Here is a 57,671-nt window from a genome sequence, read left to right on the forward strand (position 1 = left end):
TTTTCTTCTGGAGCAGCGTCGATCTGGTCGTAAGCTTTAGCTTCGCCGCCGAATTTCTTCGACAGAACGGTTGCGATAGCAGCGGTCAGGGTGGTTTTGCCGTGGTCAACGTGACCGATGGTGCCAACGTTTACGTGCGGTTTAGTCCGCTCGAACTTTTCTTTTGCCATTTTAATTCTTCCTTAGAACTAGATATGTAAGGTTTGCCCGGCTGGAGGGTCGCTCCAGCCGGTCATAACAGGATTTTACTTCGATTTAGCGGTGATGATCGCGTCGGTCACGTGCTTAGGCGCTTCGGAGTAGTGCTTGAATTCCATCGTGTAGGTAGCACGGCCCTGCGTTGCGGAACGCAGAATGGTCGAGTAACCAAACATTTCGGACAGCGGTACTTCGGCCTTGATGATCTTGCCGCCGCCGCCTGGGATTTCATCCATGCCCTGCACCATACCGCGGCGGGACGACAGGTCGCCCATCACGGTACCGGCGTAGTCTTCCGGCGTTTCCACTTCCACAGCCATCATTGGCTCCAGAATCACTGGGTTCGCGCGTTTGCAGCCTTCTTTAAACGCCATCGAGCCAGCCATGCGGAACGCGTTTTCGTTCGAGTCCACGTCGTGGTACGAACCGAAGGTCAGCGTTACTTTGACGTCGACCACTGGGTAGCCAGCCAGCACGCCCGAGGTCAGGGTTTCACGAACACCTTTTTCAACCGCAGGGATGAATTCGCGAGGAATCACACCACCCTTAATTGCGTCGATGAACTCGAAGCCTTTGCCTGGTTCTTGCGGCTCAACGGTCACAACAGCGTGACCGTATTGACCACGACCACCCGACTGCTTGACGAACTTGCCTTCCACATCGGTAACTTGCTTGCGGATGGTTTCGCGGTAGGCAACCTGTGGCTTGCCGACGGTTGCTTCGACGCCGAATTCGCGCTTCATGCGGTCAACGATAATTTCCAGGTGCAGCTCGCCCATACCACCGATGATGGTCTGGCCGGATTCTTCGTCGGTCTTCACGCGGAACGACGGATCTTCCTGTGCCAGGCGGTTCAGCGCCAGGCCCATTTTTTCCTGGTCAGCCTTGGTTTTTGGCTCAACAGCCTGCTGAATCACAGGCTCAGGGAAGACCATGCGCTCCAGGACGATGATCGACGATGGATCGCACAGGGTTTCACCGGTGGTCACGTCTTTCAGGCCCACGGCAGCAGCGATATCGCCGGCGCGAACTTCTTTGATCTCTTCACGCTGGTTGGCGTGCATCTGCAGAATACGGCCCAGACGCTCTTTACGCTCTTTCACCGAGTTGTACACGGTGTCACCAGCATTGACCACGCCCGAGTACACGCGGAAGAAGGCCAGCTGGCCAACGAACGGGTCGGTCATGATCTTGAATGCCAGCGCCGAGAATTTCTCGTCGTCAGCGGCTTTACGCGAAGCAGGCTGCTCGTCGTCGTCGGTGCCCTTGACCGGTGGAATGTCCACTGGCGATGGCAGGTATTCGATGACGGCGTCCAACATGGCTTGCACGCCCTTGTTTTTGAACGCGGTACCGCACAGCATCGGCACGATCTCGGAAGCGATGGTACGGTCGCGCAGCGCTTGCTTGACTTCGGCTTCGGACAGGTCGCCCTCTTCCAGGTACTTGTTCATCAGGTCTTCGTTCGCTTCAGCAGCGGCTTCAACCATTTTCTCGCGCCACTCGGCGGCGGAATCAGCCAGCTCCGCAGGAATATCGACGTAGTCGAATTTCATGCCTTGCGAAGCGTCGTCCCAGATGATCGCTTTCATCTTGACCAGGTCGATCACGCCTTTGAAGTTGTCTTCAGCGCCGATTGGGATCTGGATCAGAACCGGGTTCGCCTTCAGGCGAGCACGCATCTGTTCGTAGACTTTGAAGAAGTTGGCGCCGGTACGGTCCATCTTGTTCACGAAGGCCAGACGTGGCACTTTGTACTTGTTAGCCTGACGCCATACGGTTTCCGACTGTGGCTGAACACCGCCCACTGCGCAGTAAACCATGCAAGCACCGTCCAGAACGCGCATCGAACGCTCCACCTCGATCGTGAAGTCCACGTGACCCGGGGTGTCGATGATGTTGATGTGGTGTTCTGGGAAGTTGTTGGCCATGCCTTTCCAGAAGCAGGTGGTCGCCGCGGAGGTAATCGTGATACCGCGCTCTTGTTCCTGCTCCATCCAGTCCATGGTGGCGGCGCCGTCGTGCACTTCACCAATTTTGTGGTTCACGCCGGTGTAGAACAGCACGCGCTCGGTCGTGGTGGTTTTACCTGCGTCGATGTGAGCGGAAATACCGATATTGCGGTAGCGCTCGATGGGGGTCTTACGGGCCATGTTAGATCCTAAATCTTTTAATGGACAAAACCGGACGCCATTTTCCTGAGAAAAATGAGCCCGGCTTCAATCATTGAATAAATGGCCGGGAGCAAGTCCCGGCCGAATTTATTAGAAGCGGAAGTGCGAGAACGCCTTGTTCGCTTCAGCCATGCGGTGAACTTCGTCACGGCGCTTCATCGCGCCGCCACGGCCTTCCGCGGCTTCCAACAGCTCGCCACCCAGACGCTGTGGCATGGATTTTTCGCTGCGCTTGTTGGCAGCTTCACGCAGCCAGCGCATCGACAGGGCCAGGCGGCGCACTGGACGCACTTCAACTGGAACCTGGTAGTTGGCGCCACCAACGCGGCGGGACTTAACCTCAACCAGCGGCTTGGCGTTGCTGATCGCAGCGGTGAACACTTCCAGAGGATCCTTGCCGGATTTTTGCTGGATGTGGTCAAAGGCGCCGTAGATGATGTTTTCTGCAACCGACTTTTTGCCGGACAGCATCAGAACGTTAACGAATTTAGCGACTTCGGTGCTACCGAATTTTGGATCCGGCAGAATCTCGCGCTTGGGGACTTCACGACGACGTGGCATTTTATTTCCTTCCTGTCTTCAGTTGAGCGCCTCTTACGGCACTCGCGGCTTGCCCTCTTGGCTTGCCACTTACTCGGTCTCGCGACCGCCTCAACTCATTAATGTAATGTTTTAACGGATGTTAAAAGATTACTTCTTGGCTTTCGCGCGCTTGGTACCGTATTTCGAGCGAGCTTGTTTACGGTCTTTAACGCCCTGGGTATCCAGCGAGCCGCGAACCATGTGGTAACGCACACCTGGCAAGTCTTTTACACGACCGCCGCGCAGCAGAACAACGCTGTGTTCCTGCAGGTTGTGGCCTTCACCGCCGATGTACGAAATCACTTCGAAACCGTTGGTCAGACGCACTTTGGCGACTTTACGCAGTGCCGAGTTAGGCTTCTTAGGAGTGGTGGTGTACACACGGGTGCACACGCCACGTTTTTGCGGGCAGTTTTCCAGTGCCGGCGATTTGCTCTTCACGCGCAGGGAAACGCGCGGATTGCGAATCAATTGATTGATGGTTGGCATCGTTCTTAATCCAACAAAATTACTACTCATTGACATCCCGCACAGCAAACAGTGCTGCCCGGGGGCTAAAACCAGTCTCAAAGGGGCATCGCCGCGTCAGAACCACTCGCAGTGGAGCAGCTTGAAAAATGCGTATACGATGCGCAGAATAAATCGAGAACTCGCGAGTATAGACGCATGCTGTTGCATGGTCAACAGATTTAGTGCAGCACATGCCCGGAATTTGCACATTTTCGAGGCAATTCACGCGAAGGCGCTTCCATGCCCTGAGGGAACTGTTAATATTTCCATCACCCCTGTTACTGCTCTCACATCCGGCGGAGAACCTCGCTTGAACCAGCACATTTTCATCAGCCTGGCGTCGTACCTTGACCCCATGCTGTTCTTCACCTTGAACGATGCGTTCAGCAAAGCAACGCGGCCTGAATTGCTGCGCTTCGCCGTGGTGGACCAAAACCGCAGCAGCCAGCGCGAGCAGATCGCGGCGCTGCCGTTCGCCCACCAGGTGCGCTATTTATTTGTCGATGTCCAGGATACGCTGGGTGTCAGCTGGGCCCGCAACCAGGCGTTTTCCCTGTACGACGGCGAACAATTCCTGCTGCAAATCGATTCGCACATGTGTTTCGAGCCGGGCTGGGATGAAAGCCTGCGCCGTCAGCATGGCCAGTTGCTGGCCCGCTCCGCCAAACCCATCCTCAGCACCTACCCGTACCGTTTCGACATGGTGGACGGCAAACCGCAATACACGCCGCCCGAGGGCAAGACCGTGCTGGTGCTGCGTCCGCACCCGGATACGCCGCTGACCGCCAGCGAAGTGGTGCTGCGCTTCCTGGCCAAGCATTTATTTACCGACCAGCCGGTGGCGGGCTGCCACATCGCGGCCGGGTTTGTGTTCTGCTGCGGCAACTTTATCGAAGAAGTGCCATACGACCCCTACCTGTATTTCCACGGTGAAGAGCAAAGCCTGGCGGTGCGCGCCTATACGCGGGGCTGGGATATCTTCCACCCGCTGCACGTGCCGCTCTACCATTTATATAAGGCAGCCAACACGCCGCACGAAACCCACCACTGGCATGGCGACGTGGCCAGCCAGCGCGCCTTCAGCGGTACTTACCTGACCGCGCGCGCCGCCAGCCGCCTGAACCGCCTGCTGTGCGGCGACGGCCTGCCGGGCGCGTATGGCCTGGGCACCGTGCGCACCATGGAGCAATTTGCCGCGTTTTCCGGCATCAATTACCGCCTGCGCCAGATCACCGACCCGTTCAACGGCCAGTTGTGCTGAGCAACCTGCCCGGCCCTGCAAATGCGCAGGGCCGGCGCTCCACTTTTTTCGCCTAAAGCGTCGTGCTTGGCCGATAATGGCCCCTTTTTTCGCCGCTTTCCTATGCCCTTGCGCCTGTCCACGGCAGTTATCCTGCTGAGCTACCTGATCCTCACGCTGGTCCCCTTCCTGCCCCTGGCGCTGGGCAAGCCGCTGGACCATGGCGCGCAAATCGCCGCGATGGAGCTCTTTGCCTGGCTGGCGGTGTGGGCTGTCTTCAAGCGGCCGGCCTGGTTTCATTGGCTGTTGCTGCCCGCCTTCATCGCCCTGCCCACCGAGGCGTACCTGATCGTGTATTACGGCCAGGGCATTTCCACCCATCACCTGGGCATTATTGCGGAAACCAGCCCGCGCGAAGCCATGGAATTTTTGGGCAGCACCGTGTGGCTGCTGGCCGCCGTGATGACCGGGTCCATCATCTGGTTTATCGCCACCTGGACGATGGCGCTGCGCAGCCGGGCGCTGGCCATGCCGGGCCAGGTCCGGGCCGCGGTGCTGGGCATCGTGGCGGTGCTGGGCGGGTTCGGGTGGTATGGCTGGGAATTTGGCGCGGCGGCGCCGGGGAAAGCCGCTGTGGCGGCTTCGGGTGCTTCGCCGGTATCGGCCATATCGTCGGTATCGACTGCATCGGGTGCGCCGGCGGCGTTGACTGGATCGGCCACATCGGCTGCATCGGCATTGGCGCCGGCTTCGTCAGCCTCCGTGGCGACGGGCCCAGCCGCTTCCTTGGCCCCGGCGGCATCGGCGCCGCCCGCCGCCCCTATGGACGCTTCCGACGACGAGGAAGAAGAAGCGGAGGAAGACAGCGGCGCCAGCAACGGTTCCGCCCCCGGCGCGGTGGCTGGCGCCAACCGCACCGGCTGGAAACTTCCGCCCCTGCCGCACTGGCTGCGCATCCCGCCCGAGTATTACGATTTCACCCGCACCTGGCCCTTCGGCCTGGCGGGACGGGGCGTGGATTTTTACGATGAACGGGACCACCTGTCCCGCCTGGGCCAGGCCAGCCGCAGCTTCACGTTTGGCGCGCGCCAGCCGGCGGCGGACAGCGTGCCGGAAACCGTGGTGCTGGTGATCGGCGAATCGGCCCGCTACGACCGCTGGAGCCTGAACGGTTACCCGCGCGAGACCAACCCGCTGCTGTCGAAGGAACCCAACCTGGTGGTGCTGCCGGACGTGGTGACCGCAGTCTCCGCCACGCGCCTGTCGGTACCCGTCATCATTTCCCGCAAGCCCGCCACGCAAAGCCTGGAAGACGGCTTTGCGGAAAAGTCTTTTATTACAGCCTACAAGGAAGCCGGCTTCCGCACCTACTGGCTGTCGAACCAGATATCATTCGGCCAGTTCGACACCCCGGTCTCGGTGTTCGCGCGCGAAGCGGACGTGGTGCAATTCATGAACCTGGGCGGCTATACCAACAGTTCGAATTTCGACGACATCCTGCTGGCGCCGCTGCAGCATGCGCTGGCCGACCCGGCGCCGAAAAAACTCATCGTCCTGCATACGCTGGGCAGCCACTGGAATTACAGCCAGCGCCACCCGAAGGAATTCGACAAGTGGCAGCCGTCGCTGTACGGCGTCGACAAGCCGGCCTACACGGACTTGAAGATCAAGCCGCAGATGAACAACAGCTACGACAATTCCGTGCTGTACACCGACTGGTTCCTGTCGCAGGCCATCGGCAAACTGAAGGCGCCGCAACAGCCGGTGTCGATGCTGTATGTGGCGGACCATGGCCAGACCCTGTATGACGGCGCGTGCCGCCTGGCGTTCCATGGCCACAACACCATCCACGAATTCCGCGTTCCCGCCTTCGTCTGGTACTCCGACCAGTACAAAGAGCGCTATCCTGACAAGATCAAACAGCTGGAACGCCACCGCAAGGCCAAGCTGGCGACGGAAAACATGTTCCACACCCTGCTGGACCTGAGCGATATCCGCTATCCGCACGACCGGTTGGAATGGAGCTTCGTCAACAGCGGCTTCAAGCTGCACAAGCGCTACGTGGACAGCTATGGCTGGACCAATTACGACAACGCCGTGATCAAGGGCGATTGCAGCGAAGTGGTGGAGAAGAAAAAGAAATAGGAGAAGGCATGAAAGCAGCACGGCTGGCATCGATCGACATGTTGCGGGGCTTCGTCATCGTCTTGATGGCGCTGGACCATACGCGGGATTTTTTCGGCCTCGCGCCGTTTGCACCGGAAGACTTGTCGCAGACCACGCCGGGCTGGTTCATGACGCGCTGGGTCACGCACCTGTGCGCCACCGTGTTCGTGTTCCTGGCGGGTTCCTCCGCCTGGCTGCGCGGCGCCCGCGCCAACGCGGCCGTACTCCCGGATGCCCGCCCCGCGCTGTCGCGCTACCTGCTGAGCCGTGGCGCCATGCTGCTGGTGCTGGAATGGACCTGGATCAGCTTCAGCTGGCAGTTTGGCTATAACGTGACGATCTTCCAGGTGATCTGGGCGCTGGGCGCCGGCATGATCGTGCTGGCGGGCCTGGTGTGGCTGCCGCGCTGGTGCATCGCCGCCTTCGCCGCGTTGCTGATCGCGGGCCACAATGCGCTCGATGGCTGGCAGCCCGGCGGCTTGCTGTGGCAAGCGCTGCACCAGGGTGGTTTTTATCCGGTCACGGCCAATTACGGCTTCGTCTTTGTGTATCCGCTGATTCCGTGGCTGGGCGTGATGGCGGCCGGTTATGCGGCCGCCCCCGTCTTCCGCCTGCCGGCCGCGCAACGGCAACGCCATCTGCTGCTGTGGGCCGCGGCACTGCTGCTGCTCTTTATCGTGCTGCGCACATGGAATGTGTATGGCGATCCCGCGCCCTGGTCGCCGCAAAACAAGGGGGTTGCGTTCGACCTGCTGTCTTACCTGCGCGTCTCGAAATACCCGCCATCGCTGCAATACCTGTGCGTGACAGGCGCCATCGGCCTGGCGCTGCTGGCCGCCTTTGAACGCGTGCGCACGGTCCGTCCGCTGATGCTGTTCGGCGGGTCGCCGCTGTTCTTCTACACCGTGCACATCGCGCTGATCCACGCACTGGCCGGCGTGTATTTCATGGCGCGCCACGGTGAAACGCCCACCTTCATCGGCGGCGCGCTGAAACTCCCGGATGGCTACACGCCCTCGCTGGTCACGACGTACATCGCGTGGCTGGCAATGCTGGCCATCATGTACGCCCTGACCTTGCTGTGGCAACGCCGCACCCTGCAACGCGCCCCCTCCAGCCAACCCGCCTGACACCGCCCCCTCGCCGCCCCACCGCAAACCGATGGCGTCAAAACCGATGGGGTCAGGCGTGCGTTGATGCATTCCCCGGCCGGGGTCAGGCGTGCATTCGTGCATTCGCCAGGTCGCACCAAAAACCCACAGCCCCTGCAACCACAGCCTGCATGCGTCCCGCTGATGGCATGTGCGGCACGGGCCAGGCATCAAACACTGCAACGTGCCGCGCCGGTCCGGCAAGCGAAAACCACGCCCTGAGAGTGACAACAACGCACGAATGCACGCCTGACCCCACACGGTTGGTGCACGAATGCACGCCTGACCCCAGGGGTGAGCACTAGGAGGTGAGCACGCCGTCGCAGGATTGCGGGTGGGCCAGGTGGGCGCTGAGCCACGCATGCACCTTGCGCGCCCTGGCGTCGATGACGTCGCCGAAGCCATGCTGTGCCAGCAGCGTGATGCCATTGGTGCGCGACAGGATGCCGCTGCGCACGTGCAGGCGGCCGTGGGCGTCCGGCTCGACACACAGGGGCGCCAGCACATGCGCCAACAGCGGGGCCAGCACCACGTTGTGCGACGACACGATCACCATGCCATGGCGCGCCAGTTCATCGAGCACGGCGGCCGCCGCCGACACGGACTCCACGTGGTTGGTGCCCCGGAAAATCTCGTCGATGAGGAACACGGCGCCGCCCTGCCGGGCCAAGGTCAGCAGTTCCTGCGCGCGCCGTACTTCGGACAGGTACAGGCTCTCGCCATCGGCCAGGCTGTCTTCATTTTGCATGCTGGCATATACCGGCAACAGCGGCGCCTGCGCGCACTGCGCATAGCAAAAGCCGAATGCGCGCGCCGCCACCAGGTTCAGCCCCACCGTGCGCAGCAAGGTACTCTTGCCCACGCCATTCTGGCCGGAGATGAAGGCGCCGCCATCGCGCACTTCGATCGACAGCGGCTGCGCATCGGCCACCAGCGGATGCACGACGCTGTCGAGCACCAGCGCCTCCCCTTCCTGCACCTGGCATACCACCTCCAGCCCCAGCACATGCCGCGCCAGCGCCATGTCCGCTTCGAGTTCCGCCACCAGCCGGTAACTGTCCCGCAGCGCCGGCAGGCGCTCGATAAAGGCATTGCGGCTCTTAAAGTAATGCGTGATATTGGCCAGCAGCATCCACTCGCTATATTCGCTCACCCCCGGCAACCTGTGCATGACCGAACGCCCCAGCACGCGGCTGGCCTTGCCCGCATCACGCGCCCCGGCGCGCAGCGCCGCCGCATAGGGCGCTGCGGCGCTGTCCTCCGCCAGGGCTCCCAATAAACTGTGCGCGCGCAACATCTGTTGCAGTGCCTCGACCTGCTGTCCCCATGCCTGCGCCCGCGTATACCACGCCACTTGCACGCCCATCAGCACCAGCCACAACACCAGCGCCACGATCCAGCCCGGCGCCCACACGAACGCCAACGGCACCGACAGCATGAACGCCGCCGGCAACGCCCACAGCCACCGGCTCCAGCCGGGCGAGCGCTCCGGCGCCGCGCCGAACAGCACCTGCGCCACTTCCGTGTCCACCGCGCGCAAGCACCGGCAGGCTTCCGTCAGCGCCGTCAGCGCGGCGCCATCGTCCGCCAGGGCCCGCACCCGCGCATAGCCGGCGTCCCACCCTGCCAACAGCCGCCGGTATAAGGCCTGGCGCCCGAAGATGCTGCCGCCATCGGCCATGCGGTCGAGATACGCGTCGAGCTGCAATTCGTCCCAGGTCTGCGCATCGATACACGCGCCGCCGCCCTGCAGTTGCCCATACTTCGCCACATCGCTGCGGGCAAAAGGGAAGTCGATCGGCGGGGCTTCATAGCCCATCAGCATTTTCAAGAATTTCATGGTGAGCGATAGATGTGTCCGGTTGGCAATTTTACAAGAGTTCCGCCACAAGGATGAGCGGACAGGCGGACAGCGCCGGACACTGGTGGACAGCGCGGACGTGTCCGGTCACCCGGCGTCCGATTTCAAACTCACAATAAATCAACCACTTATCGACTGGCACAAATCCTGCATAGTGAGCAGACAACATTAGCCGTCACAACATAACCATGATCCGCGACACCTCCCATCAAGACCGCGTCATTGCCCCGCCATCCGGCGCCCAGTGGAAACGCAAGGTCCTCATCGCCGCCATTGCCGTCGCCGTTCTGGGCGGCGGCTACACGCTGGTCAATACCTGGACCGGCAGCAGCCAGTCCGTCAATGCCACCCGCCTGCGCATGGCCGACGTCACGCGCGGCACCCTGATCCGCGACGCGGCCGTCAATGGCCGCATCGTGGCTGCGGTCAGTCCGACCCTGTATTCGACGTCGCCGTCCACCGTCACCCTGAAAACCCACGCCGGCGCCACCGTGAAAAAAGGCGATGTGCTGGCGATCCTGGAGTCCCCGGACCTGACCGATGAATTGAAACGCGAACAGGCCACCTACCAGGAACTGGCCGCCGAAGTCGCGCGCCAGCAAATCCTCGCGCGCAAGCAGAAAATGCTGGCCAAGCGCGATGCCGATACGGCGGAGATCGACCGCCTGTCCGCCCAGCGCACCCTGGAGCGCTACAACAGCGTGTCCAACGAGGGCGTGGTGGCCAAGATCGATTACCAGAAAGCCAAGGATGCGCTGCAGGCGGCGGAAATCCGCGCGCGCCACGCGGCGCAGGCGGCGGAACTGGAAGGCGACAACGTGGCGCTGGAATTGCAAACCAAGTCGGCCCAGCTGGAACGCCAGAAACTCAACCTGGCCAATGCCCAGCGCAAAGTCGATGAACTGACGGTGCGCGCGCCGGTCGACGGCTTCATCGGCACCTTGTCGGTGCCGAACCGCAGCGTGGTGCCGGCCAACGCGCCGTTGATGACCCTGGTCGATTTGTCCGCGCTGGAAGTGGAAGTCGAAGTGCCGGAAACGTATGTGGCGGACATGGGCATCGGCATGAGTGCGGAAATCCTGGTCGGCGCCGTCAAGGCCATGGGCAAGCTGTCCGCGCTGTCGCCGGAAGTCGTGAAAAACCAGGTGCTGGCCCGCGTGCGCTTTACCGGTACGCAGCCGGAAGGCTTGCGCCAGAACCAGCGCGTGTCCGCCCGCCTGCTGATCGATGAAAAACCCAATGTGCTGATGCTGCCGCGCGGCTCGTTCGTGGAATCCGAAGGCGGCCGCTATGCCTATGTGATGCGCAACGGCGTGGCCGTGCGCACCCCGATCCAACTGGGCGCCACCAGCGTCAACGCGGTTGAAATCCTGTCCGGGCTGAAGCAGGGCGACAAGGTCGTCATCTCCGGCACGGAAACGTTTGCCAACGCCGAGCGTGTCTCGGTCAATCAATAAACCTACCCAGAACCCCAGGAGCCCGCACCATGCTGCGCATGAAAAACCTGAGCAAAGTTTACCGCACCCACATGATTGAAACGCACGCGCTGCGCGGCTTTGAAATCAATGTCGAACAGGGCGAATTCGTCACCGTCACGGGACCGTCCGGTTCCGGCAAAACCAGTTTCCTCAACATCGCCGGCCTGCTGGAAGAATTCACCGATGGCGAATACATCCTCGACGGCACCAACGTCAAAGGCCTGGACGACAATGCCCGCTCCCGCCTGCGCAATGAAAAGCTGGGGTTCATCTTCCAGGGCTTCAACCTGATCCCCGACCTGTCGCTGTTCGACAACGTCGACGTGCCGCTGCGCTACCGCGGCTTCAATGCGGCCGAACGCAAGGAACGCATCGAAGATGCGCTGGCCAAGGTCGGCCTGGCGTCGCGCATGCGGCACTTCCCCGCCGAACTGTCGGGCGGCCAGCAACAGCGCGTGGCGATTGCCCGCGCGCTGGCCGGCGCACCGAAGCTGTTGCTGGCCGACGAGCCGACCGGCAACCTCGATACGCAAATGGCGCGCGGCGTGATGGAACTGCTGGAAGACATCAATGCCCAGGGCACCACCATCCTGATGGTGACGCACGATCCGGAACTGGCGCAGCGCTCCCAGCGCAACGTGCACATCATCGACGGCCAGGTGTCCGACCTGGTCCGCAAAACGCCCACGCTGGTGCAAGCGTAAAGGACCCCGCGCATGTTCACTTACTACTTCAAACTGGGCGTCAAGAGCCTGAGAAGAAATCCCGCGCTGACCGCGCTGATGGTGCTGACCCTGGCGATTGGCGTGGCCGCCAGCATCGCCACCCTGACCATCCTGCACGTGATGTCCGGCGACCCAATCCCCACCAAGAGCGCGCGCCTGCTGGTGCCGCTGGTCGACAATGGCCCGATCCAGGGCTATACGCCGGGCGACAAACCGAACGACCGCCAGCTGTCGTATATCGACGCCGCCAACATATTGGCCAGCAAGCAGGGCGACCGCCGCACCGCCATGTATGGCATTGCCGGCCCGGTGGAACCGGCGCGCAAGGACTTGAATGTCTTCATGGCGTCCGGCATGGCGCCCACCGGCGATTTCTTTGCCATGTTCGACGTGCCGTTCCTGCACGGCCAGGGCTGGACCGAAGCACATGACGCGGCCGGCGCCGACGTGGTGGTGCTGAGCCGCAAGCTGTCGGAAAAACTGTATGGCAACGACAACCCGGTCGGCCAGCGCCTGACCCTGATGGGCTATGAATACCAGGTCACCGGCGTGATCGACCGCTGGGACCCGATCCCCCGTTTCCACCGCATCATCGGCAGCAATGGCGGCGCCTTTGGCAGCGAAGATGAATTCTATATTCCATTCGCCGCCGCGATCCGCCACCAGTACACGCACAACGGCAGCATGAATTGCACCTCCGACCGCGATCCGGGTTTCGACTCGCTGCTGAAATCCGAGTGCACCTGGATCCAGGGCTGGTTCGAGCTGCATTCGGCCGGCGACCGCCCCGCGCTGCAAAGCTGGCTCAATGCCTATGCGGCCGAGCAAAACAAGCTGGGCCGCATGAAGCGCAATGCGCCAACGAAGCTGTACAACGTGATGGAGTGGCTGGAATTCCTGAAAGTCGTCGGCAACGACAACAAGCTGTCGGCCTGGCTGGCGTTCGGCTTCCTGCTGCTGTGCCTGGTCAACACCATCGGCCTGCTGCTGGCCAAGTTCTCGGTGCGGGCGCCGGAAATCGGCGTGCGCCGTGCGCTGGGCGCCTCGCGCAAGGAAATCTTCACGCAATTCCTGATCGAGACCACCGTGGTCGGCCTGGCCGGCGGCGTGCTGGGCTTGCTGCTGGCGTTCGGTGCGCTGGCGCTGATCGCCATGCAATCGAAACAATTGACGGTGGTGGCGCAACTGGACTGGTTCATGCTGCTGATGACCTTCGTGATGGCCGTCCTGTCCGCCATCCTGGCCGGCCTGCTGCCGACCTGGCGCGCCTGCCAGGTGACGCCGGCCCTGCAACTCAAATCGCAATAAGGAACAACCATGGAATTCCGACCCATTTTGTCCGCGCTGCTACGCAACAAGACCGGCCCGGTGCTGGTGGCGGTCCAGGTCGCGCTGAGCCTGGCGATCCTGGCCAATGCGCTACACATCGTAAACATCCGCCAGGCCGTGGCGAACCGCCCGACCGGCATCGTGCAGGAACATGACATTTTCAATATCCAAGTTGCCCCGCTGCGCGAACTGTCGCACGAAGAACAGCTGGCCCGCATCAAGTCCGATACCGCCGTGCTGCGCGCGGTGCCGGGCGTGGTGTCCGTGGCCAGCACCAGCCAGACGCCGCTGTCGCGTTCCGGCAGCTACAACAGCGTGTCGGCCGACCTGAAACAGGACAAGCAATCGGGCGTGGCCGCGTTTTATATTTCACCGGATTCGCTGGTGAAAACCTGGGGCCTGAAACTGGTCGAAGGACGCGATTTCAATGACAGCGACGTCATGGAAATCGACCAGAAGACCAGCAAGGAATTCCCGAAAATCATCCAGATCACCAAGGCCATGGGCGAGAAGGTCTGGCCCGGCGCCACCTCGTTCCTGGGCAAAACCCTGTACATGGGCGTGGGCCCGGATGCGCGCCCGGTGCGCGTGATCGGCGTGATCGATACCTTGCAGTCGCCCGGCGCGCAAGTGGGAGTCGATGGCGAAACCAGTGTCATCACCGCCGTGCGCCTGACCGGCGACCGCAATGCGCAATACACGGTGCGCGCGGAGCCCGGCCAGCGCGACCGCGTGATCAAGGAAGCGGAAGAAGCGCTGCGCCGCGCCGCCAACAACCAGGTGGTCTTGAAAACCAAGACCGTCGATGAAGACCGCAAGGAACGCTACCGCGCGGACGTCGGCCTGTCATGGATGCTGGTGACGGTCAGCGCCCTGCTGTTGCTGGTGACGGCCAGCGGCATCGTCGGCATGGCCAGCCTGTGGGTCACGCAGCGCCGCAAGCAGATCGGCGTGCGGCGCGCCCTGGGTGCGCGCCGCGTCGACATCCTGCGCTACTTCATCACGGAAAACATCATGATCACCAGCATCGGCGTCTTCACCGGCGTGCTTCTGGCCTTGGGACTGAATCAGTTGCTGGTCAGCGCGCTCGAAATGGCGCGGCTGCCGGCCACTTATATGGTGGGTGGCGCGGCCATCTTCTGGGCGCTGGGCATCGGCGCTGTATATGGCCCCGCATGGCGGGCGGCGTCGATCTCGCCGGCCATGGCGACCCGCAGCGCATAGTGTCCATCGTGTGGCATCCCGGCCTATAACCGAATACTGTTTTCGGTTATGCTGGCGGGATGCCTACCGTACTGATCATCGATGACAACGCCGCTATCGCGGTTGCCCTGGACGTCCTGTTTTCCCTGCACGATATCGCCACCCTGAGCGCCGCTTCGCCGGAGGAAGGCCTGGCCTTGCTGGCGCGCGAGGGCGCCAGCATTGACCTGGTGATCCAGGACATGAATTTCACGGCCGACACCACGTCCGGCGAAGAAGGCGTGGCGCTGTTCCGGGAAATCCGCCAGCGTTACCCCGACCTGCCCGTGATCTTGCTGACCGCATGGACCCACCTCGACGCCGCCGTCAACCTGGTCAAGGCCGGCGCCGCCGATTACCTGGCCAAGCCGTGGGACGACCAGCGCCTGCTGGCGACCGTCACCAACCTGATCGAACTGGGCCAGGCCAACCGCACGCTGGCGCAGCGCATGCAAAGCGACATCCGCCAGCGCCGCGACCTGGAGCGCCACGACTTGCGTGGCATGGTGTGGCAAGACCCGGCCACGGAACGGGTGATCCACCTGGCGTGCCAGGTGGCAAAGTCCGATGTGCCGGTCTTGATCACCGGCCCGAATGGCTCGGGCAAGGAACGGATCGCGGAAATCATCCAGGCCAACTCATCCGTACGGGACGGTCCGTTCGTCGTCTTGAATTGCGGCGCGCTGCCGTCGGAACTGATCGAAGCGGAATTGTTTGGCGCCGATGCGGGCGCCTACACCGGCGCCTTGAAAGCCCGCGAAGGCAAATTCGAAGCGGCCGACGGCGGCACCCTGTTCCTCGATGAAATCGGCAACCTGCCGCTGGCGGGGCAAATGAAACTGTTGCGGGTACTGGAAACCGGCCGCTTCGAACGGCTGGGCTCCAACCGGGAGCGCCAGGTGCGCGTGCGCGTCATTAGCGCCACCAATGCCGACCTGCAAGCGATGATACGGGCCGGCACCTTCCGCGAAGATTTGTTTTACCGCCTGAATGTGATTGAACTGGCGCTGCCGCCGCTGGCGGGCCGTCCCGCCGATATCCTGCCGCTGGCCCACTTCTTCCTCGACGGCCGCAAGACACTGGACGCCGGCGCCCAGGCGACCTTGCAGGCGCACGCCTGGCCGGGCAATGTCCGCGAATTGAAAAACGTGATGGCACGCGCCTGCCTGCTGGCATCCAGCGACGTCATCAAGGCGTCCGACCTGGGCTTGCCGGTGGCCGCCAGCCCGGTCCCGGCCGATGCGGAACCGGACCGCGACGCGATTGCGCAAGCCTTGCAACGGGCGCATGGCGTGGTGGCGCAGGCGGCGGCGGAACTGGGCTTGTCGCGCCAGGCGCTGTACCGGCGCATGGACCGGCTGGGCATTGCCCGTGCGTAGTGCGCCGCCGTCTTGCCGTCTGCCGCATGGCCCGGGGTGCCGCGCCGGCGCCGCACGCATTCGCCGCCGTCAGCGCCATGACGCGCGGCCACTGCTGGCGATGCCACGCTGATGGCCGGCCGGGGCATTCGCCTTTCATTGCTGACACGCTGGTCGGCATTGCTGGCCACCTTGCTGACCCTGGGTATCTTGATCGCGCTGGCACTGACGCGGCTGATGCCGGACCAGCCGGTGCTGGTGGTGGCGATTTGCCTGCTGGCGGTCATTCCACTGGCGATGATCACGATCCGCGCCCAGCTCGAACACATCCTGTCACTGTTCCGCGCCCTGACCGGCACCGTCACCAGCTACAAGGATGGCGACTTTTCATTCAGCCTGCACTGGCCGCAAAACGATGAATTGAGCGACCTGGTGGCCGCGCACAATGAACTGGGCCGCGTGCTGCGTGAACAACGGCTGGGCCTGGTGCAGCGTGAACTGTTGCTCGACACCATGGTGCAAAACACGCCGGTCGCCATGCTGCTGATCAACGACGGCAGCCATATCGTCTACGCGAATATCGCTGCGCGCCAGTTGCTGAACCAGGGCCGCAAGCTGGAAGGCAACCGTCTCCATGACTTGCTGGAACAGTCCGCACCGGCATTGCGGGAAGCGCTGGCGCGCGGCGGCGACGGATTGTTTACCGTGGACAGCAGCGATACCGCCGAAGGGGAAGGCGAAGACGTCTACCACCTGGCGCGCAGCAGTTTCAACCTCAATGGCCGCAAACACGAATTGCTGTTGCTGCGCCAGCTGACGCAGGAATTGCGGCGGCAGGAAGTGCAGACCTGGAAAAAAGTCATCCGCGTCATCAGCCATGAATTGAACAACTCACTGGCGCCACTGACCTCGCTGGCGCATTCGGGCGCGGAACTGGTGCGGCGCGGACAGACCGAGCGCCTGCCGCAAATCCTCGGCACCATCGAAGAACGCACCCGCCACCTCGAGAGCTTCATCCTCGGCTATGCGCGCTTTGCCAAACTGCCCTCGCCGCGGCTGGAACAGCATGACTGGGCCGCATTTATTGCACGCCTGGCGGACCAGGTGGCGTTCACCCTGACGGGAGAATTGCCGACCGAACCGGCCTGCTTCGACGGCGCGCAAATGGAGCAGGCGCTGTTGAATTTACTGAAAAACGCCCATGAATCCGGCTCGCCGGCGGACGGCGTGTCGCTCGACGTGCAACGGGTGCAAGGCGTGGTCCGCATTGCCGTGCAAGACCGTGGTCCCGGCATGAGCGACACGGTGCTGGCCAACGCGCTGGTGCCGTTTTATTCGACCAAGCGCAGCGGCACCGGCCTGGGCCTGGCGCTGGCCCGCGAAATCGCCGAAGCCCACGGCGGCCGCATCCTGCTGGCCAACCGCGATGGCGGCGGCCTGGCGGTCACGATGATCTTGCCGCTCCTCACCACCTGTTAACTGCCTCGCCAGCACCACCCTTCGGGGCCAAGTCCCTTCCCTTTGGGGGCCTGCCCGCTTCCCTTTGGGGCCTGGCCCCTTTAGTACTATCGTTCGCCTTGCCTCCGATAGGACTCGGAGGGCTGGTAAACTGGCGCCATGAAACCGACCTCTTCCCGCTTCGACCTCCCCGGCCATCCGCCCGCCACCATCACTGAATTCGAAGGCGTCCGTTCCCTGCACCTGGGCACGTCCTGGGTGCAGGGTGCGATGCGCATTGCCAAGCCCGATGCGATCGAGCTGGAATATGTGCAAATGATGATGATGTGGATGCTGTTCATGGAAAAACCCCGCCACATCGTCCAGCTTGGCTTGGGCAGCGCGGCGCTGACCAAGTTTTGCTACCAGCGGTTCCCTGACGCGCGCGTTACCGCCATCGACCTGAACCCGAACGTGATCGCGATTTGCCAGGCCCTGTTCGGCTTGCCGCCAAATGATGCGCGCCTGAACGTGGTGGAAATGAATGCGCTGGATTTCGTCATAAATCCCGCCAACCATGGCAAGGCCGATGTGCTGCAAGTGGATTTATATGACGAGGAAGCGCGCGGCCCCGTGCTCGACACCCCCGAGTTTTACCAGGCCTGCGCCGACTGCCTGACGCCGGGCGGCGTCATGACCGTCAATGTGTTTGGCGATTACATCAACTACGACAAGAACTTCCAGCATATGGAACTGGCGTTTGACTCCGTGGTCTGGCTGCCGGAAGTGCATGACGCCAACATCATCGCGGTGGCCTTCAAGCAATCGCCCACGGTGGATTTTGCCGAACTGTATGAACGCGCCGGCATCATCAAAAAGCAAATGAATTTACGGGCGAAAAGCTGGGTCGATGGCTTGAAATCGTGGATGCACGACCATGCCTGATGCGGAAAAACAGTATAAGGAAGATTGCTTTTCGAATATCGATTAGCAATCAACCCAGCAGAATACGATATCTCACCGCAGAAATCACCAGTGATTCACAAATAAAGTATCGTTTATTCAGCGAAAGCACTTTATTACAACACTGAACTACTTACAGGAAAGATAAGGCTTTGACGGGGCAACCGTGCGGGGTAGTATTTTTGCGCCAATGTTTACCCAACATCATTGCGCGCACAAAAATTACATGTAGAGAAACGGAATTCCCATGCAAAGAGCAACCAAGCCCGCCTTCCCGCCCCTGTTCCAACGTACCCTCATCGCCAGCGCGATCTTGCTGGCAGCGATCCCGGCCCAAGCCCAGACCAACGCCGCTTCCTCGGGAGAAGAGCAGACCGTGGTCGTGCTGGGGTCGCGTTCGACGGCAAAAACCGCCCTCGACACGTCGGCACCGGTCGGCCTGATCAATCTGAAAGACATGCAGTCCGCCGGCCCGCTGGAACTGGGCAAGCTGCTGCAGACGCTGGACCCATCGTTCAACTTCTCCAGCACCTTCATCAGTGACGGTACCGACATCATCCGCCCGGCCACCCTGCGTTCGCTGGGCCCGGACCAGCTGCTGGTCCTGGTCAACGGCAAGCGCCGCCACCAGCAAGCGCTGGTCAACGTGCAGCAAACCGTCGGCCGTGGCTCGGCCGGTACCGATATCAACGCGATCCCGATGTCCGCGATCCACCATATCGAAGTGCTGCGCGATGGCGCCGCCGCGCAATATGGTTCCGACGCGATTGCCGGCGTGATCAACATCGTCTTGAAGAGCAACATCAACGAAACCGCCTTCAGCGGCACCTTCGGCACCACGTCCAAAGGCGACGGCGACCTGTATTCGGCCAGCGTCAACCGCGGCTTTGCACTGGGTGACAACGGCGGCTTCCTCAACCTGACCGCGGAAGCGCGCGTGCGCGGTGAAACCAACCGCGCCGGCCCCGACTCCCTGCGCGTGAGCCCGGCCCGCGTGACCCAGCGGATCGGCGATTCCGACGCAAAAGATGCCTACCTGTGGTGGAATGCCGCGCTGCCGATCGACAAGGACAGCGAGTTCTACGCCTTCGGCGGCGTCTCGAAGCGCACCGGCGACTCGTCCGGCTTCTACCGTTCGCCAGGCGACGGCCGCACCGTGCCGGCCGTGTACCCGAACGGCTTCCTGCCGAACATCCGCACCACCGTGAAAGACTTGTCGTACGCGTTCGGCTATCGCCGCGACCTGGCCAATGAATGGAAGTTCGACCTGTCGATCAATCATGGCGCCAGCGAGCTGGATTTCCACGAAAAGCAAACCATCAACGTCTCGTACTGGTATGAACCGAAGCCAGGCGGCGGCATCTATGCGGAATCGCCTTTGGCCGCCGACACCGGCAAGCTGAAATTCAACCAGACCACGATCAACGCCGATATCAAGGGCCCGGTAAACCTGGGCGGCGCGGAAATCTTCCTGGCCTCGGGCTTCGAATGGCGCCGCGACAATTATGAAATCGTCGCCGGCGACCCGGTGTCGTACCAGTACGGCCGCACCAACAATCCGAAGATCGTCATCAAGGACCAGACCGGCGGCGTCGCGGCCTCCGGCACCCAGGGCTTCCCTGGCTACACACCTGCCACGGCAGTCGATTCCGGCCGCCACAACATCGCGCTGTACCTGGATGCGGAACACCGTCCGGTGAAAGAACTGCTGCTGGCCGGCGCCGTGCGCTACGAAGACTATTCGGATTTCGGCAGCACCGTCACCGGCAAGATCAGCGCGCGCTGGGATCCATCGAAGCAAGTGGGCGTGCGCGCTTCCGCATCGACCGGTTTCCGCGCTCCCGGCGTACAACAAGAGTTTTACAGCTCCGTGTCGACCAACCTGAATGCGGCCGGCGAACTGACTGAAACGCTGACCGCACGCCAGGGCAGCGCCGTCACCCGCGCCTTGGGCATTGCCCCGCTGAAGGAAGAAACCTCGCGCAACGCCAGCCTGGGCCTGGTGCTGCGTCCGGCCTCGAACATGTCGCTGACGGCGGACGTGTACCAGATCAAGATCAAGGACCGCATCGTCTTCTCCAGCAACATCGCACCGGAAGCCGGCGGCGGCCCGATCGCCAACGTGCTGGCGCCGCTGGGCGTGGGCCAGGCGCAGTTCTTCACCAACGCGGTCGACACCAAGACCCGTGGCCTGGACATCGTGGCCGACCACACCACCAAATGGACCGGCGCCACCCTGGTGCTGTCCGGCCAGCTGGGCTTCAACAAGACCGAAGTGACCAAGCGCCACTCGACCTCCAGCATCCTGACCGGCGCACAGCTGTTCGACCAGGCGCAAGTCACGCTGATCGAGCACGGCCAGCCGCGCAAGCACCATGTGGTGGCCGCCGACTACACCACCGGTCCATGGAACGTGAATGCCCGCGCCAACTACTATGGCGAAGTGTCGGGTGAAGGTTTCGCGCCGCTGCAAACCTGGTCCGGCAAATGGCTGCTGGACTTGACCAGCCGCTACAACTTCAGCAAGAAGACCAGCGTGTCGGTGGGCGTCAACAACGTGTTCGACACCTATCCGGACAAGTGGGACACCGTGAAAGGCGCCCCATTCCCGCAACTGGGCTTCACGCACTGCTGGGAAACCTGCCCGTTCGGCATCAATGGCCGTTCGATGTTCGTCCGCTTCGACACCGCGTTCTGATCGTTACCTGACGCTTTGAATGCCTGAAAGCCGCAAGGCGCCACGTGCGCCCTGCGGCTTTTTTCATGCTGGCTCCCCCGGTCATGGCCTTTCATTCGTGCCGATGGTTAAATTGACCATCAACCAATTCAGGAGCAACCATGTACCGACTTCCGGCAGGACTTGTCCTGCTGACGGCCCTTGCCGCCTGTGGCGGCAGCGGCGGCAGCGACCAGGGCATCCCGACGCAGGTGGCGGGCGCACTGCAAAAATACGAAGGCGTCTGGATCCGCCCATGCGCCGCGCACAACCGCGACACCATGGCACTGACCGCCAGCAACAATGGCGCCACCCTGTCCTTCACCATCAAGACGGAATATTTTGCCAACGCCGATTGCACCGGCGCGGTGGTGGCGACCGGGACGTACAAGCAGCCATCGATCGTGATGCAATACACCGCCACCATCAAGGACGCCAGCGTCAAGCTGCGCAATGGGGAAACCGTGACGGCCGGGGTCGACCAGGGCGCCACCACTGCCACCAGCGAAGCCATCACGTTCACCGGCAGCGGCGTAACGTCCAGTGTGGTGGGCGGCAGGACCGTATGGCACATCACGTTCAGCCAGGGCGCAACCGATGTCTATTCCAACCTGAACACGGGCACGGGCAAGACCGCGCTGACCCTGCGCAATGGCGAATTGCTGGTGCTGGAAGCGAGCGGCAATGCCGGTAATACGTTTGATGAAGCGAGCCGGCTGACACACTGACCGGACCGTCAGCGGCGGTGGCGATGGATGACCGCCGCCAGCCGCGCCGCCAGGCCATCCATGCATTCGGCCGGCACCTGCGCATAGCCCAGCATCAAGCCCCGGCAGCGCGGCTGGTCGCCCACCGCATGCAGTGACAGCGCATGCGCCACGATGCCCTCTTCCAGTAGTTGCGCCGCCACCGCCTGGTCATCCAGCGCCGGATCGGTAAACCGCAGCGCCAGGTGCATCCCCGCCGACGCCCCTTCCACCACCGCCGCGCCAGCGAGGCAGCGGGCCAAAGCGGCTTGCAGCGCATCGCGCCGTTGCCGGTACAGCCGCCGCATGCGCCGCAAATGCAAGGCGAACTGGCCGCTGCGCAGGAATTCCGCCACCGCCAGCTGTTCCGCCACCCGGCCCCGCGCCGCCGATTGCGCGCGCATTTCCGCCAGCGCCGGCGCCAGCCAGGGCGGCGCCACCATGAAGCCGATGCGCAGCGACGGGAACATGGTCTTGGAAAACGTGCCCAGGTACAGCACCGGCGCATCCGGCGCCAGCCCCTGCATGGCTGGCAGCGGCGGGCCGTCATGGCGGAATTCGCTGTCGTAATCGTCTTCGATGATCAGCGCCCCGGCCGCGCGCGCCTCGGCAATCAGCGCCAGCCGCCGTGGCAGCGACATCACCATCCCGACCGGATACTGGTGCGACGGCGTGGTGTAAATCAACTTCGGTGGATGGCCATGCCAATCCGCTGGCTGCGGCGCAATCCCCTCGTCGTCGAGCGCAATGCCGTGCACCGACAAGCCCGCGCCCCGGAACGCGGCCAGCGCCCCCGCATAGCCGGGATCTTCCAGCCACGCCGTGTCGCCATCATCGGCACAGGCCCGCGCGCACAGGTCGAGCGAGCTTTGCGTGCCATCCGTGATCAGGACTTGCGAGGCATCGCACAGCACGCCGCGCGAGGCGCGCAAATAATCGGCCACGGCGGCGCGCAGTTCGGGTTCGCCGCAGGGATCGCTGTAATTGAGCTTGCGCGGCGTGATACCGCGCCACGCGCGTTCCAGCATGCGCCGCCACAGCGCCAGGGGAAAAGCGTCCAGTGCCGGCACCCCGGCCACGAACGGCCCCATCATGTCGGCCGCGCCAAACACAGGGCGCAGGTTGCGCGCGCGGCGCGACAACAACGGGTGCTGGCCTGACTGGTGCTGGCCTGATTCCGGGGGCGCTGCCGCTTCGGCGGAGGCCTGGCTGGCAATCGCCGCCACCACCGTGCCGCGCCGGTCGCCCAGCACATAGCCTTCGCACGCCAGCTGTTCATAGGCATACAGCACGGAATTGCGCGCCACGTTCAATTCCGCCGCCAGGGTGCGCGATGACGCCAGCCGCGTGCCGGCCGCCAGCGTCCCATCGCGGATCGCAGCGCGCAGGCACTCGTGCAACTGGCGCTGGCGCGGCCAGCCCCGGCCGGCGTGGCGTTCAACAAAGGCATCAAACAGCAGGGCGTAATCCATCGTGGCTCCAAAATAAATCGCATTGCTGGACCTTATGCAAGGGCCAGTACGCCATTATAGTTGCCACTCAACCAACTTGAGAGGAGTCAATGAGCACGCCACCCACCACCCGCACCCGCGTCCGCCGCGTTGCCACCAACGCCGCCTATGACAGCGCGACCTTGCACGCCATTATTGACGATGCGTATGTCTGCCACATCGCCTTTACCGACGACCATGGCACGCACTGCATCCCGACCGCGTGCTGGCGCGAAGGCAATCACCTGTACATCCATGGCTCGAACGGCAGCCGCATGCTGAAACGCTTGATGGAGCAGGATGTGTGCGTGACGATCACCCATGTCGATGGGCTGGTGATGGCGCGTTCCGCGTTCAGCCATTCGATGAATTACCGCTCGGCGATGATTTACGGACGCTTTGAACAAGTCGCGGACGGCGACAAGGCGGCGACCCTGGCAACATTCATGGAATCGCTGGTGCCGGGCCGCCAGGCCGACGTGCGGCCCGGCAGCGCCAATGAGCTGGCGGCCACCACGGTGTTGCGCATCCCGCTCGATGAAGCGGCCTGCAAGGTGCGCACCGGTGACGCCAATGAAGAAGAAGGGGATGAATCGCTGCCGCACTGGGCGGGTGTCTTGCCGTTGCGGCGCGTCCGTGAGCGGCCGGTCCGCAACGCCGATTGCAATACCACCCTGCCTGGTTATATCAGCCGCTGGCTGGAGCAATAATCCCCTGCGGCAGCTCAGCTGCCGGCCCCCAGCGCCACGGTCAGTTCACCGGCCGTGGGGAAGGTGCAGCACGCCAGTGCATAGCCGTCGCGGACATCCTGCTCGTCGAGGCAAAAGTCGGCTTCGCGCCGGCAGTCGCCCGACAAGACTTTCAGGCGGCAACTGCCGCAAATCCCGGAGCGGCACTGGCTGCGGATCGGTACGCCATGCTGCTCCAGGTTGTCCAGCAAACTCTTGCCGGGATCGGCAGCCAGGCTGAGATTGCGGCCCGCGATGGCGATCACCGCGCGCTCCGGCATGGCGGCCGGCATGTCCACCGGCCGCCCAGGCAGCATCTCCAATGGCATCACCGCTGGCATCTGCGCTGGCATACCAGACGGCATGACGGCCGTCATCTCCAGCGGCTGATCGACCGGCACGTCGAATGGCGCATTCGATGGCGCCGGCGGCGGCGCCTTCGGTGCGCTGAACGATTCAATCAGCAATTCCGCATGCGGGAACAATTCGCGCACACGCAAGCGCGTCTCCAGGGCGAACTGGTGGCCGCCGCACAGCAGCACGGCGCCCGGCATGGGCAAGGCCGCCAGCATCTCGTCCGATGGCCGGCCGGCCCGGAAGTGGCGCGAATCCGAATCGATCGGCTGGCGCGTGATGAACACTTGCATGTCGAACCAGTCGCACGTCAAATCGAGCTCCAGCAATTCGTGCAGGAACGAGACATCCTGCACCCGTGGACAGCACAGGTACAAGGTCACGCGCGGCACCGGCCAGCCATCGCGCGCCAGTTCCGCCAGTTCGCGCAACAGCGCGATCGGCAAGGTCACACCGATCCCGCCGGCCCACATCAGCACCTGGCGGTGCGCCAGCACGGCATCGACCGTGATGTCGCCACCGGTGTACAACAGCGTGACGGCGGCGCCCTGTTCCAGGCTGGCGTGCAGGCGGTCGGCCACGCCATGGGTGCCGGTATGGCGCACGGCAATCTCGAACACATCCGGCGCCGGCTTGCGGGTCACGGAATACATGCGCTGCTGCATGCCGCCCGCCATGTCGGCATATTCGAGCGCGACATAGCGGCCCGGGCCGATGTCATGGCACAGCCCATGCGAGGCGGGCAGGCGCAGCGCAAAGACTTTGACGTTACCGGCTTCCAGCGCTGTACTGTCGCAGCGCACGCTGACACGGGCATTCATGACACCACCTCCAGCACGTCGTTGCGCGCCGCCAGTTCCGGCGCCTCATCCAGACCGATGCGCGCGATCAGCGCCTGCACGGAGCCGGTATACACGCCGATTTCATTTTCGGGACCGACATCGGCCAGGATATCGGCCGCGTGCGGGAAGTTCAGCATCGCAAACACCGTGCTCCACGCGCCCATTTCATTGTTGGCGAACATTTCCACGGTTTTCAGGATCACGGCGCGCAGGTAGCTGCGCTCATGCCGGCTCAAGCCCTGCACCAGGTCCGTGGCGACGAAGCTGAACACGCTCGAGTGGCTCCATTCATCCATCGCATGGGTCTTGGTGGTGCGGTGGCACACGCTCTGGATGCTGCTGTCCTCGGCCATGGTTTTCAGGTAATCGGTGATCAGCGTTTCGCTGGCGCAGGCCATGGCAAAGCGGGTCAGGCGCCGCTCCCATTCGGCATTGCAGCCGGCCAGCACGGCGCGGCGCCACTGCACCAGGTTAAACGCCGTGAATTCCAGCGGCGCCAGTCCACGCTGGGCGTAGATGTAATTCGACGCCATCAGCGACATGCGGGTGTGCAGCGCTTCATCGAGCAACGCTTCCGACATCACATCCTGGATCATGCCGCGGTTGCGGCTGTTGACCGGCGCCACCTTGATCAAATCTTCGCAGGCCGGCGTAACCACATCGCATTCGATATAAATGGTTTTCAGGTTGTATATGCCCCACGCATAGGACAGGCAACGCGACTTCAATTCTTCCGGTGCGGCTCGCCACGCATCGTGGCGCCGGAACGGCAACAGCGACTCGCTGAAATCATGCTTGGCGGGATCGAACGCCAGGTCGGCAAACTGCAGCGGCCCCTGGTTGACTGCCGCGCGCTGTTGCCACAGCACCGATAATTTTTTCAGCATCACGGCAACGCTGTCGCCCTGCCCGGTTTGTTGGGTATTCATGGGTATCACCTCTGGTCACTCAGTTCAATTTCGAATCTGCCGGCAAGGCTTGCGCCAGCCATGCGCTGAAGAAGCGGCGCGCCTGTTCCTGCAAGGCCGCGCCATGGCGCGCGGCGCCGCGCCGCAGCACCGCCACCTCCACGCCGGCGCCGGCGATTTCACAGGCATGGCCGACCAGCCAGTGTTCGATCTGTTCGCCCTGCGCTTCCAGGTGAAATTGCAGCCCCAGCGCGCGCGGACCATAGGCGAACGCCTGGTTCCGGCACACGTCGGTCGAGGCCAGGTGCACCGCACCGGCCGGCAGCGTAAAGGTGTCGCCGTGCCAGTGCAGCACATCCGCCAGTTCCCCCGACAAGAAGCGCAGCGGCGAATCCTGCCCCGCTGGCGTCAAGGTCAGCGGCGCCCAGCCGATTTCCTTGGTTCCCGACGCATACACTTCGCTGCCCAGCGCGGCAGCCATCAGCTGCGCGCCCAGGCATATGCCCAGGGTGGCCTTCCCGGCCGCCAGCCGTTCCTTCAGCAGCGCCTTTTCCACCCGCAGGAAGGGATAGCGGTCATCTTCATAGACCCCGATCGGCCCGCCCAGCACCACCAGCAGGTCGGGCGCGATCGCTTGCACCTGCGCGGCCAGGCTGGCGTGCCAGGCCGGCAGGTAGTGCACCGTATAGCCTTGTTCCACCAGCACCGCTTCCAGCGATCCCAGGTGTTCAAACGCGATGTGCTGTATTGCGACGACGTTTTTCATGTTGTCGCTCCTTAGCGGTTGCGGCCGGCGGCAAATTCGCCGTGGTACATCATCAGGCCGTCATCCATGCTGTACACCTTGGTGACGGTGTCGGTCTCGGTATCGATCTTGATCAGGTGGTCGGAAATAAAGCTCGAGACATACACCGCATCGCCATCTTCGGTGGCGCTGGCGGTATGGGCGTTCCGGAAATCGGCCGGCAAGCCCTGGCCCGGCGCCAGGCGCTTGATGAATACCGGTGCGGCCGGATTGGACACATCCCAGATCGACACATAGCCATCGCGGCCATAATCGGTGGCCGGCGCATTGGGTTTGCGGCCCCATGAATCTTCTTCCGCGACATACAGCTTGTCGTGCGCCAGCGCCACATCCGACGGCGAGCGCAGCAGGCCGGGCTGCTGGCCGTTCTGCATGCCGATCACGCGCGTCGCCTTCATCTCGTGCACGTCGACCAGCCAGATGCTGGGCTCGATCACGACATGGCCAGGCTTGGTGAGCGACGTCGGTCCCTGCTGCATGGTGCCGATATAGGCATAGCGGTCCGTCAGCCATACCGCATAGTGCGCCATGGCGCCGTACTTCTGTTCGGTGCCCAGCTTGATCTCGCCGATGACCTTGACTTCACCCGTCTTGGTCTTGGGTTTGTACACGCGCACCGTGCCCATGTCGTAGTCGTAGCCGACACCCAGGCCCCGGGTACCGGAATTGTTGAAGTTCACGCCATGGGTCTGGCGGGTCAGGTCGCCGTCCGAATACACGGGAATCGGATGCAGTTTGCCGTTGCCGGTCATCTTGAAGCCGCGCACCCGGTTATCCGTGTAATGGGTGACATAGAAAAACTTCGAGTTCGGCAGGAATGTCGGGCCGTGGGTCTGGGTGAAGGCGGGACGGGTCCACGGCATGATCGGCTGCTGCGGCACCACCTGCATGGCGTTCTTGAATTGCGACGGCGAACCGGGTTGCGCCAGCGGCAACGTTTGCAGCACTTTGGCGTCGATGGTGCCGGCATCCCAGTCGATATGCTTCAGGCGCACCGTCACCACCGATGCCGTGAACGGCGGCACCGCGTCGGTCAGCATGTACACGGTCCGCTCATCGTGCGTGATCGCCGTATGCTGGCAGGCGGCGGCTTGCCAGCCATACACGGTCGGCATCGCCACCTTGGCCATCTGGTCCGTTTCCGCATTGATCAGTATCAGTTCACAGCCTTTCATATTTACGCCGGACAAGATGTGCCCCGCCAGCGCCGTCCCCGGCAGTGCCGCCAGTCCCATTGCCGCCGCGAAGATCCCGGATACCGCTGAAGTCATAGTTTTCATGGTGTGTCGTCCCTCTGTTTTGGATGAATTGGCTGGCATCTCAACGTTATGAAAAATGCCATCAACAGTATGGAGTCCTAATAAAACTGTGTCAGTCAGCTGGGCGACAATTTAACAATCTGTGTCAAATTACAAACTCATCCATAGAAATTGCCGGCGAACTACGCCAAGGCTTAACGGGGCGTTTCCGCCAGCAATTGTCCGATCAGCGCGCCGACCGCCAAGTCATCGACCTGGCCGGTCTGCTGGAACCGCAGCGCGCCCTGGCGGTCGATCAGGATCAGCGTGGGGGTGCCACGCATGCTGTACAGGCGCATGGTGCGCGGTATGCCGCCGTCGCCCTCCGGCTTGTCGACCGCGATGGGAAACGCCAGCCGGTTTTCGTGGATGAACGCCTTCAGCGCGGCCGGGCCCATCACATCATGGTGCTCGAACACCGTATGCAGGCCGATGACTTCCACATCATCCCGGTCGAATTGCGCATAAATGCGCTGGGCTTGCGGGATGCCATGCTGCACGCAGCCGGGGCACAGCATTTGAAACGCATGCAGCACCACGACCTTGCCACGCAAGCCGCTCAATGCCAGCGCATGCGGAGTGTTAAACCATTGCGCCACTTCCAGCGCGGGTGCCTCGATCATCTCAACCTCCTGTTGAATATAAAAAACGCGCGTGCGGCTGCGGGCCGGACGCGCGGTCGTCAAACGTTGATGTGGCCGGCGGTGCTTACGAACCCTTCACGTCCGCCATCGATGCGCCGAAGTTGATGTGGAATACACCGCCGTCCAGCACCAGCGCCGGCACCGACTTCACGCCGGCTTTTTCCGCTTCCGCGATACGGCTGCGGTCCTTCCCGAAGTGCACGACTTCCAGGTCATATTTGCTGGTGTCGATGGCGGCGGCCATCGCCTCTTCGGCGGAGACGCAAACAGGGCAGCCGGCATGGTAGAAGGTGGCTTTGCTTTTCATGATGAAACTCCTTTCAGTGGATAAAACGACAGGGATCCGCAAGCGCGGGGTTACTCGGCTTTGCCCGGCATACTCAGGTCGCCGGACGCCACATCGAATACATTGACCACACACAGCAGCGGCTGGTGCGGGCTGGCGCCGACGCGCAGGCCGGCCGTTACGCCGTCGAACGCCACGCCTGTGAAATTGCTGACATCGTCGAACGGCACCCGCACCGTGACCTTGCTGGCGGCAAAGCGCGGCGCGTAGCCGGGACTGTCGATCAGCAGCGGTACGCCGGGCCAGGTTTTCGGCAATTTGGGTTTGGTCCCGGGCGGAATATCCTTGACCTTCAGTGCATCCTTGCCGCACGCCTCATCCGGCGCCAGCACCACCCAGTGGCTGTGCCAGTCGCTGCCTTTGGTGTTGAACAGCGGCGTGTCATCGAAATCCGGATGCGTGGTGACGGCCAGCGCCAGGATGCCCGCGCCCTGCTCAAACCCTACTTCGGACGGATCGAGCTTGGTCGGCCACACGTACGAAAACACATTGCTGCCTTCGAACTTGCCGGTCTTCTTCGGCTTGACGGCGCCCGCCGTGCCGCTCACCGACATGGCAAACACCAGCTGGTTTTTCGCGGCATCGACACTGATTTCCGCCGTGACGATGTCGAAGCTGGCATCCTTGGCATTGCCCTTGCGGGCCTTGACCGGATGCGCACTGGCGGACTGGCACGCCAGCGCCGCCACGATCCCCAGCACCGCGAACGCAGAACGGTTTCTGTACAACATAATTTAGGACTCCTAACTATATAAGTCAAAAAAAATGGCGCGGCCTGCTGCGCCCGGGCGACGCCTTCCAGCGTCAACCCACTTTCCTGATCGGCACCACTTTCTGCAGCCGTACCGCATGTTCCGGACAATCGAGCCGCAAATGCCGGTCCGCAAACGGCGCCCCCACCAGGTTACAGTAGTGCGGCCACTGCGGATCGTCGTTCTGCTGGTAATAACTGCACGTCACACACATGCGCGCGGTGGAAATCTCGCCCCGCTCCTGCATGTTCCGGATCAGCTTGACGATCAGGGCCAGCAGCGTACTTTTTTCTTCCGGCGTCAACGCCAGCAAACTCATTCCCAGCAAGCCGCCACTGTCGCCGCCCGCCGCCGCCAATTCCTTCCCCCGTTGCGACAGCGACAGCGACACCGCACGGCGGTCATCCGACGCCCGGCCTTTATCGACCAAGCCCTTCCCCACCAGCGTGCTGACCGCTTCACTGGCCGTGGCCGGCGTGATGGCCAATTGCTCGGCAATCACGGACAGGCGCAATGCGTCCTGCCGCGTGCTGAGCAAGGTCAGGATATCCGACTGGGTCGGCGTAATCCCTTCGGCAAAGGCCTTCGCCCAAGCCTGGCTGCGCATGACGGTGGCAAGTCGCGCCAGGCCGGTGGCGATGGTCTGCTCTATCGGCGCGCTGATGGTATCGAACGGATTCATGCAAGGAAATTAATTAGTTATCCTAACTATATGCCAGTGCACTGACCGTGTCAAACACTTTTGCGCTCGCGGTACCAGAGCGCCAGCATGGCGGCGGCAAAGGCCAGCGCAAACGGCCAGGCTGGCAGGAGCGTGAGGCGCGTGGCGCCGGCAACCGCGACGGGGGTCCGGGCCAGATACGCGCGGGTCGCCTGCTGCCGCAAGCCCTGGCGCCACTGGGGCCAGTCGCGCTCACCGTAGACATACAGGGCGTGCCGTGCCGCGCCGCTGGATAACGCGTGCCATCCGGCGCGCGGCGCGATGAACGCGGCGCACCGGCCTTCAGCACGGCCGGCGCGCACCTGCCATGCGAGCGCGGGCATCCCTTGGACATTCAGCGGCGCTCCCTGCACGTCGCCCTGCGCGCACACTTGCGTGCGCGTCCCTGCCACCGGCATGGGGTCCGGCTGTTCCCACACGACCTGCCGCTCGCCACCGCCACCAACGTTTACGGCCGCATCGATCAGCGTTTGCCACCATGCGCCCAGCGCGGCAGGCGATGCGATGGCGTGCCGGTGCCAGTCCGCCACGCCCACCCACACGATGCGGCCCTGCTTCCAGCCGCGCTGCCACAGCCAGGGTTTGCCATGGCTGTCGGTGGCCAGCACCCGCCATGCCGCGGCGGCCTGCGCGGACGGATTCAAGCCGGCCGGCGGCAAGGCGAGCTGCTGCGCACCGGCGCCAAAGACACGGGCATCTTCCTTTTCCGTGGTGGCCGACTGCGGCGCCAATGGCAATGCCAGTTCGCGCTGCCAGAGCGCCGCCTGGCCCGCATTGCCGCCCAGGACCACCAGCGGCAAGCCTTGCGCCACCTGCCCCAGCAGCGCGGCCCGCGCGGGCGCCGGCGCCGCTTCGAACCAGGCGGCATCGATGAATTGCGCATGGGGTTGATCCAGCGCCGCCAGCGCCGATTCCGTGCGCGACAAGCCTTTGCCCAAGGTGGTTTGCCAGTCGACGATGGCGCCGCTGGCGGTCAGCAAATCATTGAGCACCCGCGTATCGAACGACGGTGCGCCAAAGCGGCCGATGACCTGCAGCGGGATCGGCTCCGTGACCAGCAGCGGCACCGGACCTTCGGCAAAGGCCTTGTTTTGACTGTCGAGCAGGCGGGCGCGCAAGACCAGCCGTTCGGCCAGGGGCGGCAGCCAGGTCACCGACAACTGCGCCGGTACCGGCGCCTGCGCTCCTTGCTGTCCCGGATTGGCCGCCGTCTCCGCCAGCACCTGTCCATTCTCCGCCACCAGTTGCAAACGCCATCCCGGCGTGGGCTGCGAACGGCGCACCGTCAGCGTGAAGGCGCGGCCCAGCGGCACCGTGCGAGCAAAATCCAGCGCCAGCACATCGCCTTTCGGCACGTCCCAGCGCAGCGGGCGCGCCGGCACATCCTGCCATTGCGCCTCCGTCAAACCATGCCCGGACAAGGCCAGCGAGCCGGCATCGGGGACCGCCAGCAAGGCGCGCGCCAGCGCATCGCCCGGCGTGTCGGAAGCAATCGCCAGTTCATCCGTTGCGCCCACGGGGCGCGCCGGCTCCGACAGCAATGCCGCCAGCGCAATGGCCGCCGCCAGCGCCAGCCCGGCGTCCAGCCAGCGCCGCTTGCGGCCATACAGCGCGGCGCTGCACAGGCCCGCCACCAAGACGGCGGCGCCCGGCCACGCCAATGTCCACTGCACCGAAAGCCAGTTCATGGCGACTCCTTGCCTCGCCACGCCTGGCGGAATTTACTGTCGGCCTGCGGGCGCGCCTGCAGCACGGCAGGAATGTCGGCCAAGGTGCCGCGCAGCCACGCGCGCAGCGCGCCCCGGCATTCGACGCAGCCATCCTGCACATCCTGCACCGACCGCTGCGCGGCCAGCCGGTCCTCGTCCGATGCAATGCGCGCGGCAATGATGTCCCGCGCGGTCTTGCTCCACAGCGCGGGCAGCGCGCCATCGCTGCCCAGCGCCTGCACCAGTTCACGCACTTCCTTCGGCGCGCCGCCGGCCGCTTCACCCTGTGCGCGCCTGGTGCTCTGCGCCCCCACCATATCGCCTGTCATGCGTTTCTCTTCCTTGATGGCGGGCGGCACGAAGGCGGTGCGGTGCAGGTACACGCGCTCGGCCTGCTGCAATTCCTTGATGGCCGCCAGCGCCTTGTATTCCGGCGGGAGCGCCGGTTTCGGCGCAATCGCGCGCAATTCCTTTTCAGCGTCCCACATCGCCTTCAACGCGCGGCGCAGCACTTCCTTGGTGGCCGGATCGAAAATCGTCGCAGCTTCCGATTCATCATGCACGTGGCCGAACTGCGCCAGCACGTTATCCATCTTGCCGAACGCGCCGGGCGCGGGGGCGGCGCCCGCTTCGCCGCCATGGCCATGGCCGTCGTCCGGGCCATGTTCGTCATGCTCGTCGCCGCCAAACAGCGACGATTCCTCCCCCAGGAACTGGCCATAGCGCAGGCGCAGCTTGGCCTGGTCCATGGCGATGGCTTCGCTGCGGCTGCGCAGCGCTTGCGGGCTCAGTTTCGGCATCTCCGCCACCAGCTGTTCGGTATCGATGATGATCTGGCGCTGGCTGCGCAGGGTTTCCGGTTTCACCATCGACGGCAGCGCGGACGATTCCAGGCTTTCCGATTGCGGTCCCGGCAAGCGCAGCGTATAGGTCGCCGATTGCGATGTATGGGGGCGGTCCGGCGCGTTATCGGTGGCGCGGATGAAGTAATACAGTTCATCGCCCGGCTCCATGCCCAGCTCCGCCAGCGCCCACTGTTTTTTCCAGCTGCGCACGCGCGGGTCGATTGACGCCGGCAGCGGCATTTCCTTGTCCGAAAAGCGGATGTTTTCACCACTGCCGCGCGCCAGGGTCAGGTGCAATGTGGCGCGGGCAATGCCGTAATCGTCCTTGGCGGAGACGGCGATCTGCACCGCCTGCGTGCCCGGCGCCAGCACGTGCACCGTTTCCACTGGCGCGACGATGGCCACTTCCGGCGCCTGGTCCGGCGTCACGCGGATGTTGTAGCGTTGCTTCGGTAAATGGCGCGCACGCCAGAACAGCGATTCATCGGCGTGCCATTGCGCGCAGTGTGCGCCGACCGGCAACACCTTGCCGTCACCCAGCTCCACTACCGTTGCCGGCTCGCCGCTGCGGCGGAAGCACCAGCGCACATCGCTGTATTGCGGCACCTGGATATCGCGCGCCTGGGTTTCGAAGGATGCGACCTTGGTGTACGGCGGCGGCGTGACTTTCAGCAGCAATTCGCCCGGCTGCGCGGGCGGCAATGCGGCGGCCGCGGGCGCAACCGGCTTTGCCGCCACGCCCTGGTGCTGCCATGCCCAGCATGCGCCGGATAGCAGCACGCTGGCGACCACGGGCAGCCAGCGGAAACCCGTGCGCAGCGCGGCGATGGTGCGATAGTCGTCGGCCCGCAATGCGCCATGGATGCGCGCTTCGAGCCGCTTGCGCTGCAATTGTGCGATCGGCGACACCGGCGCCTGCGCCAGCAACGCGCTGCTGTCTTCCAGCGCCGGGATGGCGCAATCGAGCCAGTGCGTCCATTGCGCCAGCATGCGCTGGCGGAGCGCCCGGAGATCCCACACCAGCCACGCCAGCCACACCACGAACAGGACGATGCCGGGCAATGGCGCGGCGGCGCGCAGTCCACCGGCCAGGACCACCAGCACGGGCAGCAACGCCACGCCCCACAATGGCGCGCGGCGCAGCAGCAGCGCGCGCCACAGCTGGCGGCGGATGGCGGACGAATAATCAGCGGCGGCGGACATGGGTCACCAGGCGTTCGAGAATAAACAGGGTCAGCAGCGCATAAGCCAGCCAGGCATCGGGACGCGTCCCCGGCATGGCCAGCGGCGACGCGCGCTGCGGCGGTATGACCTGCGCCGCCAGCGGCCACGCTTCGGGCGCGAAGTGCAATGCGCGCCAGGTTTCATACAGGGTGCGGGCGCTGTCCGCCTCCTTCGGCGGCCACGCGTCGGACGCCCACAGCCTGCCGCGCGCACTGTCCGCCACCTGCAAGGCCAGGCCGTCCACGCGCAGCGCCTGCACGGCCGATGGTTCGACACCGGCCACCAGCGGCAGCGCGGCCGGCGGCAGCCACCACAACGGCGCGTGCCAATTTGGTGGCGGCGGCGCGGCGCGGTCCCACACGATCAGCGATGCCTGCGGCGGCGCTTCGGCGCCGTCGAATTCCGTCACGGCATGGCGCACCGCGCCGCCGCCGGCCGCGTCGAAGGCGGCAAACAGGGCGCGCCAAGCCGCCTTCCGCTCGGGCGTGGAAACCAGTGCGACCGGGAGCGCCACCGGCGCCGGCGCACTGCCAGCCGTCCCCTGCGCGGCAACCGCCGCTGGCACGGATGCCGCACCGGGTGGCACAGGCGCCACGGCGGATGCCGCCGGCGGCGCAATCCGGATCTCCACCGCATGCGCCAGCTTCGGCAACTGCGCCGGCATCGCCACCTGCCGCGCCAGCACCAGCAACCTGGCGTCCTTGCGCCACTCGCGTTCATGCGATTGCAGCCATGGCAGCACCTCATTTGCCAACCCATCACCCGGCAACGCCATCCGCTGCGCCCCCGCCATGCCGGCTTGCGCCGCCTGCTGCCCGGCCCATGCGGCCGGCACGTCGGGGCCAACGAAAACCGTGTCGCCACGCCATGGCAGCGCCACGGCTGCCAGCCAGGCGATCAGCGCCACCAGCAACAGGCAACGCAACAGCAGCAATGGCACATCGTCCCAGCGCCAGATGCGCAAGTGCTGTGGCGGCGCCGCAGGCAGGAAACGGGCCGTGGCCAGCGGTTCGGCCTGGGTGCGGCGGCGCTTTTGCCGGTGCCACCAGACGGGCAGCAGCAAGACCGGCAGCGCCAGCCACCACACGGGATGCGCCGCCATCAAACCAGCCATCAAGCCGCCCATCATGCAGGCCTCCGCGCCGCCACATTGAGCCATCCGCGCAAGGCGTCCTGCAACGGGTCTTCAATCACGGCGCTCAGGTAGGGAATGTCATGGCGGCGGCACTCCCCGTGCACCGTGCCGAAATGCGCGTCCAGGGCGGCGCGGTAAGCGTCGCGGTCCGCGCCTTGCAGGCGGTGCAATCGTTCGCCGCCGGTCGGATCGGACTCCGGGTCCATATAGGCCACGCCCGATTTGAAATTCGCGTTGACTTCCGCCCGCGTGCGCAGCGACAGCAGGCGCACGTCATGCCGCATATGGCGCAGCCGCAACAGCGCTTCCGACAGCGGCGATGGCCAGTCCAGCGCATCGGTGGCGGCAAACACCACGCTGGGCGCGCGGGCAAAGTGCAGGCATTTTTTCAATGCCTCGGCATCGGGCAACCGCCCGGCCGGCTGCGCCGATTTCAACGCCGCCAGCACCCGCTGCAATTGCCTTGGCCCGCGCGAAGCCGGCGTGAATTCCGTGCGCCCGTCCGTGCAGACCACCAGGCCGAAAGCATCGCCCTGGCGCTGCGCAATCGCCGCCACGCAAGCCAGCATGGTGCGGGCAAACCACAGCTTGTCCAGGCCCGCCACTTCACGGCTGGGTTCCGCCATCGACGCCGTGGCGTCCAGCCACAGCCACACCGCGACGTGGCTGTCGCGCTCCGCTTCGCGCACGTAATAACGGTCCGCGCGGGCCAGCAATTTCCAGTCGACGCGGCGCCACTCATCGCCCGGCGCATACGCGCGGTATTCGGAAAACTCCACGCCGGCGCCTCGCTCGCGGCCCGCATGGATGCCGTGGCCCAGGCCGGCCAGCACATGGCGGATGACGAGGTCCAGCTTGCCGGCATGAGCCAGCAGCGCAGGGGTTTGCAACATCGGTATCGGTCCCCGCGTTAATCCGGACGGATCGCGTCGCGCAAGGTGGCCAGGATGTCGGCAATCGCAATGCCGTCCGCTTCCGCTTCGAAATTGCGCAGCACGCGGTGCGCCAGCACCGGCAGCAGCATGGCGGTGATGTCGTCGCGCGTGACCGCGAGACGGTTATGCATCAGCGCTCTAGCCTTGGCGGCCAGCACCAGCGCCTGCCCCGCGCGCGGCCCCGCGCCCCAGCCGACGTGCTTGCGCACCGCATCGACCTGGGTTTCGCGGGGACGGGTGGCGCGCACCAGGCGCGTTGCATACACCAGCAAGTGTTCGCCGATTTCGATATCGCGCACCAGTTGCTGCAAGCGCAGCAAGGTCTCGACATCCATCACGGCATCGGCGTCCGCCAGCCCCGCGTGGGTGGTGGCGGACACCATCGCCACTTCTTCGCTTTCGGTCGGATAGCCGACATCGATCCGCAACAGGAAACGGTCGAGTTGCGCTTCCGGCAGCGGATAAGTGCCGGCCTGCTCGATCGGGTTTTGCGTGGCCAGCACGAAGAAGGGACGCGGCAATTTGTGGGTCTGGCCCGCGAACGTGACGGAGCGTTCCTGCATCGCTTCCAGCAGGGCCGATTGTGTTTTCGGCGGCGCGCGGTTGATTTCATCGGCCAGCAGCACTTGCGTGAAAACCGGGCCTTTCTGGAAGCGGAATTCGCGCTTGCCGGTCGCATGGTCTTCTTCCAGGATTTCCGTGCCGACGATATCGGACGGCATCAGGTCCGGTGTGAATTGCACGCGGTTGAATTGCATCGCCGTCGCCTGCGACAGGGATTTCACCAGCAAGGTCTTGCCCAGTCCCGGCACGCCTTCCACCAGCGCATGGCCGCCGCCGAGCAGGCAAATGATCAGCGCGTCGATGACGTCTTGCTGGCCGATGATGACCTTGCCCATGCTGGCTTTCAGCGCGGCGACCTTGGCGCACAGCGCGCTGATTTCGTTTTCGTCCCACTGGCGGGATGCGGCGTCATGCAGAGACACGGTCATGCTCCTAATGCGTATTGAATGATGTTGATGGCAAAGCGCGTGTTGTCCACCGCCAGCCAGCGTTTGTTGCGGAAGTCGTAATCCCACTCGCAACCGTAATCCTTGTTGCTGTACAAAACCCGTATCCGCCCGCCCGACTCGATGGCTTTCAAATAGTCGTGCACGAGATCATCGCCCCAGCCATTGAGTTCCACGCTGGTATTGGGCGGGCCGTCGAACTTGAAGAAGCACGTATACAGCGAGTGGTTGTTGGGTATCTTGTGCAGCGCTTTGGGACCAAAGATTTTCGCCAGTTCCGCTTCCAGCGATTTCGCGAACAAGCCATCGATGTCGTGGTTGCAGTCGTCGATGAAGACAAAGCCGCCACCCTTCACATAACGCTCGAAGTTCTTGCGCTCGTTGGGTGTGAATTGCACCAGCTTGTGCCCCGCCAGGTAGCAGAACGGCGCTTCCAGCATCTTCGGGTCGGACAGCGCGACGATGCGCTCGACCGGGTCGACGCGCAGGGTCGTGTATTCCACCAGCGAATTGAGGATGTTGCTGGGCATGCGGATATCCACATCCCAGTCACCGGATTCGTACGTTAAACGCGTGAAGTAGAAATCGTAACTCGCCATGTTGATTGTGCGGCCTGCGCGCATGGCGGGTTTGTAAAACCCGCCCTACGAGTTCACCGTTAACGTTATTCCCGTAGGGCGGCTTCCACGAAGCCGCCATGCACACCGCCGTCTTAAACCGCGTCCGACAAGGACGTGAAATTGAAATCGCGGATCTTCATGGCCGGCAGCAGCATCTGGAAGCGCGACGTGGTGCCGCCCACCACCACCGGCTTGCCCAGTTCCTCGATATTGTTCAGCATCGACACCGGGCTCTCATTGAAGCGGAAGTTCTTGATCGGATGCTTGATCTTGCCATTCTCGATGTAGAACGTGCCGTCGCGCGTCAGGCCCGTCAACAGTTGCGATTGCGGGTCGACCATGCGGATATACCAGGTGCGCGTGACCAGCACGCCCTTCTTGGTATTGGCGATCAGTTCCGCCGTCGACTTGCTGCCGCCGGCCATGATGATGTTGCCGTGGTTGCCGATTGCGCGCTTGCCCTGCTTGTGCGCCCAGAACGGCGCGTAATCGAGCGCCGACACCACGCCGTTTTTAATGATGTCGGTGCGCTCGCGCGCCAGCATGGAACCGGAATCCCACGGCAGCACCGGCACTTCCGGATTCCACGGGTCGGCCCACACGTTGACCTGTTCATCGAACAGCTTTTCACCGAGGCGGTTGCCGCCGCCCTTTTTCGACAGGTAGCTGCGGCCTTCATCGGCGTTGCGGGCATCCATCGCGCCAAACATGAAGTTCAGCATGTCGGAGGTGGCGGCCGGTTCCAGGATCACCGTGTAGCGGCCCGGCTCCAGCGCCTTCGCATCGACCGAACGCACCGCTTTGTCGATCGCCGCATCGGACGCTTCACGCGCGTCGAAGCGGCCCGCGTCGTTGGCAAAGCGGGTGGCCCAGCCGGAGCCGCGGCCATCTTCGGTGCGGGTGGTGATGGTGAAGCCCAGATTGCTCAATTCCTGGTAGCCGAACAGGCCGTTGGAATTGGCCACCGTGTCGAAACCGGTGATGTCATTGAAGAAGCCTGCCGCCTGCAGCTTGGCTTTCTTTGCGGCGGAAATACTCTGGAACGCGACTTCGGCGCGGTATTCCGGGTCAATGGCCGCGGTGTTCTTGCTCCACGTCGGCGACGCCTTGTAGGCCTGGGCCTTCGGCGCCGGCATGAATTCCGGATTTTCCGGCGCCAGGCGCGCGGTATCTTCGGCGCGGCGCACGGCGCGTTCCAGCGACTTGTCGTCGAATTCATTGATGGTGGCGGTACCCACGCGCTTGCCGAAGGCCACTGACACGGCCAGGGTGGTGTCTTCGGTCAGCCCCGCCGTGGACACCGCATTGTTCGCATAGCGGATGTTGCCGGTGCGGCGGCCCGTCAAATTCACTTCGCATTCGTCGGCCTTGGAAAAACCGATGACTTTGTCGCAAATGCGCTTGGCTTCCTGTTCAGTCAAAAATTTCATGGGGTTCCTTATCCGATCTTGCGGGCGGTGTTGATGACGTTGACGCCGTTGAAGCGCGTGGTGGACGAACCGTGCGACACGGCCGACACTTGCGACGGCTGGCCTTTGCCGTCAAAGAACGAGCCGCCCATGCGCCAGTCGCGCTCATCGCACAGGGCGGAGCACGCGTTCCAGAATTCCTGGGTGTTGGACTGGTACGCCACGTCCTCCACCTGGCCGGCAATCTTGCCGTCCTTGATTTCGTAGTACAGCTGGCCGCCGAACTGGAAGTTGTAGCGCTGCTGGTCGATCGAATACGAACCACGGCCCAGGATGTAGATGCCCTTCTTGATGTCCTTGACCATCTCGTCCGGCGTGAGTTTCTTCTTGCCCGCCGCCAGCGACACGTTCGGCATGCGCTGGAACTGCACGCTGCTCCAGCTGTCCGCATACGAGCAGCCGTGCGATTCTTTTTCGCCGATGATATGGGCCTGGTCGCGCGTGGTCTGGTAGTTAACCAGCACGCCATCCTTGATGATGTCCCAGCGCTTGCACTTGACGCCTTCGTCGTCATAGCCGACCGCGCCCAGCGAACCCGGCGCGGTTTTGTCGGCGAAGAAGTTGACGATGTCGGAGCCGTACTTGAATTTCTTGCTTTCCCACTTGTCCAAGGTCGCGAAGCTGGTGCCGGCGTAATTGGCTTCGTAGCCCAGCACGCGGTCGAGTTCCGTCGCGTGACCGACCGATTCGTGGATGGTCAGGAACAAGTGTTCCGGGCTCAGGACCAGGTCATACTTGCCCGGATCGATGGATTTCGCCGTCAGCTTTTCACGCGCCTGGCGGCCCGCCGCGCGCGCGTCTTCGATCAAGTCATACGCGCCGTTGTACAGGGTGGTGACGCCGCCCGCCGCGCGCACCTTGTGTTCCGGTTTCGCGTCAAAGAATTCAAAGCCCATGCCGGCCGGCGACGACAGGCCGTCGCGCGTACGGAACTTGCCGGACGCCTTGTCCACGGCGGTGGCCGTGAACGGCGACCACAAGCGGTGCACATCCTGGTCGATGTAGGAACCGTCGGTGGACGCGAAGTATTTTTGCTGGTTGACCTGGAACAGCATCGAGCGCATGAAGCTGGCGCCCGCTTCCATGCCGGCGCTGTTGGCGGCAATCAGCATGTCCGCCTTGTCCTTGATCGGGACCGTGCGCCAGTCTTTCTTGAATGGCGTGGCCCAAGCCACCTCGCCCACGCCCTTGACGGGCGCCAGGCGCACCGGTTCGGTTTGCAGGCGGGCGTTGGCCTTGGCGATGGCCACCGCCTGGCGCGCCGCTTCCGCCACCGAGTCGAGCGTCATGACGTTGGTGGACACGAAGCCATACGCGCCGTTGGCGACCACGCGCACGCCCACGCCACTGGACTCCGTGTTGGTGATGTTTTCCACGTTACGGTCACGGGTGACAATGAACTGGTTCAGATAGCGGCCGATACGCACGTCGCAATAACTGGCGCCGGCCTTGGTGGCCGCATTCATCGCGGCATCCGCCAGGGACTTCTTGAATTGCACGGCCATCGGATTGAGCAGCTCTTCCGCTGCGATCGCATTGCCGAACACCGGCACCAGCAGCGCGCCGCCGGACAGGGCGCCTACTTTCAGGAATGTACGTCGTTCCACACTCTACTCCAGTTCAATTGTTGATACGTTCGTGGCCTGCCTGGCGGCTTCCGCCAAGGCGGCAACCGCCCTACGGAGTTGGGCCACTGGCTTCGATAATGACCTGCGGCCTGATTCCGTAGGGCGGCTTTTACAAAGCCGCCAAGCACACCACTGACTTGCTTACACAGCGTCCGACAGCGAGGTGAAGTTGAAGTCCCGCACCTTCATGGCAGGGATCAGCAACTTGAATGGCGCCTCATCGCCGCCGAGGATTTCAGGCTTGCCGATTTCCTCGATATTGTTGAGCATCGTCACGGGGCTTTCGTTGAAGCGGAAGTTCTTGATTGGATGCTTGATCTTGCCGTTCTCGATATAGAACGTGCCATCGCGCGTCAGGCCCGTCAGCAGCACCGATTGCGGGTCCACCATGCGGATGTACCAGGTGCGGGTCACCAGCACGCCCTTCTTGGTGTTGGCGATCAGTTCCTGCGTGGTCTTGTTGGTGCCGGCCATGATGAAATTGCCCGGCGCGCCGACCGCGCGCTTGCCCTGCTTTTTCGCCCAGAAGCGCGAATAGTCGAGCGCGGCGACCTTGCCGTTCTTGATCACGTCCATGCGCTCGCGCGCCAGCTGGTTGTTGCTGTCCCACGGCATGACAGGAATATCCTTGTCCCACGGGTCGGCCCAGATGTTGACCTGTTCATCGAACAGTTTTTCACCGAGGCGGTTGCCGCCGCCTTTCTTGGCCAGGAAGCTGCGGCCCTCGTCGGCCTGGCGCGCATCGAAGCCCTGGAACATATAGGCCAGCAAATCCGAGGTGGCGGCCGGTTCCAGGATCACCGTGTAGCGGCCCGGTTCCAGCGCTTTCGCTTCGACCGAACGCAGCGCTTTTTCAATCGCCACATCCGACGCTTCACGCGCATCGAACTTGTTGGCGTCGCCCGCGTCGCGCCGCACCCAGCCCGAACCACGGCCATCTTCCGTGCGCACCGTGCACGTGAAATTCAGGCCGGTTTCTTCCTGGTGGCCAAAGATGCCCTTGGAATTGGCGACGGTTTCAAACGACGTGCTGTCGGTGAAGAAGCCCGCCGCCACCAGCTTGTTCTTGCGGCTGTTCTCGATGCTGTACGCCGCCACTTGCGCGCGGAAATCAGGATCGATGTCGGCCGTGCTCTTGCTGAAGGTGTTGCTGGCCTTGTAGACCTGCTTTTCCGGGGTGGAGACGAATTCCGGATTGTCCGGCGCCAGGCGCGCCAGGTCTTCCGCGCGGCGCACCACGCGCTCCAGCGACTTGTCGTCGAATTCATTGATGACGGCCACGCCCTGCTTCTTGCCATAGGCGACCGCCACGGCCAGTTGCGTATCTTCGATCAGGCCGGCGGTGGAGACGGCATTGCGCGCATAGCGGATATTGCCGGTGCGGTTGCCGGTTAACTTCACTTCGCACTCGTCGGCCTTCGTCAGCGACATGACCTTGTCGCAAATGCGTTTGGTTTCTTCCTGGGTCAGAATCTTCATATCGCTTATCCGATCTTGCGGGCAGTGTTGATCACATTGATGCCATTGAAGCGCGCGGTCGAGGAACCATGCGACACGATCGACACCTGCTGCGGCTGGCCCTTGCCATCGAAGAAGGAACCGCCCATGCGCCAGTCGCGCTCATCGCACAGCGCGGAGCAGGCGCTCCAGAATTCCTGCGTGTTGGACTGGTACGCCACGTCTTCCAGCGGCTGGGTGATCTTGCCGTCCTTAATTTCATAGAACAGCTGGCCGCCGAACTGGAAGTTGTAGCGCTGCTGGTCGATCGAGAACGAGCCATCGCCGACGATATAGATGCCCTTCTTGACGTCCTTGATCATTTCATCGGGCGTCAGGCGTTTGCTGCCCGCCTTCAGCGACACGTTCGGCATGCGCTGGAACTGCACGCTGCTCCAGTTGTCAGCATACGAGCAGCCATGTGATTCTTTTTCACCAATGATGTGAGCCTGGTCGCGCGTGGCCTGGTAGTTGACCAGCACGCCGTCCTTGATGATGTCCCAGCTCTTGCACTTGACGCCTTCGTCGTCAAAGCCGACCGCGCCCAGCGAACCGGTGGTGGTCTTGTCGGCGTAGATGTTGACCATCTCGGAGCCGTACTTGAATTTTTTGGTTTCCCACTTGTCCAGGGTCGCGAAGCTGGTGCCGGCGAAGTTGGCTTCATAGCCCAGCACGCGGTCCAGTTCCGTCGGGTGGCCGACGGATTCGTGGATGGTCAGCCACAAGTGTTCCGGGCTCAGGACCAGGTCGTATTTGCCCGGTTCCACGGATTTCGCCGTCAGCTTGGCCTTGGCTTGCTGGCCGGCCGCGCGGGCGTCTTCGATCAGGTCATACGAATTGCGGTACAGGGTGGTGACACCGCCAGCCGCCTTGAACTTGTCTTCCTTGCGGCCGTCCAGGTATTCATAGCCCATGCCGACCGGCGTCGACAGGCCGGAGCGGGAGCGGAATTTGCCGGTTTTCTTGTCCACGGCGGTGGCGAAGAACGGCATCCACAGGCGGTGCAAGTCCTGGTCGATGTACGAGCCATCGGTCGAGGCGAAGTATTTTTGCTGGTTGACCTGGAACAGCAGCGATTGCATGAAGCTGGCGCCGCCATCGAGACCGGCCTTGTTACCGGCGATCAGCAAGTCGGCCTTTTCCTTGATCGGCACCGAACGCCAGTCTTTCTTGATCGGCGTGGCCCACGCCACTTCGCCCACGCCCTTGACCGGCGCCAGGCGCACAGGTTCCGTCTGCAGGCGGGAATTGGCCTTGGCGATCATGACCGCCTGGCGCGCCGCGCCGGCCACGCCGTCCGGCGACATGTCGCTGGTGGCGGCAAAGCCGTACGCGCCATTGGCGATCACGCGCACGCCGACACCGGCCGATTCGGTGTTGGTGATGTTTTCAATGTTCAGGTCACGCGTGGTGAGGAACTGGTTCAGGTAGCGGCCGATGCGCACGTCGCAATAACTGGCGCCAGCCTGGGTGGCGGCCGTCATCGCGGTATCGGCCAGCATCTTCTTGTACTTCACATCAGCGGGCTTCAGCAATTCTTCCGCTGCGATGGCCCGGCCAAACGCGGGCAGCAGCATGGTGCCAAGCGCCAGGCCACTGATGTTGAGGAATGCACGTCGTTCCATTCAATTGTCTCCAATGTACACTTCGAGTTTTTGTAGCGCCTGGCGGGGATGACCCGCGTATCGCCGCACAGCTTAAAGCAGGTTCCATGCCATTTGGGCATGAAGGCCTTAAGAGAAACATAACGTTACACACGCGTGTGGCGGGTTTATTAAATCCGCCGAATGCCTGCGGACACAATATAAAAAGTGTCCGGGCGACTGTCCGCGAACTGTCCGGGCCTCACGGTCGCGGACACTTTGAGAATCCGCTTGACCCATGTTGTCGCTTATACCATTATCGCCGCAGCGACCGGTGCGGTCGCCCTATCACTGGAGGAGTTGAATGAAGAAATTGTTCCTGGCCGCTGCCCTGGCCTGCGGCATGGCTGGTTCCGCATCGGCCTTAGCCGACGATGCCCTGAAAACCGCCATCGCCAGCCCGGCCCGCTCGCAGGCGAACGTGGCGCGCGACGTCTACCGCCATCCGTATGAAACGCTGACCTTCTTCGGCATCAAACCCAACATGACCGTGGTGGAACTGTCGCCCGGCGGCGGCTGGTACACGGAAATCCTGGGGCCTTACCTGCGCGACAACGGCAAGCTGATCGCCGCCGGCGCCACGCCGGGTTCGTCCAATGAAAACATCCGCAAAGGCGCCGCGCGCTTCCAGGAAAAGCTCAGCGCCAATCCCGGCACCGCCAAGGTGCAGCTGGGCGCCTTCGAGCCATCGAACAATGTGTTCGCCTATGCGCCGAAAGGCAGCGCCGACATGGTGCTGACGTTCCGCAACGTCCACAACTGGATCGGCAATGGCGACGACAGCATCAAGGCGCTGTTCGCCAGCGTCTATGACACCTTGAAACCGGGCGGCGTGTTCGGTGTCGAAGAACACCGCCTGCCGGCGTCGAAAACCCAGGATGCCAAGGCATCGACCGGTTACGTGCACGAAGCGTACGTGATCAAGATGGCCGAGCGCGCCGGCTTCAAGCTGGCGGCCAGGTCCGAGATCAACGCCAACCCGAAAGACACGGCCGACCACGAAGGCGGCGTCTGGGCGCTGCCGCCGACTTTGGGCAACAAGGACACCGACCGCGCGAAATACCAGGCGATCGGTGAAAGCGACCGCATGACCCTGAAGTTCGTGAAACCGTAATCACTGCCCCATGCAACCTCGTAGGGCGGTTTCCGCTCAGGCGGAAGCCGCCGTGCGTACGCCATCGCCGTCGCATGCGGCACAGGCCCGCACGCAATGGCAGCAAGCCTTCGGCTTACCGCCCTACCGTGTTTGGCAGACCGATATATCCCAACCTCATAGCCCACCTGTGGCTTTTTTCGCACAGCGCGTCACAATAAATCACGATTAGACTTTTTTTTCGGACTCGATTCTTTCTAAAATGGAAAATTGCGCACGATCGTGCGCTTCCATTGACTGTCCGGAGTGACCGATGCGAAACAACCTGGCTGCCGCTGCGACTGAATACCACCTGGAAGATGGCCGGCCCATCGTCTCGAAAACGGATTTAAAGGGCAACATCACGTTTGCCAACCCTTACTTCGTGGAAGCCAGCGGCTATGCCGAACATGAACTGGTGGGGGCCGCGCACAATATCGAACGTCACCCGGACATGCCGGCCGCCGTGTTTGCCGACCTGTGGGCCACCCTGCACCAGGGCTTGCCGTGGAGCGGCGTACTGAAAAACCGCCGAAGGAATGGCGATTTTTACTGGGTGCTGGCCAACGTCACGCCAGTGATGGACCATGGCCGCGTGGTCGGCTATATGTCTGTGCGCACCAGGGCCACGCGCGAACAAGTCGCGGAAGCGGAACAGTTGTACCGCAGCGTGGCTTCCGGCGACCGCAAACTGGTCATCAAACAGGGCCGCGCCGCGCGCACCGGTTTCATCGGCGCGCTGCAAGGCTTGCGCACGCTGACCGTCAAGGCCCGCATCGTGATCGGCCTGGTGGCGTTCAGCGCTATGTTCATCACCATGGGCGCCATCGGCGTCACCAACCTGGAAGGCTCTGCCGCCAGCTGGCTGGGCTGGCTGGCCTTTGTCGGCCTGCTGTTTACGATCCTGCAGGCGTATGCGTTCCACATGGCCGTGGCGGGCCCGCTGCGGCGCGCGCTGGAAGTGGCGCGCACCCTGGCCGGCGGCGATTTGACCGCGTCGATCGATACCTCGCGCGCCGATGACATGGGCCAGATGCTGCGCGCGCTGCAGCAAATGAATGTCACCTTGCGCGCTGTGGTGGGCGATGTCAGCGCCAATGTCGGCCTGATGCAGGCCGCCACGCGCGATATCGCGGCAGGCAATTTGAACCTGTCGTCGCGCACCGAATCCCAGGCGTCCAGCCTGGCGCAAACCGCGTCCAGCATGGGCGACTTTGCCACCGCCGTGCAGCGCAACGCGGAACACGCGCAGCAAGCGAGCACGCTGGCGGCATCGACCACCGAAGTGGCGACGCGCGGCGGCGAATCCGTGGCCAAGGTCGGCGCCACCATGGGCGACATCAGCACCTCCGCCCGCAAGATCGTCGACATCATCGGCATCATCGACGGCATCGCGTTCCAGACCAATATCCTGGCCTTAAATGCCGCCGTGGAAGCGGCGCGCGCCGGTGAACAGGGCCGCGGCTTTGCCGTGGTGGCCACCGAAGTGCGCTCGCTGGCGCAGCGCTCGGCCGGCGCCGCCAAGGAAATCAAGGGATTGATCGACGATTCCGTGCAACAGGTCGAGCTGGGCAACAAGCTGGTGGCCGAAGCCGGCCAAACCATGGCGGAAATCATCGGCTCCGTGCAGCGCGTGGCCGGCATCATGGGCGAGATCGCCGACGCCAGCCATGGGCAAACCTCAGGCATCGCCCAGGTCAACCGCGCGGTGGCCGACATGGACCAGGGCACCCAGCAAAACGCGGCGCTGGTGGAACAGGCGGCAGCGGCGGCGGCCAGCCTGGATGAGCAGGCGGCGCAGCTGGCGCAGGCGGTGTCCGTGTTCCGCGTGGCCGGTACGCCGGCCAACGGCATGCGGCGGCTTGCGGCGTAACTCCGTAGGGCGGTTTTGCCAACGGCAAAGCCGCCATGCATGCGTTGCCACTGCGGCGTGCGCTGGCGGCCACGCATGCATGGCGGCTTCCGCGTCGCGGAAACCGCCCTATGCAATCCCGCAACGTCGGGAGCGAACATCACCAGGCCGCCATGCGTAATCCCTGCAACGCCTGGCGAACCGTATCGGGCCGCGTGCACCATTGGACGGCTGCCGCAAACCCTGCTAACGTTGCCGCAATTCGAACCGACTCGCCAACGCATGCACGCTGCCCGCCGCGCCCTTGTTTCCGCCTTGCTGCTGGCCTGCGCCGGCTGGCCCGGCACGGCCGCGCAGGCGCGGCCGCAGGACACGGCCTTGCGCGTGGTGCTGCCGATGCTGCACCCCAGCGCGCGCGAGCACGCCAGCTACTTTCCCCGTCTGCTGCAACTGGCGCTGGAAAAAACCACGGCCACCGACGGCCCGTATGAAATCGTCCATTACGACCGCGAACTGACCAGCCCGCGCCAGGCGCTGGAAATCAAGCATGGCGGCGTGATCGACGTGATGTGGGATGGCACCAACCGCCAGCGCGAAACCGAATTGCTGCCGATCCGGATTTCACTGCTGCAGGAATTGAACGATTACCGCGTGTTCCTGATCCGCCGCGGCGACGCGGCCAAATTCGCCGGCATCCACAGCCTGGAGCAATTGCGCAAACTGAAAGCCGGCGCCGGCGTCAACTGGCCCTCCACCGACATCTTGCGCGCCAACGGCTTGCCGGTGGTGACGTCGATCGGCTATGAATACCTGTTCCCCATGCTGCGCGTGGGCCGCTTCGATTACATGCCGCGCGGCGCGCACGAAGCGTGGTCGGAATTGCAGCAGCACGCGGAAGACGGTCTCGCCGTGGAACCGCATATTTTCCTGCACTACCGCGTGCCGTATTACTTCTTCGTCAGCCGCACACGCCCGGAACTGGCGGCGCGCATCGAACGGGGGCTGAAGCAGGCCCAGAAAGACGGCAGCTTCGACGCGCTGTTCAACGCCATCCCCGCGTTCCAGCGGGGGATGGCGGAGATTGCCGCGAAAAAGCGCCGCGTCTTCGAACTGAAAGTCCCGTAGGGCGGTTTCGCGCCAGCGAAGCCGCCATGCATGCGTGTCGATGCTGCCCGCAGTGGCGGGAGCGCATGCATGGCGGCTTCCGCTTCGCGGAAACCGCCCTACGGTTTCACCGGAACGAAGTTCAAATCCTGGAAGTCATAGCTGAAGTCCGTCTCACTGGACACCGGCGCCATTTTCATGCGCTCGATGCTGCCGTCCGGGTTCAGTGAGAACGTCACATACGCATCCGCATTGAAGTTGCGCTGGCGCCAGCGCACGATGAAGGTGTCGTGCTGGAAGTGTTCCAGATCGCCCACCAGGTCCGGCGTTTTCGCAAACGACATGACTTGCTTCCTGCCTTCCGCTTTGATCGACACCAGTCCATACCAGGCATCGCGGTAATCGCCCGCATACGATGCGGCCGGCAGCGAGGGCGCCGATTTGCCCGCGCGCACCGACGACGCCTTGGCGATCTTCGCCAGCTCTTCCTTGTGGCGCGTTTCCTCATCGTCGGCAATGATGCCGATCCAGTCGCGCTGCGGCGCCCCGAAGTAATGGTCAAGCAGGCGCCATTGCAGCGCATTCATCGAACCACTGTTTTCCGCATTGGTGAAAATCGCAATCCCCAGGTTTTCTTCAGGGACCATCACCACGCGCGAATAAAAGCCCTGCAATGCGCCGCCGTGCATGGCCAGCTTGCGGCCACGGTAATCGCGCAGCTGGAAACCCAGCCCATAGCCATAGAAATTCGGCTTGGTGTCGGCCAGCTTGCCTTTCGGTTCCGGCACCTTCATCGGTGTCTGCAGGGTCCACATTTCCGCGACCTGCTTTGCACTGATCAATTGCTTGCCATCCTGGGTGTCGGCAATTTTCCCGCCATTCATCAGCATCAGCATCCAGCGCGCAATCTCTTCCGCATTGGTGTTGATGCCGACCGCGCCGGCCGCGTTTTCCACCAGCATGGGTTTTACGACAAAGGTCTTGCCGTCGATCTTACTGTGCGGCGCCGAGTGGTCTGGCGCCTGCAGCATGGCGCTGACACTGGTGGTGGTGCTGTTCATGCCAAGCGGCGCCAGGATCCGCTCGCGCGTGGCCTCGCCCCAGGTTTTTCCGGCCTTGTCCGCAATGATCTTGCCCGCCACGATGTACAGCAGGTTGTCGTAGGCGTAGCGGTCGCGGAAGCTGGTGGCCAGTTTAATATGGCGCAGGCCCTGGATGATTTCATCGCTGGTGAAGGTGGTGGTCGGCCACCACATCAAGTCGCCCGCGCCCAGCCCCAGGCCGCTGCGGTGCGTCAGCAAATCGCGCACCGACATGGCGCCGGTCACGTACGGATCGTTCATCTGGAACCACGGCACGTGCTTCGTGACGGGATCGTCCCATTTCAGCTTGCCCTCGTCGACCAGCATGGCCAGCGCGGCGGCGGTAAACGCCTTGGAATTGGACGCGATTTCAAACAGCGTCTTGCCCGTCACCGGCGCCGGATCGCCGAGCTTGCGCACGCCATAGCCTTGTGCGGCGACGACTTTGCCATCCTTGACGATTGCAATCGCGATGCCCGGTACGTCGAACGTTTTCAGGGCGCGCGTCACGTCCGCATCGAGGTTGTAGGCGGAGGCCTGCGCCGCGGTGGCCGGCGCGGGGATCACGACATCGGCCCAGGCGGCAGGGCCGCAAACAGCCAGCGACAGGGCCAGCGTCAGACCAAGGTTTTTCAATTTCAGTGCGGCCATCTCAGCGCTTCTCCAGCAGTTTGTCGACATTGGTTTGCGTGTCCGGGTGGTAGCGCGGACGCGCCTTGCGGTAAATCGCCAGCGCCCATTCGCGCTCGGCGGGACTGGCCAGCAGCGCCGTATACAGCGGCAACACGAATTTTTTACGGCCCACGTCCATCAGGAATGTGGTCAGCGGTTCACGCACGCTGTAACCCGCCCTCACGCTGGCCAGGTAAAAGCGGAACGCCACTTCATTGTTGCCGCTCTTGCCCAGCGCGAACGCCTGGTCCAGTTCTTTCATCTGCTGCGCATTGGCCTTGCCATCGATGGTGTTCAGGAAGTGCATCCATTCGATCGCGACCCAGTTTTTCGTATCCAGGCTGGCGGTCGGCTGGTCGCCTTTGAGCCAGGCGTCGCGCTGCGCATCGAGCGCCGTCAGGCGCGGCGATACCGTGTGCTTCGCGGTGGACGGCACGCCGGCGCCATGCAGCCATTCTTCCAGCTCGGCCTTGCCCATCACTTCCGGATGCGCATCGAGCAGGTTTTTCTGCAGGTAGGCAATGAATTGTTCGGTGGTGGCGGACTGGAACGCATGCTGGTCGAACCAGCCGCGCAGGAAGGGATCAAACACGGCGCGGCCGGCGCGCTGTTCCAGCGTATGCAGCAGCCAGGCGCCCTTCGGATAGGCCAGGCCCTCATCCGTATACGTCTGCGAAGGATTGCCATCCGGGTCGCGCGTGATCAGCGCCTGTTTGGCCACAGGGATATCTTTCAGCGAAGCGAACAATTCTTCCTGTTCCAGCTGCAAGCCCATTTCCGCGATTTCCGCGCCATAGATGCTTTCCACGATGCGCGTCGTCACATAGGTGGTAAAGCCTTCGTTGAGCCACCAGTGCTTCCAGGTGGCGTTGGTGACGAGGTTGCCGGACCACGAGTGCGCCAGCTCATGGGCAATCAAATCCACCAGGCTGCGGTCGCCGGCAATCATGGTCGGCGTCAGGAACGTCATGCGCGGGTTTTCCATGCCGCCGATCGGGAACGATGGCGGCAGCACGATCATGTCATAGCGGCCCCAGCGGTACGGGCCATACAGCGATTCCGCCGCCGACACCATTTTTTCCGTATCGGCCAATTCATACGCGGCCGCCGCAATGCGCGCCGGTTCCGCATACACGGCCGTGCGTGGCCCCAGGTTGCGCAATTCCAGTTCGCCGATGGCGATCGCCAGCAGGTAAGCCGGAATCGGTTGCGGCATCTTGAATTTCCAGCCGCCCGCGCCCGTGCCCTGCTGGTCGTTTTCCGCGCTCATCACGACGCGCAAGCCCTGCGGCGCATCGATGCGGGCGCTGTAGGTGAAGCGCACCATCGGCGTGTCCTGCACCGGCGCCCACGAACGGGCGTCGATGGTTTCCGACTGGCTGAACATGAACGGGCGCTTGCCGGACATGGTTTGCTGCGGCGTCATCCACTGCAGCGCGGGCGCGGTCGGTGCGGTCTGGTAGTAAATCCGCACTTTCTGCGGCTGGGCGGACAGCGCGATGCGCAGCGCCTGGCCCTTCTCCGCGTCCGGCTTGTCCAGCATGTACGAGGCGGCGGTCCAGCGGCCATTCGGCTGCAGCACCTGCACTTTGGCGATGCTGAGTTTGCGGGTATCGAGCACCAGCGAGCGGGCCGATTTATCGAGCCAGTTCAGGCTCAGTTCCGCGTAGCCGGACAGTGTCTTGCGGGTGAAATCCGCCTTGAGGTCGAGGTGCAGGTCGGTGGTGCGGACCTGGTCATAGCGCGCATAGCTGAGTGGGTCAGCGTGGACACTGGCCGCCGTTTGGGCAAGCAGCGCACACAGCGTCATGCGCAAGAAGGTATTCGTTCGCATAGTTCTGTTCATTCTGTGAGTGGGTCACCGGCTCCCCGGCGGGCGCGGTGCAGCATAGCACAGGGGCCGCACGCACTGTGTTACCATGCTGGCCTGAACTTTGGGGAGTAGTCAGCTTCCGGCCTCCGGAAGAACCCGCGTCAACATAATCGGCCCGCAGGCCGTGGCGCGAGTGGCCTTGCACATCACATGCGCGCACGGCTTGACGAGACCATTGATCTTGCGCGGCCACCATTTACGCAGACAGGGCCGGAGCCGCGCATGGATCAATCGGTCTATTCCGGCCCCCTGCGCATTCATCATGGAAGCATTCCTGATCTCCACCGGCATCGTCGCCCTGGCCGAAATCGGCGACAAAACCCAGTTGCTGGCCTTTTGCCTGGCCGCGCAATTCCGCCGTCCCGTCCCGATCGTACTGGGCATTTTTGTCGCCACCATCGTCAACCACGCCTTTGCCGGCGCGCTCGGCGCATTGATTACCGGCTGGCTCGGCCCCGACGTGCTGCGCTGGGTACTGGGCCTGTCCTTCATTGCCATGGCGGGCTGGATGCTGGTCCCCGACACCATTGACGAAGACGACCAGCCGGCCGCGAAATACGGCGTGTTCGTGGCCACCGTGATCGCGTTCTTTTTGGCCGAGATGGGCGACAAGACGCAGATCGCGACCGTCGCGCTGGCGGCCCGGTTTGACAGTCTGGTGGCGGTCGTCGCGGGCACCACGTTCGGCATGATGCTGGCGAATGTGCCGGCGGTGTATCTCGGCAAGGGCGTGGCGGACCGGATTCCGCTCAAACTGGTGCACGGGATCGCGGCGCTGATATTCGCCGCGCTGGGCGTGGCGACCTTGCTGGGGGCGGGCGACCGCTGGCTGGGCTGACAGCGGGGAAGCTGCTGTTCCCCCACTGCCACTCGAACTGGCGGGGCCGGGCCGCGCGCAATGGCGGCTTCCGCAAAAGGCGTCGTGCCAGCATGAAGGTACTGCCCGCGTTGGCGGCGACGCACGCATGGCGGCTTTGCTCCGCAAATCCGCCCTACGCAATCCGATCCGCAGTTGATGGCCCCCTCGGCGCCACCAGCACCACCTTGTGCACCTGGCCATCATCGACCAGCGCAATCTCCATCCCGCGCTGCGCCACGCCATCGACGGTCAGTGCGGCGCCCGCTGACGCTTCGCGCGTCACGTCGATTTCATAGGTGCTGCCGCCATACCGGTAGCTGACCGAGAATCCATCCCACTCATCGGGAATGCGCGGCTGCAGGAACAGCCGGTCGGCGGCGCGGGTCACGCCCAGCAGGGATTCCAGGATCAGGCGGTACATCCAGCCCGACGACCCCGTGTACCAGCTCCAGCCGCCGCGCCCGATGTGCGGCGCCACCGCGTACACGTCGGCCGTCACCACATACGGTTCAACCTTGTAGACCGCGCTGCGCTCGGCAGTGGAACCGTGCTGCACCGGGTTAATCATGCGCATCAATTCCCACGCGCGCTGCACGTCGCCCATTTTCGCGAACGCCATCACGGTCCAGATCGCGGCGTGCGTGTACTGGCCGCCGTTTTCCCGCACGCCCGGCACATAGCCGCGGATATAGCCGGGGTTCAAATCGGCCTTGTCGAAGGGCGGGTCGAGCAGCTGGATCAGCCCGAAGTCGCGCCGCACCAGGCGGCCGTCGACTTGCTGCATGGCGCCCGCCACCCGTTCACGGTTGGCGGCGCCGGACAGGATGCCCCAGCTTTGCGAAATCGAATCGATCTGGCATTCCTCGTTGTCGTGCGATCCCAGCGGCGTGCCATCGTCGAAGTAGGCGCGGCGGTACCATTGGCCATCCCACGCATGCTGTTCGATGTTGGCGGCCAGCTTGCGGGCTTCTTCGCGGCACTCGGATGCGAACGCGCCATCGAGCCGTACGTCCGCCACATCGGCAAAGCGCTGCAGCACGTCGATCAGGAACCACGCCAGCCACACGCTTTCGCCCTTGCCTTCTTCACCGACCTTATCCATGCCGTCGTTCCAGTCGCACGAACCAATCAGCGGCAAGCCATGCGCGCCGAAGCGCAAGCCATTGCGGATCGCGCGCATGCAGTGTTCATAGACGTCGCCGGTTTGCGCCGAACGGGTCGGCAAGTCGTAATACGAATCCTCCTCGGGTTTCACAGGGCGTCCTTCGAGGAAATGCGCGGTGTCATTGAGGATGGTGGTGTCGCCCGTGGTGGAAATGTAGCGCGCCACCGCCAGCGGCAGCCACAGGTAGTCGTCCGAACAATGGGTGCGCACGCCCCGGTCCGATGGCGGATGCCACCAGTGCTGCACATCGCCTTCCAGGAACTGGTGCGCGCAGCACAGCACGATATGGTCGCGCAGGATTTTCGGTTCGGTGTGCACCATCGCCATCGCATCCTGCAACTGGTCACGGAAGCCGAACGCGCCGCCGGACTGGTAATAGCCGCTACGCGCCCACATGCGGCAGGCAATGGTCTGGTACATCAGCCAGCCGTTGGCAATCACATCCAGCGCCGGTTCCGGCGTTTTCACCTGCACCGCGTTCAATACGCGGTTCCAGTGCGCGTGCACGGCCGCCAGCGCTTCATGCGACGCCGCCAGCCGGCCATGCTTCAGCACCAGGCTGGATGCATCGGCATTGCGCCGGCCGCCCAGCCCCAGCACAAACACGATTTCCCGTTCCTGGCCCGGCAACAGGTCCAGCGGCACCTGGATCGCACCGCAACTGTCCAGGCCCGTGCCAACCCGGCCCGACAAGCGGGCGCGCTTGAGCGCCTGCGGATTGGCCAGGGTGCCGTTACGGCCCACGAATTCGGTGCGGTCCGCCGTCACGGATCGGATCGCCGCATCGGCATGGAAGAACGCCACCCGGCCGGTAAATTCCGTGTTGTACGGGTTTTTCGCCAGCAGCGCGCCGCTGGCCGCATCGACTTCCGTGATGATGTGCATGCCGGATTTCGAGCGCATGTCGCCCAGCACCCACTCCACATAGCCCGTGACGGACAGGCGGCGGTTGACCAGCGATTCATTGCGCACCTTGACCACCGAATAACGCACCGGCGCATCGAGCGCGACGAACGCCGTCAATTCGGTGGTGATGCCCGCTTCCGTATGTTCAAACACACTGTAGCCAAAGCCGTGCCGCGTCACATAGTCGCCGCTGCCGCGCGCCGGCAGGGCGGACGGCGACCAGACCTGGCCACTATGCTCGTCGCGGATATAAAACGCTTCGCCGCTGCCGTCGGAAACCGGGTCGTTATGCCACGGTGTCAGGCGGTATTCATGCGCGTTTTCCTGCCACGTATACGCCTGGCCGCTCTCGGAAATCACGCTGCCGAACTGCGGATTGGCCAGGACGTTGGACCATGGCGCCGGCGTGCGCTGGCGCGCATTGGTGACGATCACGTATTCACGCCCATCCGGCGCAAAGCCGCCGATGCCGTTGTCGAGCAGCAGGTGCTGCGGCCGGCGCGTGTGCTGTCCCGCATCGGCGTATTCGCCGCGCGCATCGGCCAGCAGCGGCGGCATGCGCAGCGCGGCGGGGCCGGGGCGTTTGATCTGCTCGGCCAGGGTGCCGCGCTCGTCGCTGATGATGACCCTTGCCACCGATTGCAGCAGGATGCGGTCATCCGGCGCGATCTGGTCGCCCTGGCGCACAAAGATGCCGCCCGGACGGTCGATCGCCTGGGCATCGATGCCGGACGCGATCAAACCCATGATCTGGTCGTGCAGCGCCTGGCGGTAACCGGAATTGTCTTCGTACCAGATCACCAGGTCCACCACCAGGCCTTTCAGGCGCCAGTAGGCGTGCGCCTGCACCATCTGGCGCGCCAGTTCGATATTCGCGGGATCGCGGATTTGCAGCAGGACGATCGGCAAGTCGCCGGAAATCGCGTACGCCCACAAGCCGGACTGGCCGCGCTGGTTGCGCACCAGGACCGACGGGTCGGCGCGCAGCGCGGCATTCGGGTAAATCACGCTGTTGGCCAGGCGGCCATACAGTTGCGCATCGGTTTCGCTGGCATTCAACTGGCGCAGCACCACCTGGCTGTGGGTCCACGCCAGTTCGAAGACGCGGTCGGCCAGGTGGCGGTCCTGGTATTTGTCGATCAAATGCAGCGCCGCATCGCGCGTGTCGGTCATGCCGGTGACGATATCGACCACGGCCGATTCATCCGGCTCCAGGGTAATGCGGTAGCGGATCGCGACAATCGGGTCCAGCACAGAACCTTCGGCGCCGGACAGCGGCTCCATGTCTTGCAGGGCGCGCGGCGCCATGGCGGTGTTGCCACGGCCGATGAAGCGCGAGCGGTCGGTTTCATACGACACGCTGGCCACCGCCGCATCGTGCAAGGTCATCAAATGCAGCATGAAGGGAGGGTTCTCTCCTTTGGCGCGCGCACGGCGCGTGCACAGGATGGCGGTTTCGTGCGGCAGGATTTCAGTTTGCACGAACAGCTTGCTGAACGCCGGGTGCGCCGCGTCGGCGGCGGCCGGCGCCATCACCACTTCCGCAAAGCTGGTCACTTCGATGCTGCGCTTGCGGTCGGATTTATTGGTGATACGGGTGCGCCGCATCTCGATGTCATCTTCCGGCGACACCACCATTTCCGTGTACAGCTCCAGTTCGCGGTCGGTGCGGCGGAATTCGGCCCGTCCTTCCGAGAAGATCACTTCATATTTGCGCGGCTCGGCCAAGGTCGGGTGGTAGGTGGTGGACCAGTACGCGCCATCGTCGAGGTCGCGCACATAGCAGAACTGGCCCCAGTTGTCGCGCGTGCTGTCTTCGCGCCAGCGCGTCACGGACAGGTTGTTCCAGCGGCTGTAGCTGCCGCCGGCATTGGTCACCATCACGTGGTAGCGGCCATTGGACAGCAGCTGGGTTTCCGGCACCGGCGTGTTGGATTGCGTCAGGATCCGCATCGGCAGCATGCTTTGTTCTTGCGCCGTGCTGCGGATCGCGGCCTGTTCCGCCGTGCTGGAATAGAACGCACCGGCCTGCGGACTGCGTTCCTGCAGCACCAGCAGGGTCGCCTGCAATTGCGGGTCGGACTCGAAGCGGCGCTGCATCGGCCGGTCATGCAGCAGGTACGACAGCGCCAGCAAGCCCATGCCCTGGTGGTGCACCATGAAGGAACGGATCACCGCATGGCTCTGGCCGCGCGGCAGGCGCGCCTGCGTGTAATCGATGGCTTCGTAGAAGCCATAGCGGCCCATGAAGCCCAGCGCCGCCATTTTCTGCAAGTTGGCGGTGGACGCTTCCGGGTGCACCATTAAGCCCAGCATGGTGGCGTACGGCGCGATCACGAGGTCGTCGCCGAGGCCGCGTTTCAGGCCCAGCCCCGGCACGCCAAAGGCGCGGTACTGGTAATTGAGCGCCGCATCGGTGGTGTTGTAGCCGGATTCGGAAACGCCCCATGGCACGCTGCGCTGTTTGCCATAGTCGATTTGCGCGGTGATGACGGACCGGTAAGTCTGGTCCAGCAGGGTTTCCGGATAGGTCGGCATCACCAGCAG

Annotated in this window: 44 protein-coding genes and 1 riboswitch (1 of these 45 running past the window's edge); of the genes, 17 read left to right on the top strand and 27 right to left on the bottom strand. The window is 63.4% G+C overall.

Translation table 11 applies throughout. The annotated features are described in order from the left end of the window. From AC1RRC_RS31505 to rpsL, 4 genes are all read right to left on the bottom strand, one after another. A partial coding sequence (locus AC1RRC_RS31505) for a GTP-binding protein (RefSeq protein ID WP_493059846.1) occupies window positions 1-170 on the bottom strand: 170 nt, incomplete at its 3' end. 75 nt (window positions 171-245) lie between these two features. Then, window positions 246-2,351, bottom strand: a complete 2,106-nt coding sequence (fusA, locus tag AC1RRC_RS31510) for an elongation factor G (RefSeq protein ID WP_493059760.1) — start codon at window positions 2,349-2,351, stop codon at window positions 246-248. A 111-nt stretch (window positions 2,352-2,462) separates the two neighbouring features. Next, entirely contained in the window at window positions 2,463-2,933 is a 471-nt protein-coding gene (rpsG, locus tag AC1RRC_RS31515; RefSeq protein WP_493059762.1) for a 30S ribosomal protein S7, read from the bottom strand. Window positions 2,934-3,062: 129 nt separating this feature from the next. After that, the gene (gene rpsL / locus AC1RRC_RS31520; protein WP_493059763.1) at window positions 3,063-3,443 is read right to left on the bottom strand and encodes a 30S ribosomal protein S12; all 381 of its coding nucleotides are present in this window, start codon (window positions 3,441-3,443) and stop codon (window positions 3,063-3,065) included. Window positions 3,444-3,774: 331 nt separating this feature from the next. Between rpsL and AC1RRC_RS31525 the strand changes: the two genes are divergently transcribed. From AC1RRC_RS31525 to AC1RRC_RS31535, 3 genes are all read left to right on the top strand, one after another. Further along, window positions 3,775-4,725 carry a GlcNAc-transferase family protein gene (locus tag AC1RRC_RS31525; protein WP_493059765.1) on the top strand — a complete coding sequence of 317 codons (951 nt, stop codon included), beginning with the start codon at window positions 3,775-3,777 and terminating at the stop codon, window positions 4,723-4,725. Window positions 4,726-4,827: 102 nt separating this feature from the next. Further along, window positions 4,828-6,849, top strand: coding sequence for a phosphoethanolamine transferase (locus AC1RRC_RS31530; protein WP_493059766.1), 2,022 nt, complete (start codon window positions 4,828-4,830; stop codon window positions 6,847-6,849). 8 nt (window positions 6,850-6,857) lie between these two features. Then, on the top strand, window positions 6,858-8,000 hold the full coding sequence (locus AC1RRC_RS31535; RefSeq protein ID WP_493059768.1) for an acetyltransferase domain-containing protein: 1,143 nt from the start codon (window positions 6,858-6,860) through the stop codon (window positions 7,998-8,000). Window positions 8,001-8,322: 322 nt separating this feature from the next. Here the strand turns inward: AC1RRC_RS31535 and AC1RRC_RS31540 are convergent, their stop codons facing one another. Continuing rightward, window positions 8,323-9,861, bottom strand: coding sequence for a MutS-related protein (locus tag AC1RRC_RS31540; RefSeq protein ID WP_493059770.1), 1,539 nt, complete (start codon window positions 9,859-9,861; stop codon window positions 8,323-8,325). Window positions 9,862-10,070: 209 nt separating this feature from the next. On the opposite strand from AC1RRC_RS31540, the gene AC1RRC_RS31545 reads away from it, so the two are divergent. The 9 genes from AC1RRC_RS31545 to AC1RRC_RS31585 all read left to right on the top strand — a co-directional run bounded on the left by AC1RRC_RS31545 (window position 10,071) and on the right by AC1RRC_RS31585 (window position 21,858). After that, window positions 10,071-11,339, top strand: a complete 1,269-nt coding sequence (locus tag AC1RRC_RS31545; RefSeq protein WP_493059771.1) for an efflux RND transporter periplasmic adaptor subunit — start codon at window positions 10,071-10,073, stop codon at window positions 11,337-11,339. Between the two features lie 29 nt (window positions 11,340-11,368). Next, window positions 11,369-12,064, top strand: a complete 696-nt coding sequence (locus tag AC1RRC_RS31550) for an ABC transporter ATP-binding protein (RefSeq protein ID WP_493059773.1) — start codon at window positions 11,369-11,371, stop codon at window positions 12,062-12,064. A gap of 12 nt (window positions 12,065-12,076) precedes the next feature. Beyond that, complete coding sequence (locus AC1RRC_RS31555) at window positions 12,077-13,393, top strand: ABC transporter permease (protein ID WP_493059776.1); 1,317 nt, start codon at window positions 12,077-12,079, stop codon at window positions 13,391-13,393. A 9-nt stretch (window positions 13,394-13,402) separates the two neighbouring features. Next, window positions 13,403-14,638: an ABC transporter permease gene (locus AC1RRC_RS31560; protein ID WP_493059777.1), complete on the top strand. Its 1,236-nt coding sequence runs from the start codon at window positions 13,403-13,405 to the stop codon at window positions 14,636-14,638. 59 nt (window positions 14,639-14,697) lie between these two features. Further along, window positions 14,698-16,035 carry a sigma-54-dependent transcriptional regulator gene (locus tag AC1RRC_RS31565; RefSeq protein ID WP_493059779.1) on the top strand — a complete coding sequence of 446 codons (1,338 nt, stop codon included), beginning with the start codon at window positions 14,698-14,700 and terminating at the stop codon, window positions 16,033-16,035. Window positions 16,036-16,173: 138 nt separating this feature from the next. After that, window positions 16,174-17,493: a sensor histidine kinase gene (locus AC1RRC_RS31570; protein ID WP_493059781.1), complete on the top strand. Its 1,320-nt coding sequence runs from the start codon at window positions 16,174-16,176 to the stop codon at window positions 17,491-17,493. A gap of 138 nt (window positions 17,494-17,631) precedes the next feature. Next, window positions 17,632-18,396 (top strand): spermine/spermidine synthase domain-containing protein, encoded by a 765-nt coding sequence (locus AC1RRC_RS31575; protein WP_493059782.1) that lies wholly within the window; start codon window positions 17,632-17,634, stop codon window positions 18,394-18,396. A 265-nt stretch (window positions 18,397-18,661) separates the two neighbouring features. Further along, window positions 18,662-21,112 carry a TonB-dependent receptor plug domain-containing protein gene (locus AC1RRC_RS31580; RefSeq protein ID WP_493059783.1) on the top strand — a complete coding sequence of 817 codons (2,451 nt, stop codon included), beginning with the start codon at window positions 18,662-18,664 and terminating at the stop codon, window positions 21,110-21,112. 140 nt (window positions 21,113-21,252) lie between these two features. Beyond that, window positions 21,253-21,858 carry a hypothetical protein gene (locus tag AC1RRC_RS31585; protein ID WP_493059785.1) on the top strand — a complete coding sequence of 202 codons (606 nt, stop codon included), beginning with the start codon at window positions 21,253-21,255 and terminating at the stop codon, window positions 21,856-21,858. Between the two features lie 8 nt (window positions 21,859-21,866). On the opposite strand, the gene pdxR is transcribed toward AC1RRC_RS31585, so the two are convergent. Further along, on the bottom strand, window positions 21,867-23,348 hold the full coding sequence (pdxR, locus tag AC1RRC_RS31590) for a MocR-like pyridoxine biosynthesis transcription factor PdxR (RefSeq protein ID WP_493059787.1): 1,482 nt from the start codon (window positions 23,346-23,348) through the stop codon (window positions 21,867-21,869). Between the two features lie 89 nt (window positions 23,349-23,437). Here pdxR and AC1RRC_RS31595 point away from each other — a divergent pair, with 89 nt between their 5' ends. After that, entirely contained in the window at window positions 23,438-24,076 is a 639-nt protein-coding gene (locus AC1RRC_RS31595; RefSeq protein ID WP_493059788.1) for a pyridoxamine 5'-phosphate oxidase family protein, read from the top strand. Window positions 24,077-24,090: 14 nt separating this feature from the next. Here the strand turns inward: AC1RRC_RS31595 and AC1RRC_RS31600 are convergent, their stop codons facing one another. From AC1RRC_RS31600 to AC1RRC_RS31685, 18 genes are all read right to left on the bottom strand, one after another. Next, window positions 24,091-25,269, bottom strand: a complete 1,179-nt coding sequence (locus AC1RRC_RS31600; protein WP_493059789.1) for a 2Fe-2S iron-sulfur cluster-binding protein — start codon at window positions 25,267-25,269, stop codon at window positions 24,091-24,093. Next, window positions 25,266-26,219, bottom strand: coding sequence for an AurF N-oxygenase family protein (locus AC1RRC_RS31605; RefSeq protein ID WP_493059790.1), 954 nt, complete (start codon window positions 26,217-26,219; stop codon window positions 25,266-25,268). Before AC1RRC_RS31605 ends, AC1RRC_RS31600 begins: the two co-directional genes overlap by 4 nt. Before the next feature lie 19 nt (window positions 26,220-26,238). Next, window positions 26,239-26,964 carry a glutamine amidotransferase gene (locus tag AC1RRC_RS31610; protein WP_493059791.1) on the bottom strand — a complete coding sequence of 242 codons (726 nt, stop codon included), beginning with the start codon at window positions 26,962-26,964 and terminating at the stop codon, window positions 26,239-26,241. Between the two features lie 11 nt (window positions 26,965-26,975). Next, a complete protein-coding gene (locus tag AC1RRC_RS31615) occupies window positions 26,976-28,283 on the bottom strand; it encodes a hypothetical protein (RefSeq protein ID WP_493059793.1) in 1,308 nt (435 codons plus the stop codon). A gap of 173 nt (window positions 28,284-28,456) precedes the next feature. Further along, complete coding sequence (locus AC1RRC_RS31620; protein ID WP_493059794.1) at window positions 28,457-28,924, bottom strand: peroxiredoxin family protein; 468 nt, start codon at window positions 28,922-28,924, stop codon at window positions 28,457-28,459. An 85-nt stretch (window positions 28,925-29,009) separates the two neighbouring features. Continuing rightward, window positions 29,010-29,252 (bottom strand): thioredoxin family protein, encoded by a 243-nt coding sequence (locus tag AC1RRC_RS31625; protein ID WP_493059795.1) that lies wholly within the window; start codon window positions 29,250-29,252, stop codon window positions 29,010-29,012. Window positions 29,253-29,302: 50 nt separating this feature from the next. Next, window positions 29,303-30,022: a hypothetical protein gene (locus AC1RRC_RS31630; protein ID WP_493059796.1), complete on the bottom strand. Its 720-nt coding sequence runs from the start codon at window positions 30,020-30,022 to the stop codon at window positions 29,303-29,305. A gap of 73 nt (window positions 30,023-30,095) precedes the next feature. Then, window positions 30,096-30,725: a MarR family winged helix-turn-helix transcriptional regulator gene (locus AC1RRC_RS31635; protein ID WP_493059798.1), complete on the bottom strand. Its 630-nt coding sequence runs from the start codon at window positions 30,723-30,725 to the stop codon at window positions 30,096-30,098. A gap of 50 nt (window positions 30,726-30,775) precedes the next feature. Next, window positions 30,776-32,452, bottom strand: coding sequence for a hypothetical protein (locus tag AC1RRC_RS31640; RefSeq protein ID WP_493059799.1), 1,677 nt, complete (start codon window positions 32,450-32,452; stop codon window positions 30,776-30,778). Further along, window positions 32,449-34,521, bottom strand: coding sequence for a hypothetical protein (locus tag AC1RRC_RS31645; RefSeq protein WP_493059800.1), 2,073 nt, complete (start codon window positions 34,519-34,521; stop codon window positions 32,449-32,451). Before AC1RRC_RS31645 ends, AC1RRC_RS31640 begins: the two co-directional genes overlap by 4 nt. After that, entirely contained in the window at window positions 34,505-35,671 is a 1,167-nt protein-coding gene (locus AC1RRC_RS31650; protein ID WP_493059802.1) for a hypothetical protein, read from the bottom strand. Before AC1RRC_RS31650 ends, AC1RRC_RS31645 begins: the two co-directional genes overlap by 17 nt. Continuing rightward, window positions 35,668-36,570, bottom strand: a complete 903-nt coding sequence (locus AC1RRC_RS31655) for a DUF58 domain-containing protein (protein WP_493059804.1) — start codon at window positions 36,568-36,570, stop codon at window positions 35,668-35,670. Before AC1RRC_RS31655 ends, AC1RRC_RS31650 begins: the two co-directional genes overlap by 4 nt. Before the next feature lie 17 nt (window positions 36,571-36,587). Beyond that, the gene (locus tag AC1RRC_RS31660; protein ID WP_493059805.1) at window positions 36,588-37,598 is read right to left on the bottom strand and encodes an AAA family ATPase; all 1,011 of its coding nucleotides are present in this window, start codon (window positions 37,596-37,598) and stop codon (window positions 36,588-36,590) included. Between the two features lie 2 nt (window positions 37,599-37,600). Beyond that, on the bottom strand, window positions 37,601-38,245 hold the full coding sequence (locus tag AC1RRC_RS31665; RefSeq protein WP_493059806.1) for a DUF4159 domain-containing protein: 645 nt from the start codon (window positions 38,243-38,245) through the stop codon (window positions 37,601-37,603). Window positions 38,246-38,334: 89 nt separating this feature from the next. Continuing rightward, the gene (locus AC1RRC_RS31670; RefSeq protein WP_493059807.1) at window positions 38,335-39,672 is read right to left on the bottom strand and encodes a TldD/PmbA family protein; all 1,338 of its coding nucleotides are present in this window, start codon (window positions 39,670-39,672) and stop codon (window positions 38,335-38,337) included. Window positions 39,673-39,680: 8 nt separating this feature from the next. Then, on the bottom strand, window positions 39,681-41,318 hold the full coding sequence (locus tag AC1RRC_RS31675; protein WP_493059808.1) for a TldD/PmbA family protein: 1,638 nt from the start codon (window positions 41,316-41,318) through the stop codon (window positions 39,681-39,683). 162 nt (window positions 41,319-41,480) lie between these two features. Continuing rightward, window positions 41,481-42,818 (bottom strand): TldD/PmbA family protein, encoded by a 1,338-nt coding sequence (locus AC1RRC_RS31680; protein WP_493059809.1) that lies wholly within the window; start codon window positions 42,816-42,818, stop codon window positions 41,481-41,483. 5 nt (window positions 42,819-42,823) lie between these two features. After that, window positions 42,824-44,461, bottom strand: a complete 1,638-nt coding sequence (locus AC1RRC_RS31685; RefSeq protein ID WP_493059810.1) for a TldD/PmbA family protein — start codon at window positions 44,459-44,461, stop codon at window positions 42,824-42,826. Window positions 44,462-44,783: 322 nt separating this feature from the next. Between AC1RRC_RS31685 and AC1RRC_RS31690 the strand changes: the two genes are divergently transcribed. From AC1RRC_RS31690 to AC1RRC_RS31700, 3 genes are all read left to right on the top strand, one after another. Further along, window positions 44,784-45,593, top strand: a complete 810-nt coding sequence (locus tag AC1RRC_RS31690) for a class I SAM-dependent methyltransferase (RefSeq protein ID WP_493059811.1) — start codon at window positions 44,784-44,786, stop codon at window positions 45,591-45,593. A 292-nt stretch (window positions 45,594-45,885) separates the two neighbouring features. Then, on the top strand, window positions 45,886-47,484 hold the full coding sequence (locus AC1RRC_RS31695) for a methyl-accepting chemotaxis protein (protein ID WP_493059812.1): 1,599 nt from the start codon (window positions 45,886-45,888) through the stop codon (window positions 47,482-47,484). Window positions 47,485-47,745: 261 nt separating this feature from the next. After that, window positions 47,746-48,588, top strand: a complete 843-nt coding sequence (locus AC1RRC_RS31700) for a substrate-binding periplasmic protein (RefSeq protein WP_493059813.1) — start codon at window positions 47,746-47,748, stop codon at window positions 48,586-48,588. Between the two features lie 98 nt (window positions 48,589-48,686). Here AC1RRC_RS31700 and AC1RRC_RS31705 read toward each other — a convergent pair whose 3' ends face one another. Next, the gene (locus tag AC1RRC_RS31705; protein WP_493059815.1) at window positions 48,687-50,300 is read right to left on the bottom strand and encodes a serine hydrolase; all 1,614 of its coding nucleotides are present in this window, start codon (window positions 50,298-50,300) and stop codon (window positions 48,687-48,689) included. A gap of 1 nt (window position 50,301) precedes the next feature. Further along, on the bottom strand, window positions 50,302-52,155 hold the full coding sequence (locus AC1RRC_RS31710; RefSeq protein WP_493059816.1) for a M1 family metallopeptidase: 1,854 nt from the start codon (window positions 52,153-52,155) through the stop codon (window positions 50,302-50,304). A gap of 83 nt (window positions 52,156-52,238) precedes the next feature. Beyond that, a riboswitch (yybP-ykoY riboswitch) is annotated at window positions 52,239-52,359 on the top strand. A gap of 97 nt (window positions 52,360-52,456) precedes the next feature. On the opposite strand from AC1RRC_RS31710, the gene AC1RRC_RS31715 reads away from it, so the two are divergent. Further along, window positions 52,457-53,032: a TMEM165/GDT1 family protein gene (locus tag AC1RRC_RS31715; RefSeq protein WP_493059817.1), complete on the top strand. Its 576-nt coding sequence runs from the start codon at window positions 52,457-52,459 to the stop codon at window positions 53,030-53,032. 154 nt (window positions 53,033-53,186) lie between these two features. Here the strand turns inward: AC1RRC_RS31715 and AC1RRC_RS31720 are convergent, their stop codons facing one another. Next, on the bottom strand, window positions 53,187-57,671 hold the 3' portion of the coding sequence (locus AC1RRC_RS31720; protein WP_493059819.1) for a GH36-type glycosyl hydrolase domain-containing protein. The gene runs 4,407 nt beyond the window's last position; 4,485 of the gene's 8,892 nt are visible here — the last part of the coding sequence; the start codon falls outside the window, past its right edge; its stop codon occupies window positions 53,187-53,189.

This window comes from Pseudoduganella sp. GW821-FHT12E03, assembly GCF_058807115.1.

Coding starts and splice junctions, on each gene's coding strand:
- fusA (WP_493059760.1), bottom strand. CDS start 2,351: ATGGCCCGTAAGACCCCCATCGAGCGCTACCGCAATATCGGTATTTCC.
- rpsG (WP_493059762.1), bottom strand. CDS start 2,933: ATGCCACGTCGTCGTGAAGTCCCCAAGCGCGAGATTCTGCCGGATCCA.
- rpsL (WP_493059763.1), bottom strand. CDS start 3,443: ATGCCAACCATCAATCAATTGATTCGCAATCCGCGCGTTTCCCTGCGC.
- AC1RRC_RS31530 (WP_493059766.1), top strand. CDS start 4,828: ATGCCCTTGCGCCTGTCCACGGCAGTTATCCTGCTGAGCTACCTGATC.
- AC1RRC_RS31535 (WP_493059768.1), top strand. CDS start 6,858: ATGAAAGCAGCACGGCTGGCATCGATCGACATGTTGCGGGGCTTCGTC.
- AC1RRC_RS31540 (WP_493059770.1), bottom strand. CDS start 9,861: ATGAAATTCTTGAAAATGCTGATGGGCTATGAAGCCCCGCCGATCGAC.
- AC1RRC_RS31545 (WP_493059771.1), top strand. CDS start 10,071: ATGATCCGCGACACCTCCCATCAAGACCGCGTCATTGCCCCGCCATCC.
- AC1RRC_RS31550 (WP_493059773.1), top strand. CDS start 11,369: ATGCTGCGCATGAAAAACCTGAGCAAAGTTTACCGCACCCACATGATT.
- AC1RRC_RS31555 (WP_493059776.1), top strand. CDS start 12,077: ATGTTCACTTACTACTTCAAACTGGGCGTCAAGAGCCTGAGAAGAAAT.
- AC1RRC_RS31560 (WP_493059777.1), top strand. CDS start 13,403: ATGGAATTCCGACCCATTTTGTCCGCGCTGCTACGCAACAAGACCGGC.
- AC1RRC_RS31565 (WP_493059779.1), top strand. CDS start 14,698: ATGCCTACCGTACTGATCATCGATGACAACGCCGCTATCGCGGTTGCC.
- AC1RRC_RS31575 (WP_493059782.1), top strand. CDS start 17,632: ATGAAACCGACCTCTTCCCGCTTCGACCTCCCCGGCCATCCGCCCGCC.
- AC1RRC_RS31580 (WP_493059783.1), top strand. CDS start 18,662: ATGCAAAGAGCAACCAAGCCCGCCTTCCCGCCCCTGTTCCAACGTACC.
- AC1RRC_RS31585 (WP_493059785.1), top strand. CDS start 21,253: ATGTACCGACTTCCGGCAGGACTTGTCCTGCTGACGGCCCTTGCCGCC.
- pdxR (WP_493059787.1), bottom strand. CDS start 23,348: ATGGATTACGCCCTGCTGTTTGATGCCTTTGTTGAACGCCACGCCGGC.
- AC1RRC_RS31595 (WP_493059788.1), top strand. CDS start 23,438: ATGAGCACGCCACCCACCACCCGCACCCGCGTCCGCCGCGTTGCCACC.
- AC1RRC_RS31600 (WP_493059789.1), bottom strand. CDS start 25,269: ATGAATGCCCGTGTCAGCGTGCGCTGCGACAGTACAGCGCTGGAAGCC.
- AC1RRC_RS31605 (WP_493059790.1), bottom strand. CDS start 26,219: ATGAATACCCAACAAACCGGGCAGGGCGACAGCGTTGCCGTGATGCTG.
- AC1RRC_RS31610 (WP_493059791.1), bottom strand. CDS start 26,964: ATGAAAAACGTCGTCGCAATACAGCACATCGCGTTTGAACACCTGGGA.
- AC1RRC_RS31615 (WP_493059793.1), bottom strand. CDS start 28,283: ATGAAAACTATGACTTCAGCGGTATCCGGGATCTTCGCGGCGGCAATG.
- AC1RRC_RS31620 (WP_493059794.1), bottom strand. CDS start 28,924: ATGATCGAGGCACCCGCGCTGGAAGTGGCGCAATGGTTTAACACTCCG.
- AC1RRC_RS31625 (WP_493059795.1), bottom strand. CDS start 29,252: ATGAAAAGCAAAGCCACCTTCTACCATGCCGGCTGCCCTGTTTGCGTC.
- AC1RRC_RS31630 (WP_493059796.1), bottom strand. CDS start 30,022: ATGTTGTACAGAAACCGTTCTGCGTTCGCGGTGCTGGGGATCGTGGCG.
- AC1RRC_RS31635 (WP_493059798.1), bottom strand. CDS start 30,725: ATGAATCCGTTCGATACCATCAGCGCGCCGATAGAGCAGACCATCGCC.
- AC1RRC_RS31640 (WP_493059799.1), bottom strand. CDS start 32,452: ATGAACTGGCTTTCGGTGCAGTGGACATTGGCGTGGCCGGGCGCCGCC.
- AC1RRC_RS31645 (WP_493059800.1), bottom strand. CDS start 34,521: ATGTCCGCCGCCGCTGATTATTCGTCCGCCATCCGCCGCCAGCTGTGG.
- AC1RRC_RS31650 (WP_493059802.1), bottom strand. CDS start 35,671: ATGATGGGCGGCTTGATGGCTGGTTTGATGGCGGCGCATCCCGTGTGG.
- AC1RRC_RS31655 (WP_493059804.1), bottom strand. CDS start 36,570: ATGTTGCAAACCCCTGCGCTGCTGGCTCATGCCGGCAAGCTGGACCTC.
- AC1RRC_RS31665 (WP_493059806.1), bottom strand. CDS start 38,245: ATGCGCGCAGGCCGCACAATCAACATGGCGAGTTACGATTTCTACTTC.
- AC1RRC_RS31670 (WP_493059807.1), bottom strand. CDS start 39,672: ATGAAATTTTTGACTGAACAGGAAGCCAAGCGCATTTGCGACAAAGTC.
- AC1RRC_RS31680 (WP_493059809.1), bottom strand. CDS start 42,818: ATGAAGATTCTGACCCAGGAAGAAACCAAACGCATTTGCGACAAGGTC.
- AC1RRC_RS31685 (WP_493059810.1), bottom strand. CDS start 44,461: ATGGAACGACGTGCATTCCTCAACATCAGTGGCCTGGCGCTTGGCACC.
- AC1RRC_RS31690 (WP_493059811.1), top strand. CDS start 44,784: ATGAAGAAATTGTTCCTGGCCGCTGCCCTGGCCTGCGGCATGGCTGGT.
- AC1RRC_RS31695 (WP_493059812.1), top strand. CDS start 45,886: ATGCGAAACAACCTGGCTGCCGCTGCGACTGAATACCACCTGGAAGAT.
- AC1RRC_RS31700 (WP_493059813.1), top strand. CDS start 47,746: ATGCACGCTGCCCGCCGCGCCCTTGTTTCCGCCTTGCTGCTGGCCTGC.
- AC1RRC_RS31705 (WP_493059815.1), bottom strand. CDS start 50,300: ATGGCCGCACTGAAATTGAAAAACCTTGGTCTGACGCTGGCCCTGTCG.
- AC1RRC_RS31710 (WP_493059816.1), bottom strand. CDS start 52,155: ATGCGAACGAATACCTTCTTGCGCATGACGCTGTGTGCGCTGCTTGCC.
- AC1RRC_RS31715 (WP_493059817.1), top strand. CDS start 52,457: ATGGAAGCATTCCTGATCTCCACCGGCATCGTCGCCCTGGCCGAAATC.